This is a genomic window from Paenibacillus sp. p3-SID867, from assembly GCF_025142895.1.
Lineage (GTDB): Bacteria > Bacillota > Bacilli > Paenibacillales > Paenibacillaceae > Paenibacillus_AQ.
This window is the reverse complement of sequence record NZ_JAMBDM010000006.1, coordinates 57672-115342: the sequence shown is the minus strand read 5'-3', so window position 1 is coordinate 115342 and position 57671 is coordinate 57672. Positions and strand designations below refer to the sequence as shown.

Genomic DNA, 57671 nt, shown 5'->3' with positions numbered 1-57671 from the left:
CGAAAAAACGTTAAGCTGATTGCGCATTAACGAAGGTTTCAAACAACAGAAATACTTATGGTTTCATGAATGCGTATTATACAAACACTTTGGCGAGGATGATATAACGGACAAAAATCCGTTATAATCCCTCTGCCAGAAGTGTTTTTTTTCTGCATGCAGTTCATCTTTCACCTGCATATACTACGGATACATAGATATAAATTCGGATGGACAATCCCATACCTTAGACAGGTACACAGTTTGGGTGAAAATGGTTACAATTCAATTAGATAGGCAAAGCTCACCATTAAGGAGGCATGGGGATGATCATTGGGGTTCCCAAAGAAATCAAAAATAACGAGAGCCGTGTAGGCATGACGCCGGGTACGGTCGTCAGTTTCAGGAATGCCGGGCACGAAGTGCTTGTTCAATCCGGGGCAGGCCTTGGGATCGGATTTACGGATGAAGCTTACAGAGCGGCTGGAGCCAAGGTGGTTGCTTCGGCTGCCGAAGCGTGGAAAGCCGAGATGGTTGTGAAGGTGAAGGAACCCCTGCAAGAGGAGTATGAATACTTTCAAGAGGATATGATCCTATACACGTATCTGCACTTGGCCCCCGAGCCGGAACTGACCAAAGCACTGGTCGACCGTAAGGTGAGTGCCGTTGCTTATGAAACGATACAATTAACGGATGGCAGCTTGCCGCTTCTGACACCGATGAGTGAAGTGGCAGGAAGAATGTCCATCCAAATCGGGGCGCATTTCCTGGAAAAAGCACATGGCGGCAAGGGTGTCCTTCTAAGCGGCGTACCTGGGGTCGCACCGGGTAAGGTTGCCGTTATCGGCGGCGGCATCGTTGGCACCAATGCGGCAAGAATTGCGCTGGGTCTCGGTGCGGACGTCAGCATCCTTGATATTAATCCCGGCCGACTTCGTCAACTGGATGATCTTTTCCAAGGGCGGGTCAAAACGATTATGTCCGATCCGTATCATATTGCGGAAACGGTAAAGTCCGCCGACCTTGTCGTGGGTGCGGTGTTGATCCCCGGTGCAAGGGCTCCTCGCCTCGTAACGGAAGAGATGGTAAAAGAGATGAGCCCGGGATCGGTCATCGTGGATGTGGCAATTGACCAAGGAGGCTCGATCGAGACGATCGACCGGATCACCACGCATGATAACCCGACTTATGAAAAGCATGGTGTTATTCATTATGCCGTAGCCAATATGCCGGGCGCCGTAGCCAGAACCTCCACCATGGCACTGACCAATGTAACGGCACCGTATGGGTTGAGAATAGCAAGTAAAGGGCTCCGCCCGGCCGCTCGTCATGATAAAGCGCTTGCCAAGGGCATCAATGTCATCGACGGCAAGGTAACCTATGAAGCGGTTGCGGCGGCTCATGGTTATGCGTATACCAGCATTGACGATTATTTGCTGGCATAGCGATAACAAGTTTTACAGCATGCAGAGCCATTTTTCATAAATTTGACACGATACCAAGGTTTGACGTAAACCTTAGCGGTGCTTTCGCTCGGCCGCCGTGGGCAAAGCTGAAAAATGGCTTTTTATGTTGGTTACGCCTTCGCCTAGTTCAACATGAACAGGAGCTGATGCAGTTCCGTTTCCTTCAAATGCCTCCACTCCCCCCGTTCCAGCTGTTCCAGTGTAATATTCATAATCCGAACACGCTCCAGCTTCAGGACTCTGTACCCCAAGGCTTTACACATTCTGCGGATTTGCAGATTAAGGCCCTGTGTCAAAATAATACGAAATACATCTTCGCTTTGCCTGTAAACCTTGCACGGTTTGGTTATGACGTCCAGGATTTCAACGCCTTGAGACATCGCTTGCATAAATTCGTCCGTAACGGGTTTGTCCACGGTCACCACATATTCTTTCTCATGATTATGCTCCGAACGCATCATTTTGTTCACAATATCTCCGTCGTTCGTGAGTAAAATCAACCCCTCAGAGGCTTTATCCAACCTCCCGATGGCAAAAATGCGCGATGGATAGTTAATAAACTGAACAATGTTTCCCGCCACATGCTCAGCTGCCGTACAGACAATACCGATGGGTTTATTGAGAGCCAGGTAAACCGCTTCGCTATCGTTACGAGGAATTTTCTTTCCATCTATCAACACGATATCGTGCAGCTCAACGTCCGCCCCTTTTTCACACACCTTGCCATTGATCGTAATGCGTCCGGCTGCAATCAATCGGTTGGTTTCTCTGCGCGAGCAATATCCCGTTTCGCTTATGTATTTGTTAATTCGCATGCTCCACCGCTTCTCATGTGTCATATTGCCACAGGTCCATTTTAGTTAATACGCCTGCTCTTTTCATTGATCTTTGTGAAATGTGGCATGCTCCAGTTGGGGAGATTCGCCAGCCGGAATTCCTCGAGCGATCCAGTTGGGAACATAACAGCTCCTCTGGCGGATCGAAGTGATAACCGGGGAGCAGCGAGCCTAGTAAAAGTCCTGCGACATGTTCTCCTCGTCTGCAACAGCCTGTATCTCCTCCGATCCGATGCTGATAAAGCGGTAGCCGTCGGCTGCCTGCTTCTTCAGGGCACGCTCTTTGATGAACTTGGGGCTGGCTTCGCCGTTATCTTCGTCATACACGAGCAAAATACCATCGGTCTTGCGGAGAAGCAGATCATCCCTGGCCGTAAACTGCCACGGCCCCTGATAAGGGCCCTTGCTAACGGGTGCATAGAAGTCTACCCCCTTCATCACTTCCTGGAAATAAGATTTTTTATCGTCGTTCCATTGCTCCTCGGGATTCTGGTAGGCCGTCAGAATGGAGCATTTCAGGTTGGGATATTGGGACTTTAGTTCGATGGCCGCTTCGATGGCCCATAGGTCCACGCCATATTGTCCTGGCGTGATGACCCACTGGAGGCCTTCCTCAAGCAGTGGAACCAGGCGATTGGCAATCGCTTTACGTATATAAGGTATGCCTTGGTGTTTGTTATTGTAAATACCGAGCTCGTGGGCCCGATATCCGGTAATCAGAATGTTTTCCAATCGAGCACGCTCCCTGACAAAGAATAGGTCTAGTGTACCTTTTTCGGAAATTTTGATCAATCGATGTTACAAATCGTATAGAATGGGGAAGTAACTCGGAATACATATTTTAGGAGGACATTCGATTGAAGAAGTGGACAGCAGCATTACTAGGGGCAATTTTGGTTATGAGTATGACAGCATGCGGCAAGGACAACAAAGCAGCAGACGACGCCGCAACGCCGCCAGCAACAGAACAAGGGACGACTCCTTCGACAGAGACGCCAGCTAAAGAAGAACCGAAGGAGGATGCTCTTCCGACTGCTGACGAGCTTCTTCAGAAATCGGCTGAAGCTTCCCAGAATTTGAAGAGCTTTGCGATGAAAGCCGATGTTAAACAGCATATCGTGGTTGAAGGCGAAGAGAAGCAGGAGCAGGATGTTAATATGTCGCTTGACTCGGAACTTACGCTCGAGCCGGTGGAGATGATGCAGAACGTCGTGATGGATTCTCCGGAAGGCAAGGTCGAGATGAAGCAGTATATAACGGAAGACGGTATTTACATGCTCATGGATGGTCAATGGATGCAGGTTCCGAAGGAATCGGAGCAGGAGATCCGCGATAGCCTGGATCCAAGCAGTGCGAGTCCGGAGCAGCAGGTGGAGCAGTTCAAGACCCTCGCTAAGGACTTCAAAGTTACGGAGGACGGAGACACATACGTCCTGACGGCGGATGTCTCCGGCGACAATCTGAAGGAGCTTGCCAAGTCCATGATGAGCCAAGCGGGCAACGATCCGCAGATGGAAGCCATGATGGAACAAATGGATATCAAGAGCATCCATATTATTTATGGCGTACAAAAGGAATCTTACCTGCCTGCAACAACCGATTTGGACATGGTGATGGCAATGGAAGCCGAAGGTCAGAAGGTATCCTTGGATATGAAAATGAAGAGCACCTACTCGAAGCATAACGAAATCAGCAAGATCGAAGTTCCGAAGGAAGCATTGAACGCGAAATAATGCTGTTTGGCAGATGATATAAGAGGAATATGAAATGGCGATATTCCTCATGAACAAGGCTGCCCCGATTCTGTAGATGCCTACAGACCGGGGCAGCCTTGTTTTATGATGTACTTCAGGCTCGGAATTAGGTTAAGGTGGTGAAAACTTAGTCCTGAGGTTTATCGACCTCCACAATGACGCTGTCGAACAGCTGACCGTCAATGGAGACCATAATGCGCCATAGTCCTGGCGAAGGCAGCGACATGGAGGTAGGTATTGCTGCATCGGCGCCGTTTAACGGAGAGGGCCGTAAACCGGCAACTTTAAAGACATCGATGATCTCGGACGTGTTTCTTTTTACAGCCGTAATGTGCAAGTCACCCGTTAATTCCTCGTCACGCCCCCAGAAATGCCACATGTATTTATTAGGCTGATTTGCATTAAACCAACCTGGATGTATAAATCCCAAGCGACCTTCCACACCGGTCATGGCATAATTACCGGATCTAAATCTCGGGCTCGGCTCCCAGCTGCTGTCCGGCACATCGACCACGATATCGCCGTACTTCTCCTGATCCACCATCACGTCGAAACGCCATAAACCGGAGAGCGGCAGGGCAAAGCGGGAAGATACTCGCGTAAAGTCATTGTATGCCATATCGGAGGTAATCTTCGTCTCAGCAAGCTCTTCAAGGGTAATACCCGTATCCCGATGTACGGCGGATATGCGGATCGTTTTTCCTTCAAGATCTTGAATGGGGGTTAGAAGATTCCACCAGGCACCGGCTGGAGAGCCCGCGGCGTAATCCCCGCCCGGAAATGCCTGAAGTTTATCTACGCCATCCTCCGTGTACACGCTGCGGGGAGCCCAATCGGCAGCATTTCCCCAATCCTTGATCGGTATCAGCTGTTGAATCACGGATGATTCACGCCATCCCCATGCCGCCACGATTAGAAGAAGCATGAACACACTTGCGGTCATCATACGCAGACGTGTTGGAGACTTCCGTTTTTTTCTGCCCATCCTTACAGAGCCATTAGCAGCGTTTTTTAATACACTGGATTTCATCTCTTCGGTGAACATCGGCTCGTTAAATGGAGAAGAAGCGAGTTCTTGAATCCAATCGGGCTGCAGCTCTTGTTCGGTCTTCACTGGACATCCTCTCCTTTCAACATCATTTCCATTCGGGCTCGAGCCCGGTGCAGTCTGGATTTGATTGTTCCTTCGGATATGCCGAGCAGTTCCGCTATTTCTTTTCGCGGCAGCTGGTAATGGGATTCAAGGATCAACACCTCCCGGTATTTGGGCGGCAGTTCCAACACGTACTTCCAAATCTGCGAGACGGCAGCAGCATCCATAAACTCTTTTTCAGCGGAGGGTTCCGTCTGCTTGGAAGTGATCCAGCCGGTTAAAGATACCCTCGTCATATAGGAAGACTTGAGATAGTTCAGGGAAAGATTGCGGGTGATGGTTAACAGCCATGTTTTGACAGAGCTTCGGCCCTGAAAATCATTCCAGTGCTTAAATGCTCTCAAGAACACGTCCTGACTGATATCGTCAGCCGCATCTTTGCGTTTCGTTAGGAAGAATGCATAGTTCCATACGTCCTGGCCGAAGGACTCCATCCATTCACTCAGCATGGTGCTCGCATCATTCACGGCCACCATAGATTTAAGGTACTCCAATAACATCACCTCGAATATTAGACAATCAAATATCGGATCGGTTCCCGAATTTCCCGCAAAAAAATTGAAACAATTTAATCTGCAAATCGTTGTATGAATAACAGGTATGCAGGAATCGAGGAAGGGGAGAAGTCCTATGCATTTATATTTTAAGGATAACTTTTTCAGCTCGGGTATAACAGATATTATGGATAGGGAAGGCAGTGTCATAGGAAGTCTGGATTTGAAGAGCGCTTTCGGCTCCTCGCTGGACGTATATAACGCTTCTGGAGATCCGGTATGCAGCGGGTCGTTTCGATTCTTCTCGAACAAATGGAATATTACTGGCGGCAATGGGGAAGAACTGGGCCTGCTGCGCATGCGGATGAGCTTTTTTACGAAAAAATTCGAATACGATGCGGGATCGCGGGGCGTATATGAGATCACTTCGCCTGCTTTTTCCAATGAGTATGAAATAACGGATGATGCCGGAGGGGTCATCGCCTCTTTTTCCCGCATTAGCGGCTGGCTTCAAGCCGGAGCCTATCAGCTGCAGAATGAGAGCGACGTTCTTGGTGACTGGGAGCTTGTTGCCGTCGTGATGGGCATTCACCAGATACGCAAACGCAACAACAGCGCTGCCGCATCAAGCTCTCATTAAGCTCAAGGGAACCCAGATTTAGATGATGAGAGGAGGAAGCAGAATGGATGAAGTCAGCGATCATCTGGATTATGGATTGACTCTTGTATTTATCGGTTTTAATCCGAGTTTGCGGTCCGGGGAGGTCGGTCATCATTATGCGAACCCTCGCAACAATTTTTGGAGGATTCTGCATAAATCCGGTTTGACCCCGCGCTTGTATGAAGCCGCTGAGGATGGAGAATTGCTTAAGCTAGGGTACGGATTTACCAATATTGTAGCCAGGCCCACAAGGGGGGCCGAAGACATAACCCGCGAAGAGTACAGGCTCGGTAGAGAGACGCTGCGCGAGAAGCTGGCCAAGTACAGACCGGAGGTTGCCTGCTTTGTCGGCAAGGGCGTGTATACCGAATTCAGCGGCAAAGCCAAGGCGGATTGGGGAATTCAGCCGGACTCCGTCATTGACGGCGTGCGTGAGTTTGTAGCACCTTCTTCCAGCGGACTGGTGAGAATGCCCATGGATGAGATTATCGGAATTTATCAGCAATTGCATGATTTTATATCGAGGAATGAGAATGAGTACTGAACAGGAGTGTACGACAAGAACCATTCATGGGGGACAATGAAAAAGAGGAACGTCCAGGAGACCCGGTTGTCGGGTTCTTGGTGCTCCTCTTATGAATACAGAAAATATAAGCTTTCAGTGAAACCGTTTAGGCTGCCGTATTACGGACGCTTCAGCAGCGCAGGATCGATCCTCGGCACAAGCCCTTCATCGGCTGCGCGGTTCAGCAGGGCTGAAATCGCGGCATAGCCGTCCTCGCCCAGCTCCGCGGTAAATGGATTGACGTACAGGTCGATGTGAGCATCGGCGACATCCGGGTCCATTTCCTGAGCGTGATGGAGGACATAGGCCCGAGATTCCTCGGGATGTTGCCAGGCATATTCGACTGAGGAGCGGATCCAGTTCGAGATGCTTGCCAGATCCAGCGACCTGCGGGCCACAATCGCTCCCAGAGGAATAGGCAGATTGGTATCGGACTCCCACCAGCTGCCCAGATCCGTCATCATCTTCAATCCATAAGACGAGTAGGTGAACCGTGCTTCGTGAATGACAAGCCCGGCATCAATCGCTCCATCCCGGACAGCCGGCATAATCTGATCGAACGGCATCACCACGATTTCGCCAAGTCCTCCGGGTACGTTCTGTGCGGCCCACAGACGGAACAACAGATAAGCCGTGGAGCGCTCGCTTGGAACGGCTACCCGCCGGCCGGACAAATCCGCAGGGCTGTCAGGAGTTTTACCATCCGTCAGCTTGTCCGCTGTCAGAACGAGCGGCCCGCATCCGCGGCCAAGTGCTCCTCCGCAGGGCAGAAGGGCATATTCATCCAGTACCCAGGGCAGCGCGGCATAGGATATTTTTAAGATATCATGTTCTCGATTTTCGGCCGCCCAGTGATTGGTGATATCGATATCCGCATAGGATACTTCCAGCTTGGGGGCGCCTGGAATCCGTCCGTGAACCCAGGCATGAAATACAAATGTGTCGTTGGGGCAAGGGGAAAAAGCGATTTTCATCGTAACACCTCCGGTAGTAATGAACTTGCGGTCTCAAGCGCCTGCAGCGCCTCCTTGATCTTCCATGCACTGCGGTCCCGCGGACCGACCTGATTGGAAATGGACCGGATTTCGAGCACGGGCACACCGACTGCAGCGGCAGCGGTGGCCACGCCGAAGCCCTCCATCGCCTCGGCTGCAGCGTCCGGTACCCGATGGAGGAGACGTGCAGCCGTTGCGGCTGTTCCCGTCGTGGTGGAGACCGTCAGCACAGGCCCAAGGGTTACGGGAACACCAGCATGTTGTAAGGCCTTCGCGAGTTTGCGGGCAGAATCTGGATCTGCCTGTACCCGATCCGTTCCGAAGCCGAGCTCCTGGACGCTGCTGAAGCCGTCTTCGGTTTCGGAACCGAGATCAGCGGCAATGATGGTGTCCGCAATGACGATGGAACTAACTTCAGCACGACCGGCAAATCCTCCGGCAATACCTGCGCTGATAACCCAATCATAGGTGCCCTGAACCAACTGGCGGGCAGTCGCAGAAGCTGTTGCCGCTGGGCCGACTCCACCCGCGATGACATCAAATCCGTGAGCATGGTTAAGCCCGCGTTGCACGGCTTCTTTTTCAGCATCGACCGCAGTGACAATAAGCACGCGTGTGGAAGACGGGTCTTGCGAGTTATGTGACTCGGTTATATCCACCGAGTTGGATTGGGTATGTTTCTGCATGTTATTTATCTCCTTCTTGGCTGTAACGATAAACATCGTTATCCTTTTACGTTATAACGTTCTTGTGGCGATGTAAAGTCTCGTGCATGTTATGACTGGACTTTATCTGTAGCAGCAACTTTCCGATATAGAGTATAATGGACGGTAACTTACATACATCATGAGTAGATTCGGAGGTTGGATAGCTTTGCGTAAGAAGGGTGCGAACGGACAAGAAAGCCGGGCTAGACTACTGATTGTCGCTGCTAATGAATTTGCAAAGTCAGGATACCATCAGACCAAGATCAGCACCATCGTTTCTCGGGCTGGATTGACGCAGCCGTCATTCTATTTGTATTTTGAGAGCAAAGAAGCCGTGTTCAAGGAGCTGGTGGAGAAATTTCGAGCTGAGCTCAAGATCCTGCTCGAGGGCAGCAGATTGGAGAGCGGAATCGATGAGGATCATGTGACCGGCCGTTTGCAGAGCGTGCTGACAGGGTTGTTCGCGTTTCTTGGGAAAGACCCGGATCTGACGCAAATCGGTTTTTTTATTGGGGATGACGCGGTGATCGTAAAGTCGGAAATGGCAGCCATGATTGAGCAAAATCTGAAGGCTGAGCAGCGGGACGGGTATTTTGACGGTGATTCCGATATGCATATCGTCGCGGAGTGCCTGGTCGGTGTTATTGAAAGACTGACCTCCCAGCAGCTTCTGACAGGCAAGCGGACTCCTGAGGATCTTGCGAGTCACGTGGTGAGTTTATTTATGCATGGTATCAGCATTTATCCGGCTAAGCGGGCTACATAAGGCATTGAAATTCAACCTACAAAAATAAGATTAACATATCAGAAACAGGCTGCAACATGGTTAGTTTTAACTGTGGACGGTCTGTTTTTTGCTGCCGGCCATAGCCAAATTTTAGCAAGGGTTTGATCTTTTTCAAAGAATTGCAGTATATTCATTATACGTTATGTAACCGATTGCAGCTGAAGATGGCGAACGAAGGATCAAGGATCGGGGGACTTATTCATGAAGAAGATGATGCTGGTGTATGGTGCGCTTCTATTGGCTTTTCTCACCTATGTCTTCATGTACAGGCTGGAGGACAAGCGTTCTTCCGCCTGGGAGGAGGGCGGCCTGCATGGCAGCATGGGTGAGAATTATGTCATGGTGACTTTTCAATCCGGCATGGAATACTGGAAAAATATTTTGAAGGGTTTCGAGGATGGAGGGGATGCGCTGGGCGTAACTGTCGATTATCGCGGCTCTACACAATACGACGTGGAGGAACAGATCACTGTTCTGGAACAAGTGATTGCCAAAAAGCCTTCCGGTATCGCCTTGTCGGCCATCGATTCCAAAGCGCTGACGTCGACGATTAATAAAGCCGTGGAAGCCGGGATCCCCGTCGTGCTGTTCGATGCGGATGCGCCTGACAGTAAGGCCTATTCGTTCCTGGCAACCAACAATTACAATGCTGGCGTTGCGGCCGCAGACAAAATGGCGCAGCTTCTCGGCCGGGAAGGGGAGATCGGGATTGTTACCCAGCCCGGGCAGCAGAATCATGATGACCGTTCCGAAGGCTTCAGGGACACTTTAGAGCAGCGATATCCGGGCATGTCCGTGGTGGAGATCAGGGAAGGCAAAGGGGATACCCTCGTTGCCAAAGAGGCTGCTGCCGACATGCTGGACAAGCACCCGGATCTCAAAGGGATCTTCGTAACGGAGGCCAGCGGCGGAATGGGCGTGGCGGATGCCGTGATCGGCGCGGATAAAGCAAACCGGATTACCATCATCGGATTCGATACGAATAAAGGGACGCTGGACCGGATTTCCGATGGAACCATCGCGGCAACGATCGCCCAGGGAACGTGGAATATGGGCTATTGGTCCTTGCAGTATTTGTTTCATCTGCATCATGGTCTTACCGTACCGGCCCCGACGCTCGGCAATGACGTGTCTCCGCTTCCAACAAGGGTGGACACCGGGATTTCCATTGTGACCCGAGAGAATGTGAATGATTATTATGCAAAATAGAAACAGAGCGGAATCCTGGCGCGAAGGCATCTCGCGTTGGCTGCGGTTCGGGGATTTGCCGCTGAGATACAAGCTGGTCATTTTGTTCCTCATGGTTGGCATCCTGCCCTCAATCGCGCTGGGTGTCCTCGTCAATTGGACGGTTAACCGCATTGTGGATCAGCAGGTAACCTCGAACACGATTCAATTGATCGGAAAGGTCAATCAGACCCTGGACAATGATATGGAGAATCTCCAGAACATTACGTATTTGATCGGATTTGACCCGCGCACGGAACGATTTCTGAATGGGGAAATTCAAGGGGACAAGCCAGCCGTTGGAACCGAAGATACGGGTAATTCCGGCCTACGAACGTCCTCGGTCAAGCAGGACAATGCGGAGAATTACGAGATTAAGCGGTACCTTCAAGGCTTCACGACGCTGTACCCGGAAATCGCCTCTATTCTTCTGGTCAATCGCGAGGGAGAGTATATCAGTAACGAAATGTACGCACGCAGTCCGGCAAGTTTGACGGAGGAAGAATGGTACCGCGAGGCTGTTTTAAATGAAGGGATTTTTACCGTGCTTGGCCATCCGGCAGAGCGTAATGTCACCACCCATGTTCATTACGGCAACGAGGAACTGGTATCGGTCGTTCGCTCGATTGTGGATCCGGATACGAGGGAAGTAACCGGTGCGGTATTGATCGATTTGAAGCTGCGGGCAGTCGCAAGAGCGGTCCGGGATGTCACGCTTGGAAAGAGCGGATATTTGATGGTGGCAGAGGCCGGCGGCTCCAGCATCTATGCTCCGGAGGATTCCATCATTCCGTCCATTCCCCCCTCGTGGTTTCCGGAAGAGGACAGCGGCGCCTTGATCCGCGAGGTGAACGGGGAGCGTCTGCAATTGATATACGGCACCTCCTCCTTTACTGGCTGGCGAACGATCGGCGTATTTCCAACCAGCGAATCGGTGTATGAGGTCCGGGAGATTCGTTTCTATATGATTTGTTTCTTGTTTGTGGTGTGCTTGTTTGGGGTTGCGGCATCCTATACGCTTTCACAGTCAATATCCAGACCGATCTGGCAGCTCATGTCCTTCATGCAAAAAGCCGAATCCGGGGATTTGACGACCCGTTACTGGGGAAACCGGCAGGATGAGGTGGGTATGCTTGGCCGCAGCTTTAACCGCATGCTTCTGCAGATTCGCAAGCTGATGAAGCTGAGCGAGCTGCGGGAAAAGCAGAAGCGCGAAGCGGAGCTGCGCAGCCTGCAGGCTCACATTAAGCCGCATTTTCTGTACAACACACTGGATACGATTCATTGGATGGCTCGCAAGAAAGGGGCGGATGATGTATCGGATCTGGTGGAATCCTTGTCGCGGCTGTTTCGGATTGGGCTCAGCAAAGGGGATGATATCATTCCCATGTCCGATGAATGGACGCATATCAGCAGTTACCTGCAAATACAAAAAACGCGTTACCGCGACAGGCTGCAAGTTGAGATGGAGCTTTCGCCAGAGGCTGAGAAATTGTATGTGCTGAAGCTCTTACTGCAGCCGATCGTGGAAAACGCGATATACCACGGCATTAAGGCCCGTAGAGGGCCTGGGCGAATTGTCATCAAAGCCCAGGTGAACGGAGATGTTCTTCTCCTTAGCGTCCAGGATAATGGGGCCGGCATGTCTTCTGATCGGCTGGAGGCGCTTCGCAAACAGCTTGCCGACCCGGTAACCGCCATGGAGGCGACCCCGGGAGAAGGGCTGGGCGGAAACCGAAGCTACGGCATGCTGAATGTGCAGGCACGTATCAAGTTAACGTTCGGCGATGAGTACGGAATCACGATTGACAGTACAGAGAACGAGGGAACCACGGTAGTGATTACGCACCCGCTGGTACATGCCGTTCCTTCGTCCTCCGATCATGATGGGAGAGACAGGTTATGAAGAGAGCGTATCAAGTCTTGATTGCCGACGATGAGCCAATTATCCGCGAGGGCATTCGGGATGCAGTCGACTGGGAGGCACTCGGCATGGAAGTGGCTGCCGAAGCGGAGGATGGCGAAGAGGCGCTGGAGCTTGCGCTCAGCCAACCGATTGACATTATGCTGGTCGATATGAATATGCCGTTCCTGGACGGCATCGGGCTCATGAAGCGGATGAAGGAAGAGCGTCCCGAATGCCGGTTCGTCATTATTACCGGCCATGACGAATTTGCTTATGCGCAGGAAGCGATCCGGCTCGGGGTTAAGGATTATATATTGAAGCCGGTGAATGCTGAGCACCTGATCCAGGTGCTCAGCAGCGTTCGGGATGAGCTGAACGACCATCAAATGCAGGAGAACTACCTTAAGAAGGCGTCCGAGCAAATCGAGAAGAACATTCCGCTGCTGCGGGAACGGTTCTGCCTCGAATGGATGCATGGCCTGCTGGATGAGCAGGAGGCGCTCGAGCAGCTGAAATTTCTGGGACTGCCGCCTTGCCGTCCATCCCGGATCGGCATCGCCAGATGGACGGAGATGACGGCTCCGCAGCCTTTGATGAAGGAAAGCGACCGGCAGTTGTATCTGTTCGCGATGGAAAATATAATCGCCGAGCTGTTTCATCCCGCGCCCTGCGTTTTGTTCCGGGATCACACCGGATGGATCGGCATCTGCTGCTGGGGAGTAGCGGATTCGAATATTGCGGCCGATGCCGAGCAGCTGATCCAGAAGTACTTAAAGCTGGCCGTGAATGTACATCTGGAGCCTGTTTCGGAGGAAGCGGACGGCGCGGTTGCAGCCGCTTATGAGGCTTGCCGGGAAGGGGTGTTCAAGGAGGCGCAGCTCTCTCCGCTGGTACGGCGGGCTCGTCAGCTCATCCAGGAACAGTATGCCGTTCGGGAGCTGACGCTGGAATCTTTTGCCCAGGCCCTGCAGGTTTCGCCCGTCTATCTGAGCCGGACGCTAAAGAAAGAACTGGGCACGTCTTTTATCACGCTCATGACCCAGACGAGGATTCAGAAAGCAATCCAGCTGCTCAACTCCACCGAGCTTAGCATCCTGGACATCGCGGAGCGGGTAGGGTATGACAGCCAGCATTATTTCAGCACGGCTTTTAAGAAGGTGATGGGGGTATCGCCGAACCGGTACCGCAAAGGGGCGACGGTTCAGGAAGAGTAAGCGGTTGAGTGAAGGCGAGAGTCTCTGTTTTGTTGGTATAACCAACTAAACAGAGGCTTTTTTTATGCAGGTAACCGCTTGAGACATGCTGTGTACGGAGCCGGAACGTTAAGCAGCCATGCACACTCGCACGAATCCCAAACAACAAAAGTATGAAAATTATAAAAAAGGTTGTTTTCGTGGAAAGACCCCTCCACCTGATGGGATGTATCCTTTTTAGTACAGAGAGGCTTTTCGAACCTTCGGTTGTAAGCGCTCTCGATTCCATTTTTCGGAAAGGGGAACTACCGATGAAGAGAGGATTGCCAGGATTGCTGATCGCGGTGCTGCTCTTGGCCCTGACGGCCTGCAACCTCGCCGAAAGCCAAACCGGCGATGCTGAGAAGGGATACGTCGGCCTTGCGATGCCAACGAAATCATCCGAACGCTGGGTGGCTGACGGAAAGAACATGGAGCGGCTTTTTCAGGAAAAGGGATATAAAACCGATCTTCAATTCGCCGAGGACGTGATTGAAAACCAGATTTCCCAAATCGAGAACATGATTACGAAGGGGGTCGACGTTATCGTCATTGCTTCCATTGACGGCAATACGCTGACAGACGTGATCAAGAAGGCTCATGATCAGGGAATTAAGGTTATCGCTTATGACCGGTTAATTCGAAATACCGAGCATTTAAGTTATTATGCCACCTTCGACAATTTCCAGGTCGGTGTTCAGCAAGCATCTTATATTGAAGAGAAGCTTGGCCTGAAGGAAGGGAAGGGTCCGTACAATATCGAGCTGTTCGGCGGATCGCCGGACGATAATAATGCTTACTTCTTCTATGACGGCGCGATGTCCGTGCTGAAGCCTTACATGGATTCAGGCAAGCTTGTGGTTCGGAGCAAGCAGACCACGATGGCCCAGATTGCGACCCTGCGCTGGGATGGGGCTTTGGCTCAGTCGCGGATGGATAACCTGATCAGTGCCAACTATTCGAGCGAAAATTTGGATGCGGTGCTGTCGCCCTACGACGGGATCAGCATTGGCATCATCTCTTCACTCAAGGGCGTAGGCTACGGGACGGCGGCCAAGCCGCTGCCGATCATCACGGGTCAGGATGCCGAGCTAGCTTCCATTAAATCGATCGTGGCTGGAGAGCAAACACAGACGGTGTTCAAGGACACACGCCAGCTCGCCGAACAAGCGGTTAAGATGGCGGAGAGCGTGCTGAAGGGAGAAGAGGCCGAGGTCAACGATACCGAATCGTACGATAACGGCATCAAGGTCGTGCCAGCCTATCTGCTCCCTCCCGTATCCGTTGATGCTTCCAACGTGGAGAAAGAGGTTGTGGAGACGGGCTATTATTCCAAGGAAGAAATCGGATTGAAATAGTCTTTAGGCAGCGAACACGAAACGATAGGAAGGTGAAGCCAGATGTCAGAGTATATTCTTGAAATGCGGAATATTACGAAAGCGTTTCCCGGGGTGAAGGCGCTGGATAACGTGAATCTGAAAGTTCGCGAAGGCGAAATCCACTCCCTGTGCGGGGAGAACGGAGCGGGCAAATCCACGCTGATGAAAGTGCTGAGCGGGGTGTATCCACACGGCTCGTATGAGGGAGATATTTTGTTCAAAGGCAGCGTCTGCCAATTCAAAAATATTAAGCAAAGTGAAGACCTGGGCATCGTCATCATCCATCAGGAGCTTGCGTTGATCCCGTATCTGTCGATTGCCGAGAACATTTACTTGGGGAACGAGCGCGCCGAGAAGGGCATCATGAACTGGAACGAGACGATGATCGGAGCTAAAGAGCTGCTGGATAAGGTGGGACTCAGCGAAAACCCGAACACGCAGGTCGGCAGCATTGGCGTCGGCAAGCAGCAGCTCGTCGAAATCGCGAAGGCCTTATCGAAGAAGGTGAAGCTGCTTATTCTGGACGAACCGACGGCGGCGCTCAACGAGGACGACAGCGAGAACCTGCTTGAGCTGATGCTGGAATTCAAGAAGCAGGGAATCTCCTGCATCCTGATCTCCCATAAGTTGAACGAGGTGTCAAAGGTATCGGATTCCATTACGATTCTGCGCGATGGTCAGACGATCGAAACGCTCGATATGAGAGGCGGCGAGGTGAACGAGGACCGGATCATCCGCGGCATGGTCGGCCGGGATTTGACGAACCGCTACCCGGAGCGGACACCAAAGATCGGGGAAGTCATTCTGGAGATTAAGGATTGGACGGTGTATCACGAGCAGCAAGCAAGCCGCAAAGTAATTGATAAAGTTAATATGAATATCCGCCGGGGGGAAATCGTGGGCATTGCCGGGCTGATGGGTTCCGGCCGGACCGAGCTTGCGATGAGTGTTTTCGGTAAGGCATACGGCAGGAATATTACAGGAACATTGCGCAAAGACGGGAAGGAAATCCGGAATCAATCTATTACCGAGGCGATAGAAAACGGCTTTGCTTACGTTACCGAGGACCGCAAGGAATACGGGCTGATCCTCATGGACGATATTAAACGCAACATCTCGCTGACCGGACTGTCCAAGCTGGCAAAGAACATGGTCATTGATGAAAGGGAAGAAATCCTCGTGGCGGAGGATATGCGGAAGAAGCTGAAAATCAAAACGCCGAACATTCTCCAGAAGACGGGAAACCTCAGCGGGGGGAACCAGCAGAAGGTTGTCTTGAGTAAATGGATATATGCCGAGCCGGACATTCTGATTCTGGATGAGCCGACGCGGGGGATTGACGTTGGGGCCAAATACGAGATTTACGCGATCATTAATCAGCTGGCGGATGAGGGCAAGGGCGTGCTTGTCATTTCCTCGGAGCTGCCGGAGATTATAGGGATCTGCGACCGGATTTATGTCATGAGCGCGGGACGGCTCACCGGAGAAGTTAGCAGAGAGCAGGCTTCGCAGGAAACCTTGATGAGATACATGACCAAGAATGGAGGGGCTTAAGATGGAGACACTCAAAAAAATGTTCAAAAACAACATCCGCCAGTACGGGATGATTATCGCCCTTGTTGTCATTATGATATTTTTCCAGATCATTACGGGCGGACTTCTGCTGGAGCCGATCAACATCACGAACCTGATTCTCCAGAACAGCTACATCCTCGTATTAGCCATCGGCATGGTGCTTGTCATTATTACGGGTCATATTGATTTGTCGGTCGGTTCGGTAGCCGCGTTCGTCGGTGCGGTTGCAGCGATCATGATGGTCGATATGCAGCTGCATCCCGTCATTGCCGTCATCGTATCCTTGATCGTCGGCGGTCTGATTGGAGCTTGGCAGGGATTCTGGGTGGCTTATGTGAAAATACCGGCCTTTATCGTAACTCTGGCGGGCATGCTCTTGTTCCGCGGTCTAACCATGATCGTGCTGGAGGGCCAATCCATTGCGCCGTTTCCGGGAGGCTTCCAGAAGCTGAGCTCCGGCTTTATACCGGACTTCGGCAATACCGGCACCAATCTGATCGCCATTCTGGCGGGTATCGTCTTTACGGTTATTTTCCTGATCAATGAGCTTCGCGAGCGAAAATCACATAAAAAATACAACTTCGAAGTTCTGCCAAACGGCTTGTTCCTCTTGAAGCTTATCCTTATCGCGGCGGTGATCAATGCCTTTACGTTCATGCTGGCCAGTTATGCCGGCCTCCCGAACATTCTGATTCTGCTGTTGGTGCTGATCATCATCTATTCCTTTGTGATGAACAAAACCGTGATGGGCCGTCATATTTATGCGCTCGGCGGCAACGAGAAGGCGGCGGCGCTGTCCGGCGTGAAAACCAAGAAGGTCACGTTCTGGGTATTCGTTAATATGGGCGTAATGGCAGCGATCTCCGGGTTGATCTTTGCCGCCCGCTTGAACGCGGCGACGCCAAGAGCCGGCACGAACTTTGAGTTGGATGCCATCGCGGCGAGCTTCATTGGCGGCGCATCGGCTACCGGCGGAATCGGTACGGTCTTTGGCGCCATCATCGGCGGTCTTGTCATGGGCGTGCTCAATAACGGGATGTCGCTGGTAGGTCTTGGCATCGACTGGCAGCAAGGCATCAAGGGTCTGGTTCTTCTCGCGGCGGTAGCCTTCGATATTTATAATAAAAAGAAGAGCAGCGCTGCTTAATTCAAGCAATGTAAAAAATGATAAATGGCTGACTCCGGAGTAGATATGCTGCTATCCGTGAATCAGCCATTTTGGCGTACATATTACATTTTGATCGTAACTCTTCGCGTGATCAGCCGAATCAGAATAAGCGCAATCAGGATGACGATCAGGGAGCCTGCAAGAGAGACCGGCAGCGTAACGGAAAAGTCTGTCGTGACCGGCAGCCACTGTTCCCATATGGAAGCCAGCTCGAATTGCCACAATGCATCCATGAAGGCGATCAACACGAGGGCTAAGGCGATCCACCCCAAGCCGCGAATCCAGTCAAACCGGTAAAATCCGGATCCAATCATCCATCCCATCAGATAGTAGATAAAAATTTGGACGCCATAGGAGACAAGTATCAGCAGCCAGTTGTTATCGAATTTCTGCATCAAGGTGCTGCTGGCATCATGGGAGGTAACCATCCCGATGATCCAATGGACCAGACCCACCACGACTGGAAAGGCCAATGATAGATAGACGGCCGCCAATGCGGCTCCTTTAAAGAAATCCCTGCGCGTAATCCCGTTTCTTACATAATAGCTCAGAAAGCCGTAGGCCGAAATGATGCCGATGACGAGCATAAATCCTTTGGTTGAGCGGTAAGTGATAGAGAAGTAGTCCTCCTCTGCGATTCCTGCGCGAACATTGACACCAATGCTGGTACCGATGCCGACTCCAATATAGATTAGCAGCACAATAAATAGAAATCCCAAGGCCCAGCTGCCTTGATGAATAAACATGTCCGTCGAAACTCTGGTTACGGCAGATGATGTCTTTTTCATGCGGAATATTCCTCCCCCGTCAGATGGATAAACAAGTCCTGGAGCGAGATCGGCCCGATCTCAAGCCCCGCCCGATGTGCGGCCAGCTGAGCTTCCTCGCTTAATTCTCCATAGACCATGACGGCTTTGGTAGAACCGAGCTGCTGCACGTTGAGGACCTTCATACCCTGGATGAATTCATCTACCTTTGCCGCCGGGCCCGTAACGGAAACGCCTCGGGATGTGAGGCTTTCATAATCGTCTTGCAGCACGAACTGGCCTTTGTGAATGATAATGACTTCTTCGAACAGATAATCCATCTCCGAAACCAGGTGGGTGGAGAGAATGAATGTACGGGGATGGCGCTCCTGGTCTTCCAGCAGCTCCCGGTAAAAAATTTCGCGTGACGGCGCATCCATGCCGAGATAAACCTCATCCAATATGGTCACCGGCGAGCGGCTGGCAAGGCCGATGCATACGTTAAAAGCGGACTGCATGCCTTTGGAGAGCTGCTTCAGCTGTTTATCCAGGGGCAAATTGAATTTGCGGGCAAGCTCCAGGGCATAAGCCGTATCAAAATGGGGCCGGTACCTGGCAACGGATTCAATCGCGGCCTTGACCTTGTCGGTCTCGTCTTTATAGTCGACATCGTAGATGAAGGAGACTTCCCTCATGATTTTGGCATTTTCGAAGGGCTGCTCGCCGCCAATCGTAACCGATCCCGATGAGGGTTCACGAAATGAAGCAAGAACAGACAGAAGCGAGGTTTTGCCTGCTCCGTTCCGCCCCAAGAGACCATAAACTTTGCCGGCCGGGAGATGAAACGAAACATTGCGGACGGCTTCGAGGTCACCATATATCACCGATAGGCGATCAAACTGAATATCAAGATTCATGGACGTCACTTCCTTTTAACTGGGTTATGATTTGAAAAAGCTCATCCGTGGATAAGCCGAGTTTGTCTGCTTCCTGTACCATAGGCACCACATAATGTTCCGCAAATGCACTCTTTCGGGTCTGGAGCAGCATTTCCTTGGCCCCCTCTGCAACAAACATGCCGACACCTCGCTTTTTATAGATGAGTCCGGAATCAACCAGGAGGTTGATGCCTTTTAATACCGTGATGTGATTGATTTTGTAAAATTGGGATAGCTGCGTCGTGGAAGGAACCTGTTCACCTTCAAGCAGTAGATCATTCACGATCTGGTCCTCGATCTTCTCCTTGATCTGGATGAACAGGGGCTTATTATCTGGGTGTACGGTACCGCTCAATAAGAATCACCGCCTTGCCTTCATGTCCTGTTAAGGTTATATACTCATATATATGACTATATAACCAAAAGGTGAATCGAATGTCAAGCATTTGGTTGGATATCAAACATCCATCCAGGCGCCTTTGCAGAGAACAACGTCAAAAAAGGCCGACCAGAAGGATCTGGTCGACCTTGACGTGTAGTAATTCTTACGGACTCAGCATACGTTATTTCGTTAAAATAGTCACTATTTTCTTCATACGGACAGGGGAGCTCTTATATACGCTTAAAAGCGGAAATAATCTATATTTTATTAGAATAGCGACTTTCGTGTCCGTTATATTCTGAAAATACGGCATAAATTCTTAAATAACGTCGATGGTGTCCGTTAATATTCTATATATGGGATCTAGCTGCGCTTATCTGGAGATACCTTACCTATCGAGTTCTTCAAATAGCAATATGATTTCACTTTGTTTCCGAATACTCGGAAGCGTCCATGAGAGGGAGTTTTCCCCGTTTCAAATCACGGATCGTCAGTCCAAAATCGATCTGCAGATGCGGATAATCCGGGAAGTTGGCCCAATCGCCGCCCCACTGGAAGCCTAAATCTTTGGCAATTTCCACAACTTCCATCCAGTCAGCCTTGCCGTTTCCGTTCCCGTCATATTCCATATCCCAGATGACGCTTCCATCCTTTAGTCTTAGCGCAAAATCAATCGCAAGTCCATAGTTGTGGAGGGATTCTCCGGCCTTGGCATTCGTCACGATGTCGCCCTCGGTGCTGCGGCCCTGATTGTAGATGCGGGTCTGCTCTTCATGGCTGCGGTAACCGTCCGTTATGATGATCGTGATCCCTTTTTTCTTCGTGAGACGGACAAGCTCATTCTTTTGCTGTAATACATACGGGTGGAGCTGGGTGACTTCAGGTGTTTCTTTACTGTTAAAATCAAACTCGAGATCGTTGATGAATCCCGGTATGGAGGTTTGCAGCTGCATATAAAATATGGCGAGTAATAAGGCAGCAATTAGGAAAAGTGTCGTTTTTTTGCGTTTGATCATGAGGACTCTATAATCTACCTACTTTCATATGATGGCTTACTCTATTATATCGGCATCCCGTCCCGTATTCCAACAGACGGGACCCCCTGACCAGATATCGACATGAATAGCAATCCATGGTTTATCGCATCCTATCCTTAAACATGGACGCTATCCGGAAAAGGGGGAATTGCAATGAATCATATTCAAAATATGTCGATGAGACTCAACCAGTTGTCGGGTCAATTGACCACTGCAGCGCAAAACGGGGGAATGAACGAAGTCGGGATGATCGCAAGTCAGCTCAGCCAGTTCCAAGCCGAGCTTCAAAGCGCTCAAGCTGGGGTTACGCCTGAAACTTCTTCTGCCGTCCGGCAGGAACTGGTGAATTGCCGAATGGTCTTGCATGGGATGATGAACGCAGTGCAGGATATCCGAACAGCTATAGCGGAGCAGTACCGCCAGGTGCTGGGCGAGAACAAAACGGCATTCGAGCAAATGGACGAGACAACGCAGCAGAGCGAGTACGCCGAAGCTTATCAACATCGTCAGCTGTTCCAGCAGATGGACCAAGTCAGCCAGCAGCTTCATCAGCTGGATGGTTCGATGCTGGACGCAGGTTATCAGATGGAGCCGTGACAATTGAGGGGCTGACTTCTGGTACAGACGACAGCGGAAGCATGATGTAAGACTGCTCGATCGGAGGGCGAAACAGGATAACAGGTTTAGGCAGGGTTCGAAATTTTGCAAGCAATAAAAAGGAGCTGCGCGTATAGCGCGGCTCCTTTTGTGATTGAGTTTATGTCCTTAGGCTTTCCGCCATTCCTCGACAGCTTTATGCAGACGAGACAACGCCTCCTGAACGGTGGCACGCGTGCAGGCCAGGTTCATGCGCATAAAACCTTCGCCTTCCTTCCCGAAGGCCGCCCCGCTGTTTAATCCAAGCTTTGCCTCTTGAACCAGGAAGCGATTTAAGTCCTCGTGGGACATGCCCATTCCACGGAAATCAATCCACAGCAGGTAAGTAGCCTCCGGTATAACCACCTTCAGCTCGGGCAGATGCTCCTGTGCGTAATTCGCAACCAGCTCCATGTTCCCGCGGATATAAACCAGGAGTTCATCCAGCCATGGTCCACCCTCACGGTAAGCGGCCTCGGTGGCGGCGGCGCCCATCGGTGTAATGGAGCCGATGGCGTAACGGTTCAGTATTTTGCGGAACTTGCTGCGCAGCTGCGCATTCGAAATGATGATGTTCGCCGTGTTCAGACCGGCGATATTAAACGTCTTGCTTGGCGCGGTGCAGATGATGGAACGCTCGGCGGCATCCTCGGACAGAGCAGCGAATGGCGTATGCGCCCCGGATTCAAACACCAGATCCGCATGGATTTCATCGGATACGACAAGCACATCGTATTGCTGGCAGAGAGAAGCCAGTCGCTCTAATTCTGTTCTGCTCCACACCCGGCCCACCGGGTTGTGCGGACTGCACAGAATGAGCATTTTGACTTTGCCTGTAGAAAAGCTCTTCTCCAAGTCTTCGAAATCCATCGAGTAATCGCCGTCCTCGCTTCGAAGCAGCGGATTATGCACCAGCTCACGACCATGGTCCTGAACGACGCTATAGAATGGCGGATAGACCGGCGTCTGGATGACGACTTGATCGCCCGGCTCGGTGAACGCATCCACGATCAGGCTGAGTGCCGGAACGACACCCGGACAGAATTGAATCCACTCCTGCTGAATACTCCAGCTGTGGCGTTTCTTCATCCAGTCGCATATCGCTTCACGGTAAGAGTCGGAAGGGAACGTATATCCGAATACGCCATGCTCCACCCGTTGATGGAGCGCCTTTACAACGGCGGGAGGCGCGGCAAAGTCCATGTCAGCCACCCACATCGGAAGCGCATCCGGCACGCCGAAGATGGTGGGAACATTGTCCCACTTCTGGCAGTCGGTACAGGTTCGGTCTATTGCAAGATCAAAATTCATATGTAAATTCCTCCTAGCAGAGATGAGTTAGCGTTAAGCTACAAATTTGGCTAATGTAATTAAGCCGGTAATTGTAATTACGTTTAGTATGGTCGATATAAGGACAGTTTGTGCAGCAAAATCAGGCTCATTCTGATATTCTTCCGCCAAGATCGATGAATTTACGCCAACCGGCATGCCTGAAGCAATGATGAGGGCTTGAGCCGGGATACCCTTTAAGCCGAGCAGCAGCACGATCAGAATGCCGATGGCTGGCGCGACCAGCAGACGCAGCAGAACGCTGAGGTAAACATCGAGCCGGCGCAGGCGGAGCGGATATTTAATGATCTGTGCGCCAAGTGTCAGCAGGGCGATCGCGACCATGGATTGGTCCGCATACATCAACGGCTGCGAGATAAAGACCGGGAGCGGCAACGCCAGGGCATGCAGCACGATTCCGATGACGAGGGCATAAGGAACGGGCATTTTCAGAAATCCGATGATGGCCTGTTTGTATAATCCTTCCGTCTTGGCTCCCTGAATGGAAATAACTCCGTACGTGAACGTAAGGAGGCTCTGAAAAGACATGATGAGCGCTTGTACCGAGCCGGCCATAGGATCTCCCTTGAAGGCCAGATCATTGATCGGAAGGCCGTAGTTTCCCGAATTATCGAGCAGAAGGCTGTTGGTAAAAGCAGCTCTCATCCCCCGATTGAATTTGCGCTGCTTGGCAACCAGCATGCTGATCACGTAGAGCACGCCGATATAGAGCGCATAGAATAAGGCCACCATGCCCAGGAGCTGCGGTGACATTTTGGATTCGTACATACTCATAAATACCGCTGCAGGCGTAATGTAGTAAAAGTTGATCTTGGCGAGTGTGTACAAATCGAGTTTAAAGGCATATTGCATAATAATGCCAAAGCCTATCAGGACAAAAATGGGAAGTACCACTTCGAGTAAAATGTCAGCGATCATGCTGTTGTCATCTTCTTTCCATGAGTGTAGCTTAAGATAAATATCTGGCTGTCGTATGACGCCATGTCATTATATCATGACAACGGATTGTTGACACTTGATTCCGTATGGAAAAAAGAACAATTGTTGCTGGCCGCGTTACGGTCGCTTTATATCCAGGCTGTATGCAAAAAAGGGTGCTCCCTTGGCCGATGACCAGGGAACACCCTTGAATGGCTGTAGCAATAGGTGCGTCTGTCGACGCGCCATTATTGTGGGTTGGTTGTCCAAATCCCGGCGGTTTTGACAAAAACGCGCTGCGGGAGCTTCAGTGCAGCGAGCACAAGCTCAGCTACGTCTTCTGGCTGCATCATCCGGTCCTCGTCCCCGATCTTCAGGCCGGCATTGACGGCAAGATCCGTGTTCACGGTGCTTGGGGTCAGTGCGGTCACACGAATGTTGTGTTTGCGGACCTCCTGGAGCACAGCTTCGGTCAGTCCCATAACGGCAAATTTAGAAGCGTTATAGGCAGAGCCCGTGGCGAATCCGCGCTCTCCGGCCGTAGAAGAGATGTTGATGATATCGCCCTTGTTGTGCTCGATCATGCCGGGCAGCGCTGCGCGCGTCATGTAGTAAGTCCCCATCAGATTTACGTCAACGATACGTTTCCAGGCTTCAGGTTCCATTTCCAGCAGATTGCCGAACTGGGCAATGCCCGCATTGTTAATCAGAATGTCTACCGAGCCGAGCTCCATGTTTACCGCTGCAAACGCAGCCTCGGCCTCACTCTGCACGGAAACGTCGGCAACTGCAGCAACGGCTCTGACACCATATTGTTCAGCAACCAGGGCGCTCAGCGGCTCCAGATCAGCTGCCGTACGGGCGACAAGCCCAACGTGCACGCCTTCCTTGGCAAGAGCAATCGCCAGAGCACGTCCAATCCCTTTACCTGCACCCGTGATGAGGGCTGTTTTATTTTTCAGGCTCATGTACACTCACTCCTTCACATCAATAAAAAATATGGTTTCGTTGACCAGTATACCCTGTAGCATCGGCTACTACCAAATGCTTGCATTCCATCGACAGGAATTTGTTATAATCGTAGCAGCGAAAAAACGTAACGCGTTCATTATTATTTCAGGAAGTGGAGGAACAATCTATGCTGCACGCGCTGGATATCATAACCGCTTTTCGGCAGGGGGATGAAGCGGCTGCCAAGAGGTATCCTTGGTTAATGAAACTGGTATCAGCCGAAGAACGAATCGTGAATCTGGAACGGATTGCGTCCATTGGCCAATTGGCCCATGCCAACCCCGTGCTCGATTATGTAGAACGTACATTGAAGATACTGGATTCGCTGCCTGTTTCCTATTGGATCAAAGAACTGCTGGAAGAAGTACTGGTGTGGGCGGAAACGGCCAAGGGCGGAACGATGCGGGATCGACTTCGCTGGCAGCAGTCGGGTATTAACTTGTTCCTTCATAATATCGGGTCTGCCCAGCTATACGAGAGACATATCCGGGACGGCAACGGAACCATGTCTCCGCATGAGGAGATGGTCCACACACTCATACTTACCCATGGACTGCTTGGGCAACACATTCGCGGGGAAGTCGCTTTTGAGGAGAATCTGCCGCTGCATAAGCTTACGGAGGAAGGACGGCTGACCGCGGATGAGTTGATCCGGCTGCTAATCCCCTTGAATCACTGCATCATCGGCGGCGTATCGGAGGAGCTCTGGCATTCCGTTCAGGAAGAAATAACTCAGCTTATTCGGAATCTTGCCGAAGGGACCGTACCGGATCGGTGGACTTACGAGGAACGGCTGCGCCGTCTTCGATCCGTTTCGATTGCCCGCGGAGAAGACTTCGATAAGCAGCTTCATGGGATTCGTGAGCAGTGTGATCTGTCAGCTGTTCTGCATGGATTTCAGGATATGACGCTCTGGTACGTGGAAGCCGCCCTGCAGGATTTCTCGTTGGAAGAATTCGTGAAAGTTCTTCTGCTTGCTCTCCATTCGGAGAAGCGGGACCCGGATCAGCCGCTTGCGGAGGGGCAAGGGGATCGGCTGCTTCCGGAATCGGTGAACCACTTAAGCTTTGAGCCGCTGATGAACGATATGTATTACGATTACAAAGGCGTCAAGAAGCTGAACGTATATAAGAAGAGAATGATTGAACAATATTTGCGCCAAACGGATTGGGCGTCTTGCCTTCATGGGTCGGTGATGGCCAACCCGCATCTGAGCCACCGGATTGAACGGAAGCCGGAGCTGCCGGATACGGTATTTTTTACCTTCGAATTCTCGCAAGCAGCGGAGAAATTAATTGAATTTTGCATCGAAGCGGAGAAATCGCCCCTCTATGAGAAAGCGGTCCTGCTTCTGTTCGACCTGTTCGGCCTGCGCCGCGACGCCTACGACAGATTTCATAACGAAGAGAGTTATTTGAGCGATATGAACAGCACGGGAGATTATAAAAAAGTGATTCTGGATTATATTACGGGAACGGCGGTGCTGGATATCGGTCCCGGAGGCGGCGTGCTGCTTGACCTGATCGAGGAACGGCTGCCGCAAGCGCGTCCGGTCGGGATCGACATTTCCTCGAACGTGATTGAAGCGCTGGAGAAACGTAAACGTTTGGAGCACAAAGCATGGGAAGTGATGAAGGGGGACGCGTTGAACCTCAGGGATTACGTGGAGCCGGGGAGTGTGGATACGGTTATCTTCTCTTCAATCTTACATGAGTTGTATTCGTACATTGAGACGGACGGTTCACGCTTTAATACGGCGACCGTGGAGGCAGCCTTGCTCAGTGCCTATGACGTGCTTGCTCCAAGGGGGCGCATCATCATCCGTGACGGGATTATGACCGAGCCAGAGGATGCATGGAGAAGGATTCGCTTCCTTGAGGCTGACGGTATGGAATGGCTGATCCGATATGCCTCGGATTTCAAAGGGCGGGTCATATCATACGAGCAGCTGGCCGAGGCGGAAGTGCGCATGCCCGTGAACGATGCAATGGAGTTCCTGTACACCTATACTTGGGGCGCTGAAGCTTACGTTCATGAAGTGCAAGAGCAGTTTGGCTACTTTACGCCTACGCAGTATGCGGAATGTATACGCAGGACGCTAGGTCCTGAGGCGATCATCCGCGTGGAGCAGCATTATCTGCAGGAAGGATATGCCGAGGCATTGGCTGATCGAATCGAATTCATGGATGAAGATGGGAAGCCGGTGAAGCTGCCTGACAGCACTTGCTTGTACGTCATCGAGAAGCCGGCCCATTCCTAGAAGAGACAACAGGCTGTAACTTAAAAAAGAGACCCGCACGCTCAATTCAGCGTACGGGTCTTGTTGTTGTATCGTTAAACCTGCCGGTATGCCTGTATTCACAAGTGATCCGGGATGTGTGCCAATGCCATGAACTTGCGAGGCAATGCTAGTCCGAAGAGATGCTATTCCTGCTTCTCGGGATCCGGATAATCCTTGCCGAGCGTATCAACCGTCACTTTCTTCATGACGGGAACCTCAAGCGGTTTGTCCATCTGATCCCGCTCCAAGCCCACGATCTCCTCTGCGGTTTCCATTCCTTCGATCACCTTTCCGAAGGATGCGTACTGAGCATCCAGCGAAGGTGCATCCGCAACCATAATGAAGAATTGCGATCCGGCGGAGTTTGGATCCTGCGCCCGGGCCATCGATAATACGCCTGTCGTATGCTTCAGGTCATTCTGAAAGCCGTTGGACGTAAACTCGCCGGGAATAGCATAGCCGGGTCCCCCCGTTCCGTTACCGTCAGGGTCGCCTCCCTGAATCATGAAGCCGGGGATGACGCGGTGAAAGCCTGTCCCATCGTAGAATCCTTGTTCCACCAGGGAGATGAAATTGTTCACCGTGTTCGGCGCAACCTCCGGATAAAGCTCAAGCTTTATCGTTTTGCCGTTCTCCATCTCAATGGTAACGATAGGGTGGCTGGCGTTCGGGTCCGGCACGTTCTGCTTAACCTCGGTTTCCTTCGGGGCTTCCGCTTCGGGTGCTGTTGCCCCGGTCGTCGAGCCCGTTCCGCCGCCTGCGCCGCTTTCGGCTCCCTTGTCATTCTGACCGCATGCCGTCATCACGAGCAGCAGCGCCAGGATGACGAATAGGGCGGGCATCCAGCGTGTTCTGCGTTTCAACATCATTGATTCCTCCTGTTATTCCTTCTCAAGCCTTAAGTAATTAATCTGTATCATATTTTATCACAGGTTGGACAAGTACTGAAAATCGAAAAAGGTGAGTATACATAATCTATAGGAAAACGTTTCGACGTAACGTAATGTCACAGAAGCCAAAGTCGGTCCTGCCTTGCACTCCATAATCAAAAAAATAAGCCTCCGGACTTGTCGCAAGTCTGGAAGCCTGAGGAAAAGGAAAGCGTTTAACTGTCTCTACTTCACCGGGAATATGCCTTCCACTTTGTTTAATGGGAGCAGAATCCGGGAACGGTTCTTATCCTTGGCGAGCAATTCAATAAAATCGGCTCCGATTCTGACCAGACGGATCCGGTTAAAGGCACCACGGGTAGAGAAGGTGGTCCGCACGCCTACCAGCACCGTTTTGCCCGGCGGCTTGACATCAAATACCCGAACCGAGTTGAGACTGGACGGCACAAAGAGCTCGCCCTGTACCTTGATGAAATTTTTCGGGAATACCCGCTGCAAACGTCCGGGTTCCAAACCGGTGTTCGGTGCGTTGACTTCTACCAGATGACCGGTTAAAGAGGCCAGCCGCTGCTGCAGCGTGATTTTATGTCCGCAGGGACGGATCGGCAATCCTTTCATATCAGCATCATCCTTCCAGGGTCGTATGGTGTAGTGTATGTTGGAAGGTATGACATGGGTGAACGTAGAGGTTACATTTCCGGTGTGAAGGATCAGGAAGATGAAGAGTTTCCGCGGTTGCTCGTTTCGCTGCCATCCGGCTTCTCGTGTTTGATGCTGTCGGGTAACGGGATACTGTCCGGATATGAATCCTCGACAAACAGGCCAAAATCCTCATCAATGTCGCGTTCGGTCACTAAACGCGGGTTCTCGTCAGGATGCTTCTTCATCGGCTGTTCCTCCTATTAAATCTAGTCTTTGAAATGGTGGCTAGTATAAGAACTGATAGCTCGACCCATACTGTTTTACTATAAAAGATGTTGTATGGGAGGCATAGGCATGGAAAGAAAGGGAAACATATTAACAGCACTCATATGGGGTACCTTGATCGGCATCCTGCTGTGGATGTCATTTCTCGGCTGGCTGGATATCATATTCGGAAAATAGAGGATCGAACCCATACAAGTATAAGGCCCGCCTTCCTATTAGGGAGGCGGGTCTTGCCGGTTTAGTCGTCCTCACCATGGCTGCCGTTTAGTAGATCGGTTCCGTGCATCTGCTCCGTTGGCGGGGCGGCTGGGTCCACCGGGCTGTTAGCCGCTATGGCGTCCGCATCCGGTACATCCTCCAGCGGCTGGTATTCATCTTCTTCGGACGGGTAATTCGTAAAAATGTCCTGATTTAAAAACGCAGTACCGCTGCCGGTTAATGAAGCGTCAGCTGCAAGCCGCCGCTCTGTATCGCCGGAGTATTGGCCGATAATTTCGTCTCCGGGGCGAGAAGGGGGCTCATCTTCGGCGGCTCGCCATTCCCGATCCGTTACATCATCTGCGACATCGCGAATGTAAGTTTCATCGACGGGTCGATCCCGTTCGATCCGGTCTGCTTCGGCCAGTCCCGAGGAGGAAAAGCTTCTCTCGTCGGCAATGGTCCGCTGATCGGGATCGGCACCGGTCGCTTCCCATGCATCGATGGCGCTGTGATCCGGGTTCAGACGTTCTTCCGGTTTCGCATCCGCAGGCGCAGCTTCATTCTGATCGTAGGCAATGTGGTCCGCGTCTTCGCTGCTTAAACTTTGCTCCGTGTAGGTGTTGACGTCTCTCAGATCATCTTGTGGAATCATGTCCGTATCCTCGACTCTCCGTTTGGCCTCGAATTCCAAATATGTCAAATCTGCCAGCGTATTGCGGTTATTTTCGTCTCGCATAGGGTCCATCTCCTTCCAAGTGTTCAAATCCAATAGGTTTCTATACTTCGACTTTACCCGCTGAATCAAGAATGAATCTTGGATCTTTTCAGGTTATGATAAACCAAACAAGTTTTATCTTTCCCTGTCATTTGCCGTATTATGAATATTTTTTAAATTGGAAAAATGGACGTAATTCAAGACAAACGGGAGAAAATGAATGATATCGTGGGATAGGTTCCTTAAATTGAATAATGAAATTTTGAAATGATCCCGTTATAATCGAAAAAGTGATTATCGGACCAGGACAATCCTGAGAGTGGATTGTCAAACCACTATAATAGAACAGGAAGTGATCAGGACTTTGTTTCAATGGATTAAACAAGGCTTCTTTGGCAACTCGCGCAGGGATATTTTGTCAGGATTGACGGTAGCGTTCGCTCTCATACCGGAAGCGATCGCATTCTCCATCATGGCTGGCGTCGATCCCATGGTTGGACTCTATGCCTCTTTTGTGATAGCAGTCAGTATTTCATTCTTTGGGGGCCGTCCCGGCATGATCTCCGCAGCAACAGGGGCCATGGCGTCATTAATGGGGCCGCTCGTGGCGATGCACGGGATCGAGTATTTGTATGCGGCAACCATTCTTACAGGTATTTTGCAATTGTTGATGGGGGCGCTCAAATTCGGGCGGTTTATTACATTTGTTCCCCAGCCGGTCATCACCGGATTCGTGAACTCGCTGGCCATCATCATATTTCTGGCCCAGCTTCCGAATTTCAAGGGCGAGTCGTGGCCCATGTACTTGATGGTCATCGGAACGCTGCTTATCATCTACTTGCTGCCGCTGATTACCAAAGCAGTTCCTTCGGCGCTTGTTGCCATCATTGTGATGACCATCATCGCGGTGTGGTTCAAAGCTCCTGTGCAAACGGTGGGCGACATGGGCAACATTACGCAGGCTCTTCCGTTCTTCCACATTCCGAATGTAACCATCAGTTTGGATATGATCATGACGATATTGCCTATATCTCTGGCTCTTGCTGTCGTCGGGATGACGGAATCGCTGCTGACGGCGTCACTCGTGGATGAGATGACGGAGACCGGCAGCGACAAGAACCGTGAAATCCGCGGGCAGGGTGTTTCCAACGTGATCACTGGTTTCTTCGGCGGCATGGCCGGTTGCGCCATGATCGGACAGACAGTGATTAATGTCAAATCAGGCGGTCGCACCCGGTTATCAACGCTGGTGTCCGGTGTGTTCCTGCTGTTTCTCATCATTGTGCTCGGTGATGTCGTGAAACAAATTCCGATGGCAGCGCTTGTCGGGGTCATGTTTATGGTTTCCATCGGTACATTTGAATGGGGATCGCTTCGCACACTTCATCGTGTACCACTAGGTGATGCCATTGTCATGCTGGCAACGGTAATCATCGTGGTGGCCACGCATAATCTGGCCATCGGGGTCATGATCGGAATTATATTAAGCGCGCTGAATTTCGGCTGGAAAATGGCAAAAATCCATGCCGTACCGCATGTGCAGCCAAACGGTACGAAGGTATACGAAATCCGGGGACCGTTATTTTTCGGAACGATGATGTATTTTGTAAACCTGTTTGACGTAAATGAGGACCCTGAGCAGGTCGTGATTGATTTTTCCAAATCCCATGTATGGGATCAGTCAGCTACCAATGCTATTTCCAAGGTATTGAATAAGTACAAGGAAGCGGGTAAAGACATCAGGCTCGTAGGGTTGAACGACGAAAGTCAGCGGATGGTTGATAAAGTCGGCCTTGCTTCAAGCTCCACACACTAGAGGTGTAAGGGATTGCTTTTAACCTTAGGGTTAAGGGCGATCCCTTTTCATTTGCCTGTATGTAATAAAAAATTTACAAACGGAACAGACGTTTCATGTTATATTGATTGTAAATGAACACGAAGTTTGTCGAATTAGCTGCACAGAGAAGATGCGGACTTTTATTGACTATAGACGGTTAGAGGTGCTGACTAGATGAAGGATATGCCCAAATCCATATTCCTGCTTCTGCTGGTGGTACCGCTGCTGCTGATTATATCGACCATATCACCGGGAAAATCGGACGCAAAGAGTTCTCAAATCGTGATATCCGATTGGCAGTTTATGTGGGATAACGAACAACAGGAGGTTGTTTCGCCGGTCAACCTGCAGGGAAGAAGCTGGTTGGCGGGAATACCAGACAAGAAGGGACCCCCCGAGTCAGATGGGGTATATTCAGCATGGAATCGTTTTACTTTACCGGCTCTCCCTTGGAAACATTCTGCCATCATGATTGACCGCATCAAGGGACAGGATGTTGTGGCTTTCTTGGAGAATGAACAGGTGTATGAAGCCAAGCGAGACTATATGTACACGAATCATTCTCTTCTGCTTCCGGTCCATCCGGATGATGCCGGCAAGACCGTTTATATATGGACGAACGGCGTCAGGGATATGACGTTAGGCATCGAAGGCGATATTATACTTGGCGAATATGAGCATTTGCGTGGAAGCTTTATCAAGAAGGACCTGGAAGATTTCATATTGGGCAGCTCGTTTCTGTTTATTGCGATGGTCATGTTCTTTTGCTGCTTGTTCCTTCCGAAGCATACGGTATCCAGCTGGCTGTCGCTTAGCGTGGTTATTCTGGCAAGCGGGGCTATGCTTACTACGTATTCACCGTTCCTATACACTTTCTATGGAGACCAAGGCAGCGTGTGGGTCTCGGTGTTTGATATTTCACTCTTCGCCGTGCTGCCGGCGCTGTATTACTATTTTGAGAATATATATGGCCCCGGGCCCTATCGAGTCATTCGCTACTGCCGAAGATTTCAAATAGCCTATTCCGTCATATGCCTGATATTTCTAGTTGCCCATGTGGTCAGCCATCATTCATTTTATGAGATCTACTATTTGGTTTCGGTGAAGATCCTGGGTATTCTGATTATCCTGCAGATGCTGCTGCTGGTCGGTACTACGATTCTGTATGCTTCCAAGCGGAACAAGGACGCTTATATCTTTTCTGTAGGCTTCGGGATGATGGCGTTAGCGACGCTCGGAGATCTGCTGGCTTTTTATTACCATGACGGGGAATATCATTTCTTTTTATGGAAGTGGGGCATTATCGGACTGATTGTCTCTTTGATTGTCATGCTGGGCCGTAAATTCGTCCGCAGCCATGAGCAAGTGCTGCAGTATTCCAGGAAACTGGAGATGTTTAATAATGAGCTTCAGCGATCGGAGAAGATGGAGATCATCAGCGAGCTGGCCGCCTCAGTAGCACACGAGGTTCGTAATCCACTGCAAGTGACACGCGGCTTCATGCAGCTGCTGGCACAGAACACCAAACAGGTGGAGAAGGAGTATTTTGGCCTGGCGCTGAAGGAGCTGGACCGGGCTTCGGGAATCATCACGGATTTCCTCACATTTGCCAAGCCTGAATTGGAGAACGAGACCAAGCTGAATGTGTATGAAGAGTTGAAGCATGTAAAAGGCATCCTGCTGCCGCTTGCCAATCTTAGCGGGGGCTCGATCGAGCTGGATAACGCAAAGGAATTATTCATGACGGGTAATTCTTCCAAACTCAAACAAGCGATGATTAATATCGTCAAGAACAGTATCGAAGCACTGGATGGAGAAGGGGTTATTCGCATATGGGCCTATGCCAAGGGAGAAGAAGTGGTCATTCACATCAAAGATGACGGCATCGGAATGGATGCTGCGGATCTTGAGAGACTTGGCGAGGCTTATTTCTCCAATAAGTCCAAAGGGACGGGGCTTGGGTTGATGGTTACCATTCGAATCATCGAAGCGATGCATGGCACCATTCATTTTGTTAGTGAGAAGGGCAGCGGGACCGAGGCTATTATCCGCTTTCCGGCCGTATCTGCTACGCAGGAATCGGAAGTATAAATGGAAGAGAGATACCATAACGGTGTCTCTCTTTGTTACGTCTATAATAGAAAATTTTATCATTTTTCCGAATATTAGAAGGTGGAAGGTTTTGTTGCATCGAATAACACAGTAAGAGTTTCACTCATTATAATGTTTGAGGTGCGTCAATGAAGTCTGGATGGAGAATCGCTGTGTTCCTGATCATCGTATTTACTTTAAGCCAGGGGCTCCCCAGGCTTGTCTTTGCCACCGAAGAAACGGCAGTTCGTGCAGCGATTAAGGAGTGGAGGATCCTCTGGTCGGAGTCCCGGGGGATACCGGAGAGCGTGCCCGTTCATATCAATGACTGGATGGAAACTTCGGCCGGTGATTCGAAGCCTTTTAAGCCGCATACCAAGGCATCCGCGTGGATTCATATGAAGATTCCCGAGATCGCATCCGCATCCCCTGGCATTTTGATTGATAAGCTCCACGGACAACAGGTTGCGGTTTATGCGAACCATGAGAAGATTTACGAATCTACCCGAACGTACAATTATGAGCTTAATTACATCTTGCTTCCTCTGAATCAGAACATGCTCGGCAAGGACCTTCACATCTGGCTGGAGACCGCTAGGGATCATGTGACGATTGAAGGGAAAATCCTCGTCGGCGAGTATCAGGACATGTTTAATCGGTTTATCAAGTCGAATTTAATGGACATCATTCTTGGGAGTGCCTTTATATTTATCGCATTGGTGATGTTGATCTGCGCTATTTTTTTGAACAGAAAATATTTGGTCGCTGTATTATCCCTTTCTTGCATTATTTTATCTGTAGGCATACTGGTGTTTACATACTCCCCGTTTCTTTATACGATTTTTAATCAATATGGAAATATTTACACTCACTTATATGACATCTCATTATTTATCTTACTTCCTTCGTTCAGTCTCTTTTTTGAAACCATCTTTGGGCCAGGCTGGAAGGGCTTGCTGCGCAAACTCCGCAAGTTCCAGATATTTTACTCGCTGTTTTGCGGGTTGTTTCTGATTGTTAATCAATGGGGTTCGAATCAATGGTTCGATCTGTATTATTTCTTCTCCGTTCATGTAATGGGTATTGTGATGATCGTTCAATTTGTATTGCTGGTCGGAAGCTCCATGTATTATGCCGTGAAGGGTAATAAGGACGCTGTTATTTTTAATGCAGGCTTTGCAATCTTCGCAGTTGTGGGCTTAAGCGAGCTGCTGCAATTTTTCCTCACCCGTGGCAGCTACAATCTCTTCCTCTGGAAATGGGGGATTGTCAGCTTCATTATTGCCTTGATTGTCATTCTGGGACGGCATTTTGCCAAAAACCACGAACGGATTCTTCAATACTCCAAGGAGCTTGAGATGTTCAACAATGAACTACAGCGATCGGAGAAAATGGAGATCATCAGTGAGCTTGCAGCATCGGTTGCGCATGAGGTTCGTAACCCGCTGCAAGTTACGCGGGGATTCCTGCAGCTTCTCACCGGAAAAGCCCAAGCCGCGGAACGCGAATATTTGGAGTTGGCTCTGGTGGAATTGGACCGTGCATCCGGCATTATTACGGATTTCTTGACCTTTGCCAAACCGGAATTCGGCAAAGACACCGTGCTTCGGGTTGCGGAGGAGTTTAAACATATCGAAGGCATACTTGGTCCGCTTGCCCACCTCCAAGGAGGCAAGATTACCGTTGATATTCCGGAGGATATTACGATTCGGGGGAATTCCTCGAAATTTAAGCAGGCTTTTATCAACATTGTTAAGAATAGCATCGAGGCGCTGGGCGAAGAGGGATTGGTTCATATCCGCTGCTATCGCCAGCAGGACCAGGTATTTATTCATGTTGTAGATAATGGCGAAGGGATGGAGCCGGATGTGTTGGCACGGCTGGGAGAGCCTTATTTCTCCAACAAAACCAAAGGCACGGGGCTTGGCCTGATGGTGACATTCCGAATTATCGAAGCCATGAATGGAGACATTTATTTTACGAGTAAAAAAGGAGTGGGGACGGATGCTGTCATTACGCTTCCCGCAGCTGGCGAATAATTCGCTAAGCTGCGGCAGCGCTTTGACGGCGATCGTCCCCACTCTTTGAGCCGATTACATCTATTTATGAAATGTCCAGGCTGTTATGTAGTCTTTACCAGATGGCTTTTGCTTTGGCTTCTGACTTGATCACGCCTGATGGATTCGGAGGAATGACCAGATACAGCTCGTTAGGGTTCTCTTCAAGCGTTCGAATCTCGATGTGGTCGGGAATCCGTACCCCAAGAACTTCCTTGATGGCGGATTTCGGATCGCTAAGCAATTTTGCCTTAAAGCTAGGATCCTCCCAAGCTTTTTGAATCAATTGTGTTTGAAAGATGGCTTCTGTCGTCATAAGAATCACCCTTTCAAATAAATTGGTTATTTTTTACTCTTAAAGAATACCATGGAACAAATATAAAATCTATTATTTTTTGCTTAGAATAGACAAGTAATAGTTTAATCCGCCAAAAGAAAGGGTTTCTTTACTGTTTTCGATATGATTCGCTTCGGCTTGAAGCTCGTCTACCATCGTTTGATGAAAGGAGATGAGATTGGGGGCTTCTATATCTACCGATAAGAGATGGGCATGGGTCGCTGCAGCAATGTCTGCATAGGGTTTCAACGCGTTGTTGATATAGATGGCTTCTTGAACTTCGGTCATCGTCAGATTTGTGTCGCACGGTCGTCCCAATTCCGATTTAATGAGAGACAGCAGGCAATTGTAGCTGCCATCCGCAAGATCCTGCTTCCAATCGGTCCAATCGTCCATCATCTGCAAGGTAAGCAAAACATGGTTCATTACATCATTCGTTCGTGGAATGAGGCCTGCTTGATCAGATAAAAGCAATGCTGCCGTGCTTCCCAGCTTTACGGGAGCTGCCTTTTTTGCAACCTTGATAGGGTTGTGCTTGAAGTAATCATCCTGGGTTTCATGGATAACGCCTTCCGACCATTCGTGCGTGTAGTTTTTGAAATAAGACCAGAAGTCGGAGTTTGCTGGAAAATAGGGTTGATAGGATGTGAGAAACTCGTAATACAGCAGGTTAGCAAGTGCGAGATGATGTTTCGAATCTGTGGAAGACTGACTGTCATGGGGCGAGTCCATTATGTCGTCTTGAATGAAGTAGTATAACATGCCGATAATGTTGGCCGCTGAGAGGTGTCGGTATACATCGGCGGGGAGTTCGGTCAGTTCTTTCATCCAAAAAGGAAGCAGATAACAAATGTAATTTTTGGAACTGTCCTGCTCGAACACGTCAAACTTTCTTAAGTAGGAAAGACCGATTTCATTCAAGGGAGCAGGGAGCTCGGATAACCTTGCTTCGCAGACTGCGAATGCAGCAGCAAGATCGTCCTCGAATGGCTTGAACCAGTTCATGCAATCACCAACCCTATTCTATTTTTAAGGTACATGTGCTTACTTGCTATATTAACATGAATATTCATAGAGTTAAATATTACCAGTTATATGACTGGATAATCATGGGTTTTTTGAGATCTGCGGGGAGGCCTTTTGCAGACGCTATATCGTTTTTTTTGTTTGATTAGGGCGGCTGGCGTTTAAGTTAGGAATGTACAGCGATAACCGAAAATGACCATTAGGAGGAATTCATATGACTCAGAAAATTGTAGGAGCTTTTCGGACGGAGCAGGAAGCAACCCGGGCCATTGAGGAACTAAAGCAGCAAGGTTTCAGAGCCGATGAAATCTCTGTCATTGCCAAAGATCGCGGTGAATCTTCTCATATTCAGGAGGAGACCGGCACCAAGGCACCTGAGGGCTTGGCATCCGGTGCGGCCACAGGCGGTGTATTAGGCGGTGTAACCGGATTGCTGGCCGGCTTAGGTGCATTGGCCATTCCAGGCATTGGTCCGATCGTCGCGGCTGGTCCGATCGCGGCAACCCTTACGGGAGCAGCCGTTGGCGCCGGCGCGGGCGGATTGGTAGGTGGTCTCATTGGACTCGGAATTCCGGAAGAGCAAGCCGAGGAATATGGGGGCTATGTGGATGAAGGCCATATTCTGGTCATGGTGGATGCAGATGAAACGAACGGTGGCCGGGTATATGATATATTCCGCAGCAATAGCGCCCTAAATGAACATCATTACCGTGAGGAAGGCACCTATAGCGGTTCCGGTGCGCCGGTAGATTCACGTTCCGAAGCAGCGGCTGCCACCGAGGATGCGGTTCCGGACCCTAATCTGTATCAAGGTTATGGTGATGGTAATGGCGGTGCCATAAGTCCGGATCGGGATGAGATCTCGAAGAGACGGTAAACTTCATTTATAGATATGGATTATCAATAACAACCCGCCCGGGATGAACCGGGCGGGTTGTTATTGCGCGTTAGCGAGTGTTTACCGCTTACTGCGCTGTCTCTGTGTTCCCCTCGGCCCGTAACCGGGACCGCCGCCAGGACCGTGTCCGTGTCCGGGACCACCAGGACCACCAGGACCGCCTGGATGCCACGGACCCGGACCGTATCCCGGTCCGCCAGGATGCCATGGGCCATGTCCATGCCCGTGTCCAGGAAATCCGTGACCGGGATATCCCGGATAAAACGGAGGGAAAGGATAGATCGGATAATAAGGTGGATAGTATGGATAAGGATAGAACGGATATCCGGGGAAGAGCCCTGGAATACCCAGGCTTGTTTGGGATTGCAGGCCTCTTTTTGGATGATGATTCAAGCCATGCACCTCTTTCTATCAGATAGGTTATTTCATCCTATGTAGAAGCGGAGGTGAAGGGCACATATCCAGTTAAAAATAGGCGAACGACCATCGTTGATATGTATAGCAGCGGTATATACTGTCGGGTAATAGATTCAGATCTATAACCTAGCAAATAAAAAGGGTGCACATGACCTCCCCGCTAGGGGGAAGGATCAAATGCACCCTCAGTATCTGCGTCAAATATATTGAAGACCTGTTGTGTACGGGAGAGGGATAGGTTCAGGTTCAAAGGTTATGCTTCCGTTAGCCCGATAAGAGGATTCCGGATCAAACAGGATCGAGAGCAAACCCTCATCATCCAGTTCCAATACTTCATTGTTCAAGCTAAGACGGTAAGGACCATGCTCGCCATCTGCCTGAATCAACCCCTCAGGCAGCGCGGGAGCCAACTGACGGAGCAGTTCCGGGCCGCTAACCAAATACACGGTCCCCTCATTCTGAATATATTCAGGCTTGATGCCGGCGGATTGGATTAACGCTGCCAGCTCGTTATCCTGCCATGGCAGTGGAACGGTTAGCTCTGACAGGTTGAAGGAAGAGATCGCCTCGGCTATGACCAGCGCAGCCGCTTCAGGACTTCCCCCCCATTCTACAAGGGTAGATTCTCTCGAAGGAGTCATCACAGCTCCGGGTACGGCGATGATAGCAAATGCAGTCAACACGCCGTCTTCTTCGGCGACAAGCACCTGCTGCTCAAGGCGGATCACGTTGGAGTAGGCGCTCGCACCCAGCAGCTTGTTAAGCTCCGAAGCCGTGGTAACATAACCGGCTTCCCGCTGTTCCATTAGCCTTTGAAGGTGGAATAAATCCTGCGGCTGCATTGCCCGGATGCGCACTTGTTTTCCCGTTACCGCCCGTAAGGGCTCAGTGACGGCCGGGTCTAGACGGAACCGGAGTGCACGGCCGAACAAACGGCTGCCTGCCCGGGTATACAGGGATCTTCCGCCGGAAATGAGGATCAAGGATGCCCCCGAAGCTTCGCCATGACGGATACACTGTTCCAGGAGACTGCCTGCGAGTCGCTGACCCCGGTATTCCGGATCTGTGCAGACGGAGCCGATGGAGTAGACATTTAATCGGGCACCGCGAGTTTGAATGGTAAATGGTACGAATCCCATGAATGAAACGAGTTTGTCTTGATCCCATGCACCGTAGGAATGGCTGATTCCCGGCGAGAATATCGGAGGAAAGGACACCCCCATAGAAGGCTGTTCCGGCTGCTTCAGAAATATACGGTCGGACAGCTCAACAGCTTGATGTAGTTGATCGCTTTTCATAATAGAAATGTTCACTCGATTGACGCCTCCCCTATGTATGTCGCTTGTTACCAGTATAAAGTCATTGGGCGTGGAATTTCCAGTAAACGTTTGCAAATTTCTTGTCTGCCAGCTCCGCCGTTAATCTTTGACCGATGGAGTACTAATTGTGTGCGAGGAAGCGATGATTTTCGGGTAATATAATGTACGAATTTGACGCACCGGAGGGATGAGCTTGCCAAGTTTTGTTGATTCCATGATTTTATTATGCGGCGCCTTGCTAGTGACAGGTGTATTGACCACCAAATTTTCTTCTCGCTTCGGCATGCCCGCCCTGGTGCTGTTTATTGCCATCGGGATGATTCTCAGCCGCTTCATTTATTACGATAATGCGGAGCTCACACAGCTGGTCGGCATATTTGCGTTGATTGTCATATTGTTTCAGGGCGGGATGCAGACTGATTTCAAAGAAATCAAGCCGGTTATGGGGACGGCCATTTCACTTGCAACGATAGGTGTCTTGCTGACAACAGTTGTCGTCGGAATATGCGCTGCATTCATTCTGGATATTTCGTTACAAGAGGGGCTGTTAATTGGTGCGATTGTTGGTTCGACGGACGCGGCGGCCGTGTTCTCGGTTCTCGGCGGAACGAATTTGAAGAAACGGATTCGAATGACGCTGGAGGCTGAATCCGGAAGCAATGACCCGATGGCGGTATTTCTAACCGTATCCCTTATCGAATGGATCGAATACCCGGAACTGAATTTGATCGGTCTTATTTTATCGTTCGTAATGGAGATGGGACTGGGTCTGGTTGTCGGTGTTCTTATCGGAATGCTGGCCGTATATGTGATCAATCGTATCAATTTCGATTCCTCGGGCTTATATCCCGTAACGGCACTGGGATTCGCCGTAATGACTTATGCCGCCGCCGCTTGGCTTGGAGCCAGCGGTTTGCTCGCCGTGTACGTGATGGCTTTGCTGCTCGGCAATACCGAGCTGACATACCGCAAGACGATTCAGGCATTTAACCAAGGTTTCGCCTGGATGATGCAGATCGTCATGTTTGTGCTGCTCGGGCTGCTTGTTTTCCCGAATGAGCTGTCGGAGGTTGTATGGCAAGGACTGTTATTGTCCCTGATTCTCATATTTATAGCCAGGCCGATTGGCGTGTTCAGCAGCCTGTTGTTTACCAAATTTGCCATGCGGGAGAAAATATTAATTTCATGGGCGGGCCTTCGCGGGGCCGTACCGATCGTCCTGGCTACATATCCCGTTCTGGCGGGAATCAAGCATGGAGAATTGTTTTTTAATGTCGTGTTCTTTGTTGTGTTGACCTCAGCGGTGATCCAAGGCACCACGATCTCTCCGCTCACGCAAATGCTTTCGCTGGTGGAGAAGGATAAAGTCAAAGCACCGACTTTATTAGAGTTAATGGCTCTTGGAAAAACGGATTCCGAGGTCAACCATATTCTGGTGGATGGGGAGATGCCCATTGTCGGCAAGGAGATTCAGCAGCTGAATCTGCCGGACGATATTCTTTTTACGGCTATTATTCGGGAGAAGCGGATCATTACGCCTAAGGGGAGTACGGTCATTGAGGCAGGGGATACTTTATATGTCATGAATCCGAAGCAAAAGCGGAAGGAAATGAAAACGATCCTGGGGTTGTCTTAAGATTACTTGCAGCCGGAGAAATATGATGCCTATCATAGCAGTTGATCTTAAAAATAAGTTAGGATAGGTATAAATAGAAGGTAATTTCTTCATCCTATCTTCATCTGATAAGTTTCCGATTCCCTTTGCAAAAGAGATAAGAATCTGTTATGATTAATACAAGGATTTAGAATAAGTCTAAATACAATAACAAAGGAGACGATATAGATGAATAACTTAACCCAACAAACACAAGGAACGACAACCAATGAACTTCAACAAATTTTGAACACGCAGGTAGCCAATTGGAGTTTGCTTGGCGTGAAGCTTCACCACTATCACTGGTATGTAAAAGGTCCTCAGTTCTATATGCTGCACGAGAAATTCGAGGAACTGTACAACACAGCAGCTGGTTATGTGGATGAGCTGGCAGAGCGGATGCTGGCCATTGGCGGCAAACCGGCAGCCAGTATGGCGCAATATCTGAAACTGGTCACGCTGAAAGAGGTTTCTGATGAAAACACGGCCGAGCAGATGGTCGGACAGCTGGTTGCGGATTTCGAGCAGCTTGCCGGCGAACTGAAGGCGGGAATCGAAGCCGCAGATCAAGAAGGTGACGACGCTACATCCGATCTGTTGACCGGCATGGTCAGCGATGTACAGAAGCATACCTGGATGCTGAATGCCTTCTTGGGTAAATAATTTCACATCTATATGCTTGCGTCGCCTGACGGATTGCGATAATAAAGAGGGAGATCGACCCGATTGGGTTGATCTCTTTTTTGTAAATCTTGCGTGTGATGTTGTAAGATTAAATTTGAAATTTATTGCGTCTTTCTTCAATGAACTGCGTATATAGTTTATAGTTACTTTTAATGTTGGATAGGAGTAGTGAGGATGACAGAGATGGAATCACGACAACAGCTGGAGTCGCAGCTTCAAGAGATTTTGAAATGGGAGAAAGAGCAGAAGGATGTCATGTTCTGGGAGAAGCTCGGAAGAATTCCTTTCATGCTGCTGGATCGCCTCACGCCTAAGGCTGTTCAAGAGAAAATCGGAAGCGCCTTGAATGAGGTAGGCGGATTTATTCAGAGCGGCGGGAAGCATCTGGTTCGCGAGAAGTCGGTTATGAACGTTCTGGCACAGGCAGCGGGATTGGACGGTCCGAATTCGATTTCCGGCCCTTCCGTAAAGTCCGCTCCGGAGGAATCCATTGAAGATGAGAACGAAGAGGAGGTAGCGGCGACTTCCGGGCTTACGCTGGCATCTGCCGCGAAGCTGCCGCTCCAAGTCATGGATACTGCAGCGGATACGCTGACGGTAAAACGAGTCAAATTCGCCGCAGCGCAAGGAGCAGCCACGGGAATCGGGGGGATATTTACGATAGCGGCCGATCTGCCGATGGTGCTCGGTCAATCGCTTAAGGTGCTGCAGGAGATGGCGCTTTGTTACGGTTATGATCCGAACGATCCCCGGGAGCGGGTGTTTATCGTGAAGTGCTTGCAGTTTGCATCTGCCGATATCGTGGGAAAAAAAGCGGTGCTCGAGGAACTCGCCACTTTTGATGATGAACAAATGACAGAGCAGGTATTCTCACAGCTGCAGGGCTGGCGTGAGGTCGTTCAGTCTTATACCGATAACTTCGGGATGAAGAAGCTGTTTCAGCTGATTCCGATCGCGGGGATTGTATTCGGTTCGATCAGCAACAAAGGGACGATCAGCGATGTGGCCGAAGCGGGGAAAATGCTGTACAAGAAGCGGCGTCTGAATTACCGGCTTAAGAATATGGAATATCCCCTGTAATCGTTTAGTCCTCCTGATAAAATGACAAAAAAAGGGTTGCCCACCTTAGGCGGTAACCCTTTTTATCATCATTATGAAATTATGAAATTAGAACTGAACATCATTCAGGAAAAAGGCTACCTATCGGTTGTCCACTTTTTCCGGATAGAGGTCATGATTCATCAAACGGTTCGCAGCGATCTCCTCGTATTTGGTCCCCGGACGACCGTAATTGCAATATGGATCGATGGAAATGCCGCCCCGCGGGGTAAATTTGCCCCATACCTCGATATATCTCGGATCCATCAGCTTGATGAGGTCATTCATGATAATATTGACGCAGTCCTCATGAAAGTCCCCATGATTGCGGAAGCTGAACAGGTACAGCTTCAAGGACTTGCTCTCCACCATCTTGATATCCGGAATGTAGCTGATGTAGATGGTCGCAAAGTCCGGCTGTCCTGTGATCGGGCACAAGCTTGTAAATTCGGGACAGTTGAATTTGACGAAATAGTCGCGGTAAGGATGCTTGTTGTCAAAGCTCTCCAATATGCCGGGATCATATTCAAACGTGTATTTCGTGCCTTGGTTGCCGAGCAGGGTAACGTCTTCCATTTCTTCTTTTTGTCTTCCAGCCATATAAGGTAGCTCCTTTATTAAAATGAATAAATGCTCAATCAGCGTATTTTTTATTATAACGTCACACGCCGCGTTTATTGCCCCAAACGAGCGTGTGCAATTGCGGCAGGACACGCACATCGTTCAACCGGTCGGATTGCATGACGGCATCGACAAGCAACTCGTACCGATCCAGCAGATGGGAGACCAGCGAAGTGGTATCACCTGTACCTACATCGGGATTACCGGTCTGCAAATAAAACGGCACGTTCGGGTATCGCTCATGGACCGTTTCCGCATAGCTGAGGTCTTTATCGTCAAATACGACAACCTTGAGGCTGAAGGATCTGCCTGGCGCCCGAGCGGACAGCTTGGAGACGATATCATCGAGCTTGCCCCAGTCCGTATCCATACCTGAGCTTGGCGGCTTGGGGGAGATGGTGACCTCATCAATGTCATTCAGCCAATCCTGCCAGCGTGAACCTTGGGTCTCCACGGCAACGGTAATTCCATGTCGGTGCAGCTCATCCACAAGCGTGCCGAGCTGCGAGAGAAGCGCGGGATTGCCGCCGGACAGGGTGACATGATCGAAGCGCTCACCGCCCAGCCGGTACAGCTCTTGCCAGATTTCGTCTGCATTCATGCGCGAAATGGTGTCCTTGGCCGATCCGTCCCACGTAAATGCGGAGTCGCACCAGGAGCAGCGATAGTCGCAGCCTGCCGTACGAACGAACATGGTCTTGCGGCCAACGACCATGCCTTCACCTTGAACAGTAGGACCGAAAATCTCCATCACGGGAATCGGACGGTCCACTGCTATGACCGGGGAGGAGGCAGTTGAATCGTTCTCAGGCTTTACATGCACATTATTCATCGATCATCCACTCCCGTCTGACCTCAGCGTAGCTGGTCGGCGTCTCGAACAGGCGAACGAATTCGGTTCGTGTGCCTTGTTGCTCGTGCGACTCTCTGCTGCGAAGGGATTCTTCCATTTTTTCAAACAGCCAGACCACCATGTTTTCCGCTGTTGTGTTCATTGGCGGTAGGGTCTCGTTCAAGTAACGGTGATCCAGATAAGGTTCAATGTCTGTTTTCCAGCAGTCCTTAATGTCCCCGAAATCCACGGTAATGCCCACTTCATTGGGAGTACCGCTGATACCAAAGACCACTTTGTATGTGTGGCCGTGCAGGTTCTTGCATTTACCCTCATAGCAATGCAGATGATGGGCAGCATCAAAGGTAAACTCCTTAGAGACAAGCACCCGCTTCCGATGGTAACGCAGGCTTCCGGCATCGATATCCTCGCCAAGCTTCTGCAGATGCTCTACAATGCGGAAAGCCCCGGGCTCGCGGCTCATATCAGACGCCCCCTTCGGATACATGATTACGGCGCTGCATATAGTTATCGAGCCCCGCTTTTCTCAGCTTGCATGCAGGACATTCCCCGCAGCCATCGCCCTTGATGCCGTTATAGCAGGTTAACGTATGGTCGCGAATGTATTCAAGTGCATTCATCTGGTCGGCTAGCTCCCAGGTTTCCGACTTGTCGAGCCACATGAGCGGCGTGTGAATGACGAACGGGTAATCCATGGCCAGATTCAGCGTAACGTTGAGTGACTTAATGAAGCTATCCCGGCAATCGGGATAACCACTGAAATCCGTTTCGCATACGCCCGTGATCAGATGTTTGGCACTGATGCCCTTGGCCAGCACAGCGGCAAAGCTGAGGAACAGCAGGTTTCGTCCCTCCACAAACGTAGTGGGCAAGCCGTCGCCTTCGGCAATTTCGATATCGCTGCGCGTCAGCGCATTCGGTGCCAGCTGATTAAGCAGGCTCATATCAAGCACGGTTTGCTTCACGCCTTGTTCCTTGGCGATCTGTGCCGCGCATTCTATTTCAAGCTTATGGCGTTGGCCATAATCAAAGGTTACGGTTTCCACTTCGGCGAAGCGTTCCTTCGCCCAGAACAGGCAGGTGGTGCTGTCTTGACCACCGCTGAAAACAACGACCGCTTTTTCATTTTTAAGCATAAAAAAACCTCTCATCCTTCATATTTTAAGAACAGCCAAAAGGGCTGAACCTGTAGAAGAAAGAGAAGTTCATTGAACTGAATCCGTAAAAAAACAAGCCTTATTCTTAGGGTGCAGTACCGAATAAGACACGATAGTTTTTTATAGAGGGAGTTCACGAACCTCTCCCACACGCCGCGAGAGGCGCATGGATTGTCTTCTGTTGTCCTTGTGACCGCATAGGGTGTTAGAATCCAGCATGCAGTCTGATTACGCCCTCTATTATAACACGGCCCGATTATTTGATAAACACTCCGCCAAAGGGAATTGCTTCCCGCAGAAAACGCTTGATGATGCCTTCATCGTTTAATTCGTCCACGAGTCGCTGATTCTGGCGTCCCGCTTGAAACAACACGTAACCGTCACCGGTCAGCTTCCAGTGGTAGTTCATATGCTGGCTGGCCAGATGATTGCCGTATACGGTCAGGTCCAGCTTGGCCGCTTCCGGATAGGCGATGATGCTCCCGGCGTCCACATACAACGGCTCGGTAGGATGCAGCTTGACTTTACATACCGGACCCTGGGTCAAAATGCCGATGCTGCCATTTCCGGAAAACTTCATCTTAATCGCATCCCGCGTGACCAGCATGTTCTTGATCTTAAGGATTCGTGTCTGCATCGTAACATGCTTGGTATAAAAGAAAACATGCCGAAAATCATAGAGCATGTCCTGTTCGCCTTCCAGCTCAATTTCATGCATATTGAAGCCTGGGGGGAGTGCAGCCGTAAACTGACTGGGCCCTGTAATATCGGCACGAATCCATTTTTTCTTGCGGTATATGCCTTTTACGTTCATGAGACGGTCGCTGCGTCCGGAGGAGGGCCCCCGATAGGCAACGATTTGCTCAGGATGGAGGACATGGGCCGTGTCCCCTTCAGTCAGGGAGAACGTAACCGCTTGTCCCGCTCCGCTGCCGGCTGCATCTTCCATTCGGATAATCATGGCCGCGCCTCCTTTTGCCTGGTTGGATGGTAGGGATCTGGATAAGAGCTTGTCCTATTTAGAACGATTCGTTCGGCGCATGCCGAATCGCAGGACGCGAATGATGACAAAGTATCCGGCAGCTAATGCCACGGCGGTGATCGCCACGGTCTTTATACGTTCCGCCCCGCGATTTCGTGCGGCTTCAGCCTCCTGAAGCTGGCTTACCATTTGGGTTAATTGCTGGTTCTGCTCCGCGAGATTGGAGTTCTGCTCCGCCAGCGTCAGATTTTGCTGCTGCAGCCGTTCGGAAGCGATTCTGGCTTTATCAAGTTCCTGCAGGGCTTGGTTATAGTTGTTCTTGAGCTGGTTTATTTCATCGGGCAGTCCGGAGAACTGCTGGATATTGTCGTACAAATTATTAAAGTAATTGGCGCTGGCGGTCCGTCCACCGGCCGGCAGCGCGATCCCCGCCACCAGCAATATGAGGGAAAGTTGAATTAGCTTGGATTTTGTCGGCTTATGCAAGAGGGACCACCACCATTCGATTATTTATAGTAAATACGAATCAGATTCCGACAGGTTTCTATTAATATATTACCCACATTTGCGATGGAAGTGAATCTATTAGCAGGCCAAGTTGTTTAACTAGCTCAAGTAAAGGGTAATGTATGTAAGCAAGCGCCCAACAAGCCTTCCCATAGTAATGATCATAAAATGAACGAACAGATAAAAGGAGATTACAATCATGATAAAGGATAACAACGTGAAGAAAATTATGATTACAGTGAATGGAAAACCCGTGGGTAACGGATTATTAATTGATAAAGTAACGTACGCTCCCATTCAACGTACATCAAGACATACTGGAGATAAACCCGTTTCGGCAGCAGAAATAGGTTAATAGACCCTGTATAGTGAAATCAACAGCCATTAAAACCGGAGAACGTCTCCGGTTTTTTTGCGTTTAATTGCGAATGGAACTTCATTCTTTTGCGTATGAGTGTGGTATAAAGCAGGTGTTCTATTCCGGATTGGGTGTGATGTCGGCCCTGTTAAGTGATTTCGGCATGGGGAGCCGGGCGCTTTTACTGGGGCTGTTCTCAACCGTCATTTTATTGGGTTCCTTCTGGTTTACGGGCAATATGCTTACGAAGCAGAAGCTTGACTTGAAGGAATTCATTGCGAAGATCGGTTCTTTTCAGCTGCCCTTCGGAGCGGCGCTTATCGTAAGCGGATTGATCAGCTTCATGTCGTTAAAGCTGGCATTCCTCATCCTTATATTTGCTTTAATGACCGGACTGGCGGCGAACAGCGCAGCCATTATCGAATTGTACCGCATCGGATCCAGCCAATGGATAAAGTTTTTAGGGATTGCTATAGGCATTTATGTATTATTATTTGCCATTGTACAGACCGTTTTATTGTAGGAATAAGTCAATTACGAGGCAGTAAAAGACTTCCGTGTCCGACATCTGACAAAAATCAGCATATCCAAAAGACCGCAGCTGCTAGGGCTGTGGTCTTTTTTTGTCGAATTCATAATAGGAACATATGTTCCGTGACAGTAAGATGTCCATCTGTATTGGTACATTATTAGAAGAAGAGGAAAGAGGTGGATGTATTGCAGTCTGGCTTGTTTTCGGATTTTACATGGAGCCACAGCCATGTATTCGCTGGGGGCACTAGTCAGGTCTTTCTGCTGATCGAGTGGAGGGCTGGTGTGTTAAAGCAAAAAAAGAAGTCTCATGGCGGCTTTAATCAGCCCATGGCTGAAGATGTCCAATTACACCTTCAATTAGGGGAAAACGTTCAAGTAGGACATATGTATGGATGCCATGGCGAGATATTGAATGATCGCAACATTTCATTGTCTTTAGGTTCTTTGTCGGAAGGGAGAACCAAACAGCTGGTTCTTGAGCTAAGTGTCGGAGCCAGGCAATCGGGGGTGTATCCCATAATTACCGCTCTATGGACCTATATGGATGTTCAGAAGCAGCAGGTCGTCTTGCAGCCGTCTCGAACGATTCCGCTTCAATTCAGTAATCATACGGCATTGAAATACCGGAGGGCAGATGATCGCGTTGAGAAGGTGCTGAAGTTATACCAGAATGCTTCCATTCTGGAGCAAGCAAGAAGAGAGCTGGAACGGGGGAAGCTGGCTCGAGGAGAAGAAATGATTCGTAGACAGGCAGATGAGATGCTTTTATACGCAATCCGATTTCGGGATGCGGATTATTTGAGGGAGGCAGAGACCCTATATCAACTAATTGGATTATATCTGGATACATATCGGCAATTATCTTCTGAAAATGCGAATAGAAAAAGGGACTTTAGACTTAAAGAATAACTGGGAACGAAGAATCTGTATATAAAAAAGGAAAAATGATTTCAGGGTCGAATGTACTATTTAGCAGTCAATAAATGTATGTCTAATTTACTAGAAAGATAGGGAGAATGCCATATGACAGACCGACTGATCCGACTAATGAGAATCATTACCCTTGTACAAGCAAGACCAGGTATACTGGCTCGAGAGCTTGCCGAACGTTGTGGAACCAGCGAAAGAACCATTTATCGGGATATGGATGCCCTCAGCGCCATGCATATTCCCATCACTCACCAAGGCCGAGGCCGAGGTTACACATTTATCGGGCATTTTGCAATGTACCCGCTTGGTTTATCGGAAGAGGAGGTACAGGCGTTATTTAAGCTATTGACCATATTGGAGCAAATCAAGCCGATGCTGCCCGATGAATTTGAAAGCGCTTATGAGAAGGTATTGGCTGCTGTATATAAGCAAAGCGCGGAAAAAGCTGAAATTCAGGCCGGGGACCGGGATGAATCCTCTACCGTTCTATAACCGTTCCACTACGTGTAACAATTAAACCTCGAACGAAGGACACATCTTCATGTGACTATCGTCGAGGTTTTTATAAATTTATGGGAAATTAATTATCTCATGTGGAGATGTGAATAGAGTAGTAAATTAGAATCAGGATAGGAATATTATACCAAAATAGATGATTATATGATAATATAACTATAATTTCTCTCATTCATCCAAAAATGTCATGGATGTGTAATTGTGAGAGACGGCGGTTGATGTCCCTAAGCAAGGGCGTAGGAAGGAGATATGGAGCAATAGCATAGGTTTATTCCACAACTTGTATAGGAGGATATTCATGAAGAAAGAGGTAACTAACAAGGTAAGTAAATGGAATGTAAAGCTATTGGTTATAGCTTTGATTAGTATGACATGGCTCGGGTTATGCGATCCTATTCCTGCTGAGGCAGATAGTGCCGTTGGGGGTCCTAAATTAGCAGTTTTGGTGGACGGAAGAAAGGTGAAGTTTCAAGGCGGAGATCCTGTCTTTGAAAATGGCCGGGTGCAAGTGCCACTCAGAGGTATTGGTGAAGCTTTAAAGGCAGAAATCGGCTTTCGTGGTAAAACTGTTACTTACATGAAAGATGGAAAATCGATTGCCCTTACCTTAGGGAGTAAAGAGGCCATTGTAAACGGTAAAAATGTCACTATGGATACAGCTGCTAAAGCTGTTAAAGGGCGCACTTATGTTCCATTAAGATTTGTAAGTGAAAATCTTGGTGTACCAGTAAACTGGGATAAGGTTGGTAATTGGGTTTGGATAGGTTCAAAGGAAGTTCCAACAATTGATGAAGCAGGTATAGAAAAACTACCGATGAGTAAAAGGTTCATAGATTTGTTTTCTACAAAGAAATTCTATATCGACAATAAATCAAGTGTCCAAGTCTTTACCTTGAATGATCTTCCACTAGAAATTGGTGATCGTATCATATACGATGTGTGGCCGGTTAAATTTGGAGAGTATCAATCATTAAGGATTCGCTATTCTAACTTCCGGGCAAACATCTTTTATCTTGGAGATCAAGTCCGTAGTAGAGGCAATACTAATTACTTAATTAATAAAGATAAGTCTGTAACAATAACCTATCAAACAACGAGTGAAGGGGACGATTTAAGAGACGGGGATAAGAACTATAAGTCATTTAAGTTGAATAAAGCCCTGTACATTGGATTTGATATCGGTACTGATTCATTGATATTACTTCAGAATCCATTTAAGTAAGGGTGCAATCCATGAAAATAAAAAAAGTATTATTCGGGTTGCTAGTGGTATTGATATTAAATTCTATAATAATTCAAAGTGCCTATGCAGCATTGCCTACCTCTCCAAAACCTAGTAATCGAAATATTCATTACTTTGTTGGATTATTCAGTTATGAAATTTGGAGATACTCTGATGGAGTAACTTGGACTCCTGAAGGGTATAAAGGACAGCGCAATAAAAAGATGCCATACACTTATAGTTTTGATATCCCTAACCGGAAAATCAAGAGTGTTTCAGTTGAATGGTTTGATGTAAGTATGTCAGATCCGGATGGCAGAGATCTTTATTTTCGTTCGCGGTACCAGCAAGAGACTTGGGATGATCGATACCGAAGTGTGAGTAACAGATACACGCCAAGAATTGATGGTTTTGTTCATGGATATGGTACCGATGCGGTTACTTTTAATATTGAAGTGATTGGAGACTTAGATGCACTGGACCCAGTTGTGACCACAAAACAAGAGCAGAATGAAAACGTTATGGGACTTCGTTATTACTTCCCTATCCTTTTCACAATCGAACTAGAACCCGAAGTAGGTAACGCCATTATAAAACATTACACAACTACAGGGCGTTCGCTGAACGGTACACCGGGCTTTACAGATCGTGAAGAATTATTAGAGAAGAACAGTCCATACTCTTTTACTCATACTCCTGGGAATGCAGATTATAAATATGTTGGACACAAGAAAAGCACTGTCTCAGCCCCGAGTGGTGGATCAATAACACCTGGTGACCCTAGCCGTTTTACTTATGATGGCTCATTTCCGACATATTATCTGTTTTTTTACTATGAGACCGATAAACCGCCTCCTAACCCTGACCCACCTGAGGCCTCTTGCACGAGACCATCACCAGGGACGAAAATGAATGGTCGTTACATGGATCCGGTGGTCACAGCGAAGATTCTCGCTGACCTGCGTGGAAGTGAACGTTTTGATGTTTTGCAAGGAATACCGACGTCTGAAAGTTTATATGGCAATATCTTGGCTCGTAATTACCTGTATCAGAATACATTTGTAAACATGACAGGTGTATGTTCCTTTAAAGTGAATGTAGAAAAAACATGGACCTTATATTGGGACCCAGGGAAACCAGGACCAAATGATCCAAGCGGTAATCCTACAACGGTACCTGATCCACAACAAGCCGAAGAGAAGGTCACAGAACGATACACGGTGGAACGGCCATATTCTTATTGGGTGATTGATAACCTCGAAGTTTATAAGATCGATCAGGGGATTCTAAGGAATTACGCATTACCAGGTGAGCAAATTACAATTTATCCTCAAGCGTACCAGCCACCTCAGTTTACAGCCAGTGCATCTGGAGCGTTTTATCCTCCATCCCCACCTGATCCCATTATAGCTCCAGCAGGCTCATACGGAGGAAACTCATATAAGATAAAACCTTCCCCACCAAGTGAGAATCTACAGAGTGTAGCTGAGAATGCTGTAGAAAAAGTCGAGGTCACGAATGACTCTCTGATTTTTAACGGATCTACCATTCTGAATTCGAATCGAACACCGGAAAAAGGGCCTACACCGGGCAGTATCCCCGCTCCCACACATATTAGTGACAATGTGCTGTACAAGCCCAATAATATGATTAGTAGCGATAAGGTTAACAGGGCAAATACAACAAGCGCAGGTACAATTCAATATGGTTTATTACCAGGGAATATTAATGGTGGAAGCAACAAGGAATTTCCGATTCACGCCATCAACACCGTCACCGTCCATACGCCGGTAGTCAATTATTCCTCGGTGACGGATGATCAGGCCCACAATCAGAAGACGACCCCGAACCGGAACCGCTCTGCATTCATCTTGGATCGGCCGTTTACGGTACGCATCCCTACCTCGGGTCAGCATCGGAACATCCAGGGATACGGGGACCGAGACTATGCGAAGTATATAAGATCGAAGCAGGTGTATTTTCCGTTCGATGTCTTCAGCAGCGACAGGAGCACCTTTTATCCAAAAGACACCTGGATTACAATCCCGACGGCTCAGCTGGACACGGAGTTTTTCCTACCGGTATGGGTGGATGAGGGGGATTATCAGGTATATTTCCGTACGATTGCGGAGAACGCTCCATCCGACTTCACGACTCAGCCCAGCGCGAACCTGGATTTGGTTCACCATGTGGCTACGGATATAGAACCGGTTGAAGTGATCGGGCGCGTATATGATTTCCATATCACGGATATTGCCGATTATAACTGGGAGACGGTCTTCCGCAAACAAAAAGGGAATGCGGCACCAAGCGGCGCGTCCTATTGGACAGGACTTCGCGATATTGACGGTGGAACACGCGGGAACTCGCTTCCGTACACACTGCCCATCGCACCGGGCAAGCATCCGACACAGGGATATAAGAATGCAGCCGTAAAGACAGGCTACCATTTCAAATTCGATGTGAAGACGAAGGGCAATATGTTTGGTGTACAAGACGGCATTTCAATTACCCCGAGCTTTTATTTTGTTCATCGGGACGGCAGCGGACGGCAGCCCGTTGATCTGTATTACCACAGCGGAAACCGGAAGTTTATTCGGATCGGTTCCCCGCAGGACACGGAGAAGCGTTATGTCATCCTGAATGACAGGCTGCGCAATGTTCCGCAAGACGAGCTGCAGGATACGGCTTCGTATTTGTACAACCGCGGCGGAGCCCCGGCGGGAATGTCTGCGGCGGCCTACATGAAGCAGTACTTGGAGAAGATCAGCAAAAGCAAGACCTGGGTAGGTCGGCTCGACTGGATGCTGCTTCCATACGAAATACGCACACTGATCGGCCCGAAGTCCGGATTGCCAGCCTCCGTTGACACGGAGCGGGCCAACGCAGCTGTACAGCGCTGGTATGGTGAATACAGTCTTCCTGCCGACGTGTATGTGGTGAAGAAAGGGACCGACCTGGCCGCTTATGGACGGACGAACCGCCTAGACGAGAAATCCTCGATTTTTCTCAAAAAAGGGTATATCGTGGTCAATTTCAACATCGAGACGATCCGGGAGGGCAACACGGCCAAACCCCATTTGCAATACATTCATGGCCCACTCATGAATCAATGGCAGCTTGAAGGATACAGCCGTACGTATAACGATCCGTATGGTAAGCGGTTTTCTCTGATGGATGGGGATGTCATATTCTATCATGCCGATCAGTCCAGCAAAGGGGATTTTAAATCTCAGGTACCTCATTAAAGTTTTCACCTGACCTCCTTATGTTAAAGAGGATGATCCCTAATCCTTACCCGTAACAACACCAAAACAGCCACGCCTGAGTATTTCTCAAAGGCGGTGGCTGTTTTTGGGTTGTGCTCGCAGTGCTTGCATGAAAAAGCTCTGTTGATTCACGGCTACATGGTTTACATGGAATTAGGTTTCGATACAGACAAGGGGTGGTGTATCCCGTATCGGGATCAAACCGTAAGCGTCATCGCCAACGCATTCGGCTTATCTCAATACGAGGGCCAGGCATCGTTATCGTAGAGATGGCGGACAAAAGCCATTGGATTCCGATACGAGTTCTTCCATGCCTCTCCCATGCCAGCCTCCAGGAAACCATACCGTTGATCGCAGCCGTTGCACTCAATGAAATAGAGCCTTCCATCTTCGGTAATCCCGATGTCCAGTCCAAAATCGGCAGCATACGGAATAAACAGGGACAGGATGCGGGCGATATGCAGGGAAAATTCCGCAATACGCTCGAGGGTTTCTCCGATAGGGGCATTCGGCATGCAGCGGGTTAGAATGTCCGGTACCTGATAGGCGGAACCCCCTTGCGCGATGTTGGAGACAAAGGTTTGAGGCGGCGAGGTTTTGGCAAACATGCCCGCGATTTCCCAGCTGCCGCTGCCCCCCCGCTGCACGGTGACCCTGATGTCAAAGGGACGCCCCCTGTATTCTGCCAGCGGAATGCGCTCCTGTGCCAGAAAGGGCGCACGTCTGATTCTCTGGTAGATTAACGGATGAAGCTTGCCCTCGGCCAATGTTACTGTTCTCCATCCTTTAGCCGAAGGGGAGGAACGCGAATACGTCAATTGGCTGTGCCCGGTGCTGCTTTTTAGCCGCATAATGCCGATGCCGATGCTGCCGCTGCATGGTTTTAAGACGAGGTCACCATGTTGGCTTAACATGGATCGAATGGAGACGGGCGTAGCCTTTACCGTATGCGGTAAGGCATTCGTTAATCCCGGATCCTGTTCCAGCATATGGTGTATCGTATCCTTGCCGTAGCGCGTACGGCCGTTAAACACAAAGATTCCTTGTTTGATCAGATCGTCGATCCGCTTGAGTTCACGTCGGTTGTGGTAGATGGCGCGCATATGGATGGCGCGTGGAATGGGAATGTGGACACGGCGGTACCCGGATGGAATGGGTATATATCCTGTCACCTTTCCGGTATCCAATGAAATATGATGAATGGTAAAAAAACAAGGAACCAGTCCGTACATGGCAGCGGCTTCTTCATAGTTAGCCAGTGATTCAGTGCCGATTCTCCCGCTGGAAATTCTGCGATACGTGTTGTTGTTGAGCAGAATGCCGACAAATTCCGGATGCATGGTCATCCTCCTTGTTACCACAGATCATGGAGTCTTTGTACCACATCGTATGCAGCAGGAAGTTTGTCCCGGGTGGACGGGTGTCGCCCGTGGTTGGCCTATTCTTTATCGAAAGATTAGTCACCAATAGACCCTGATTCGGTATATGTTAAGGTATCCGGCCATACACATGACAGGGATGCGCTTTTTTGAATTAGGGCAATGAAACACTGCTGGTATCAAGGGGGATGGGTACCTATGATATATCAGTAGTGGTTTTTCATATAGATACGTTGTGAGAAGGGTGTGGAGTTATGGGTTTGCGGAAGGTGGCCGTTGTGACGCCGGGGTCCTTTGTGATTCCTTCGGGGAGGAGCAGCTCTGTCGAGCGTGTAGTGGAGCAGACCATTCCATTGGCACAGGGAGCCATGGATGTGCGCATATTTGGAGTGCTTGGAAAAGGACTCCCTTCAAAAGACACGATCAACGGCGTTCCGTGTTACCGCCTGCCATCGGGAGCGAATTATTATCCTTCCCTGCTGCGGAGGCTTCAGAAATGGAGACCGGATATTATCGAAGTACACAATCGCCCGCTGTTGGCTCAGCGTCTGAAGATGCATCTCCCGGATGTAAAGACTGTACTTAATCTCCATTCCAATACCTTTATATCGCCTCCGTATATGAGCGAGCAGCGGTTTGAAAACATCGCCAGGTGGATGGACGGCATCGTGGTGAACAGCCGTTTTTTGCTGGAAGATATCACGATAAGGCATCCGGAGCTGTCGGATAAAATTACGATCAATCATCTCGGAGTCAGTCTGGAGCATTTTACCCCGCCCTTCAGCCCGGCAGCCAAGGCATTGCGGGAAGCCCGACTTGCTCATTACGGATGGAACGGGCGGCGCATCATCCTGTTTGCCGGACGACTTATTCCGGATAAAGGCGTTCACCATTTGCTGGAAGCACTGCCGCAGATCATCGATAAGCATCCGGATGTACTGCTGCTCATTATCGGGAGCGCCGGATACGGATCGGATCGGGAAACCGCCTATGTGCGGGAATTGAAAAAAGCTGCAAGACCCTACCAGCATTGGGTAAACTTTCGCCCCTTTGTGCCATATCCGGCTATTGCGGATTGGTATTCGCTTGCAGACATCGTGGTTGTTCCGTCTGCACCCAGAGAGGCGTTTGGACTCGTGAATGTCGAAGCCATGGCAGCAGGCGTGCCGGTCATCGCTTCAAGCGCCGGAGGAATTCCGGAAATTGTGGAAAACGGAGTGACGGGATATTTGGTGCAAAGCGATGATTTTCCAGCCGGACTTGCACAGCAGATTAACAATCTGCTGCAGGACGAAAATCTTCGCAGACAGATCGGAATGGCCGGTCGCGAAACGGTGCGGCAGCGCTTCAGATGGGACCATACGGCCGAGCGCTGGGTTCATTTGATGCAGACCATCTGAGGATAACCGATGGAACAGTGGCAGGCGCCCCCCTTGCCGAATAGGATGGAGTAACGATTAGAAGCAGAGGAGAGAGTCGACAGTGAACAAAGCCAGAAGGATCACCAGGGGAAGAGGGAAGAGACCGTACCGGCGATATCCTGGCCGTCTCAAGACATCCGCGTACAGACCGGGCATTGATCGTGGCGGTACGGCCGAGTATGAATTGGCCGATGATACGATTGACGCGGCTCATCTTCGACATCGCAGTGTAAGAAGCGAGGCGATTGAAGACTATTCTGTATATAGCATTCACTTATCCCCTGAATCGATTACTTCCTCTAAAATTGCAAGCCATTCGGTGGACTTGGCGCATTTGAGCTTTAATCCGGTACAAGGGATGCCTGACAGGCCATTAATGCAGCAGTTTGGCGATATGCCGTTCATGTTTCCTGAAGGCGTGGACACCATCGATGTTGCTGTCTCGCTCCAGTCCCCTTATGCCGATGGAAATTATGTCATGGTGGTATCATGCAGCGACCCCGGGTTTCAAGCGGGGGTCAGGTCACGGAATGAGCTTCAGGCGATGGTCGGCATCACAAGGTCCGCAGGCAATCCGCATGCAGCCGG

At 49.7% G+C, this 57671-nt stretch carries 57 protein-coding genes (2 of these 57 cut by a window edge); 30 read left to right on the top strand and 27 right to left on the bottom strand.

All coding sequences use genetic code 11. The features are described from left to right. Together melA and ald are read left to right on the top strand one after the other, a co-directional pair. On the top strand, positions 1–19 hold the final stretch of the coding sequence (gene melA / locus M4D81_RS14140) for an alpha-glucosidase/alpha-galactosidase (protein WP_260066959.1). It extends 1487 nt beyond the left edge of the window; 19 of the gene's 1506 nt are visible here — the last part of the coding sequence; the start codon falls outside the window, past its left edge; the stop codon is at positions 17–19. A 286-nt stretch (positions 20–305) separates the two neighbouring features. Next, a complete protein-coding gene (gene ald / locus M4D81_RS14135) occupies positions 306–1424 on the top strand; it encodes an alanine dehydrogenase (protein WP_260066958.1) in 1119 nt (372 codons plus the stop codon). A gap of 143 nt (positions 1425–1567) precedes the next feature. Here the strand turns inward: ald and M4D81_RS14130 are convergent, their stop codons facing one another. Next, positions 1568–2260 carry a pseudouridine synthase gene (locus M4D81_RS14130; protein ID WP_071223535.1) on the bottom strand — a complete coding sequence of 231 codons (693 nt, stop codon included), beginning with the start codon at positions 2258–2260 and terminating at the stop codon, positions 1568–1570. A 192-nt stretch (positions 2261–2452) separates the two neighbouring features. After that, positions 2453–3013 (bottom strand): SLOG family protein, encoded by a 561-nt coding sequence (locus M4D81_RS14125; RefSeq protein WP_260066957.1) that lies wholly within the window; start codon positions 3011–3013, stop codon positions 2453–2455. A gap of 125 nt (positions 3014–3138) precedes the next feature. Between M4D81_RS14125 and M4D81_RS14120 the strand changes: the two genes are divergently transcribed. After that, positions 3139–4014, top strand: coding sequence for a DUF6612 family protein (locus tag M4D81_RS14120; protein WP_260066956.1), 876 nt, complete (start codon positions 3139–3141; stop codon positions 4012–4014). A gap of 148 nt (positions 4015–4162) precedes the next feature. On the opposite strand, the gene M4D81_RS14115 is transcribed toward M4D81_RS14120, so the two are convergent. Beyond that, on the bottom strand, positions 4163–5149 hold the full coding sequence (locus M4D81_RS14115; RefSeq protein WP_260066955.1) for a DUF4871 domain-containing protein: 987 nt from the start codon (positions 5147–5149) through the stop codon (positions 4163–4165). Next, positions 5146–5664: an RNA polymerase sigma factor gene (locus tag M4D81_RS14110; protein WP_071223531.1), complete on the bottom strand. Its 519-nt coding sequence runs from the start codon at positions 5662–5664 to the stop codon at positions 5146–5148. Before M4D81_RS14110 ends, M4D81_RS14115 begins: the two co-directional genes overlap by 4 nt. A 154-nt stretch (positions 5665–5818) precedes the next feature. Between M4D81_RS14110 and M4D81_RS14105 the strand changes: the two genes are divergently transcribed. Further along, entirely contained in the window at positions 5819–6322 is a 504-nt protein-coding gene (locus tag M4D81_RS14105) for an LURP-one-related family protein (RefSeq protein ID WP_071223530.1), read from the top strand. 43 nt (positions 6323–6365) lie between these two features. Next, positions 6366–6887: a mismatch-specific DNA-glycosylase gene (locus M4D81_RS14100; RefSeq protein WP_083397760.1), complete on the top strand. Its 522-nt coding sequence runs from the start codon at positions 6366–6368 to the stop codon at positions 6885–6887. A 140-nt stretch (positions 6888–7027) separates the two neighbouring features. Here the strand turns inward: M4D81_RS14100 and M4D81_RS14095 are convergent, their stop codons facing one another. After that, positions 7028–7882 (bottom strand): 1,4-dihydroxy-6-naphtoate synthase, encoded by an 855-nt coding sequence (locus M4D81_RS14095; RefSeq protein ID WP_260066954.1) that lies wholly within the window; start codon positions 7880–7882, stop codon positions 7028–7030. Then, the gene (locus M4D81_RS14090) at positions 7879–8589 is read right to left on the bottom strand and encodes a futalosine hydrolase (protein ID WP_260066953.1); all 711 of its coding nucleotides are present in this window, start codon (positions 8587–8589) and stop codon (positions 7879–7881) included. Before M4D81_RS14090 ends, M4D81_RS14095 begins: the two co-directional genes overlap by 4 nt. 187 nt (positions 8590–8776) lie before the next feature. Between M4D81_RS14090 and M4D81_RS14085 the strand changes: the two genes are divergently transcribed. The 7 genes from M4D81_RS14085 (at position 8777) to mmsB (ending at position 17863) form a co-directional block, all read left to right on the top strand. Continuing rightward, positions 8777–9376, top strand: coding sequence for a TetR/AcrR family transcriptional regulator (locus M4D81_RS14085; protein WP_071223526.1), 600 nt, complete (start codon positions 8777–8779; stop codon positions 9374–9376). Positions 9377–9598: 222 nt separating this feature from the next. Next, positions 9599–10606, top strand: a complete 1008-nt coding sequence (locus M4D81_RS14080) for a substrate-binding domain-containing protein (RefSeq protein ID WP_071223525.1) — start codon at positions 9599–9601, stop codon at positions 10604–10606. Beyond that, positions 10587–12530, top strand: a complete 1944-nt coding sequence (locus tag M4D81_RS14075; RefSeq protein ID WP_397376691.1) for a cache domain-containing sensor histidine kinase — start codon at positions 10587–10589, stop codon at positions 12528–12530. Before M4D81_RS14080 ends, M4D81_RS14075 begins: the two co-directional genes overlap by 20 nt. Beyond that, entirely contained in the window at positions 12527–13744 is a 1218-nt protein-coding gene (locus M4D81_RS14070; RefSeq protein WP_260066952.1) for a response regulator transcription factor, read from the top strand. The genes M4D81_RS14075 and M4D81_RS14070 overlap by 4 nt, the downstream gene beginning before the upstream one ends. 290 nt (positions 13745–14034) lie before the next feature. Next, the gene (gene chvE / locus M4D81_RS14065; RefSeq protein WP_260066951.1) at positions 14035–15120 is read left to right on the top strand and encodes a multiple monosaccharide ABC transporter substrate-binding protein; all 1086 of its coding nucleotides are present in this window, start codon (positions 14035–14037) and stop codon (positions 15118–15120) included. 42 nt (positions 15121–15162) lie between these two features. Further along, complete coding sequence (mmsA, locus tag M4D81_RS14060) at positions 15163–16695, top strand: multiple monosaccharide ABC transporter ATP-binding protein (RefSeq protein ID WP_071223522.1); 1533 nt, start codon at positions 15163–15165, stop codon at positions 16693–16695. Between the two features lies 1 nt (position 16696). Further along, positions 16697–17863: a multiple monosaccharide ABC transporter permease gene (gene mmsB, locus M4D81_RS14055; RefSeq protein WP_071223521.1), complete on the top strand. Its 1167-nt coding sequence runs from the start codon at positions 16697–16699 to the stop codon at positions 17861–17863. An 83-nt stretch (positions 17864–17946) separates the two neighbouring features. Here the strand turns inward: mmsB and M4D81_RS14050 are convergent, their stop codons facing one another. The 4 genes from M4D81_RS14050 to M4D81_RS14035 form a co-directional block, all read right to left on the bottom strand. After that, complete coding sequence (locus tag M4D81_RS14050) at positions 17947–18672, bottom strand: Tat pathway signal protein (protein ID WP_260066950.1); 726 nt, start codon at positions 18670–18672, stop codon at positions 17947–17949. Further along, positions 18669–19547, bottom strand: a complete 879-nt coding sequence (locus M4D81_RS14045) for an ATP-binding cassette domain-containing protein (RefSeq protein WP_071223519.1) — start codon at positions 19545–19547, stop codon at positions 18669–18671. Before M4D81_RS14045 ends, M4D81_RS14050 begins: the two co-directional genes overlap by 4 nt. Further along, entirely contained in the window at positions 19537–19923 is a 387-nt protein-coding gene (locus M4D81_RS14040; RefSeq protein WP_071223518.1) for a GntR family transcriptional regulator, read from the bottom strand. The genes M4D81_RS14045 and M4D81_RS14040 overlap by 11 nt, the downstream gene beginning before the upstream one ends. 449 nt (positions 19924–20372) lie before the next feature. Next, the gene (locus tag M4D81_RS14035; RefSeq protein WP_260066949.1) at positions 20373–20966 is read right to left on the bottom strand and encodes a M15 family metallopeptidase; all 594 of its coding nucleotides are present in this window, start codon (positions 20964–20966) and stop codon (positions 20373–20375) included. Positions 20967–21140: 174 nt separating this feature from the next. Between M4D81_RS14035 and M4D81_RS14030 the strand changes: the two genes are divergently transcribed. Then, a complete protein-coding gene (locus M4D81_RS14030) occupies positions 21141–21584 on the top strand; it encodes a hypothetical protein (protein ID WP_260066948.1) in 444 nt (147 codons plus the stop codon). 168 nt (positions 21585–21752) lie between these two features. On the opposite strand, the gene M4D81_RS14025 is transcribed toward M4D81_RS14030, so the two are convergent. The 3 genes from M4D81_RS14025 to M4D81_RS14015 form a co-directional block, all read right to left on the bottom strand. Then, positions 21753–22934, bottom strand: coding sequence for a MalY/PatB family protein (locus M4D81_RS14025; protein WP_260066947.1), 1182 nt, complete (start codon positions 22932–22934; stop codon positions 21753–21755). Between the two features lie 33 nt (positions 22935–22967). Then, positions 22968–23891, bottom strand: coding sequence for an AEC family transporter (locus M4D81_RS14020; protein WP_071223514.1), 924 nt, complete (start codon positions 23889–23891; stop codon positions 22968–22970). Positions 23892–24139: 248 nt separating this feature from the next. Next, positions 24140–24859: a 3-ketoacyl-ACP reductase gene (locus tag M4D81_RS14015; RefSeq protein ID WP_071223513.1), complete on the bottom strand. Its 720-nt coding sequence runs from the start codon at positions 24857–24859 to the stop codon at positions 24140–24142. A gap of 170 nt (positions 24860–25029) precedes the next feature. On the opposite strand from M4D81_RS14015, the gene M4D81_RS14010 reads away from it, so the two are divergent. Continuing rightward, positions 25030–27162, top strand: a complete 2133-nt coding sequence (locus tag M4D81_RS14010; RefSeq protein WP_260066946.1) for a class I SAM-dependent methyltransferase — start codon at positions 25030–25032, stop codon at positions 27160–27162. Positions 27163–27326: 164 nt separating this feature from the next. On the opposite strand, the gene M4D81_RS14005 is transcribed toward M4D81_RS14010, so the two are convergent. The 4 genes from M4D81_RS14005 to M4D81_RS13990 form a co-directional block, all read right to left on the bottom strand. Continuing rightward, positions 27327–28049, bottom strand: coding sequence for a peptidylprolyl isomerase (locus M4D81_RS14005; RefSeq protein WP_260067126.1), 723 nt, complete (start codon positions 28047–28049; stop codon positions 27327–27329). A gap of 249 nt (positions 28050–28298) precedes the next feature. Then, the gene (locus tag M4D81_RS14000) at positions 28299–28691 is read right to left on the bottom strand and encodes a hypothetical protein (RefSeq protein ID WP_260066945.1); all 393 of its coding nucleotides are present in this window, start codon (positions 28689–28691) and stop codon (positions 28299–28301) included. Between the two features lie 92 nt (positions 28692–28783). Further along, a complete protein-coding gene (locus M4D81_RS13995) occupies positions 28784–28960 on the bottom strand; it encodes a hypothetical protein (protein ID WP_260066944.1) in 177 nt (58 codons plus the stop codon). 278 nt (positions 28961–29238) lie between these two features. Beyond that, positions 29239–29937: a hypothetical protein gene (locus M4D81_RS13990; RefSeq protein ID WP_071223509.1), complete on the bottom strand. Its 699-nt coding sequence runs from the start codon at positions 29935–29937 to the stop codon at positions 29239–29241. Positions 29938–30280: 343 nt separating this feature from the next. Between M4D81_RS13990 and M4D81_RS13985 the strand changes: the two genes are divergently transcribed. From M4D81_RS13985 to M4D81_RS13975, 3 genes are all read left to right on the top strand, one after another. Next, on the top strand, positions 30281–31732 hold the full coding sequence (locus tag M4D81_RS13985; protein ID WP_260066943.1) for a SulP family inorganic anion transporter: 1452 nt from the start codon (positions 30281–30283) through the stop codon (positions 31730–31732). Between the two features lie 195 nt (positions 31733–31927). Continuing rightward, positions 31928–33844 carry a sensor histidine kinase gene (locus tag M4D81_RS13980; RefSeq protein WP_260066942.1) on the top strand — a complete coding sequence of 639 codons (1917 nt, stop codon included), beginning with the start codon at positions 31928–31930 and terminating at the stop codon, positions 33842–33844. A gap of 149 nt (positions 33845–33993) precedes the next feature. Continuing rightward, positions 33994–35883 (top strand): sensor histidine kinase, encoded by a 1890-nt coding sequence (locus tag M4D81_RS13975; protein WP_260066941.1) that lies wholly within the window; start codon positions 33994–33996, stop codon positions 35881–35883. 94 nt (positions 35884–35977) lie between these two features. Here M4D81_RS13975 and M4D81_RS13970 read toward each other — a convergent pair whose 3' ends face one another. Both M4D81_RS13970 and M4D81_RS13965 read right to left on the bottom strand, forming a co-directional pair. After that, the gene (locus tag M4D81_RS13970; protein ID WP_071223505.1) at positions 35978–36217 is read right to left on the bottom strand and encodes an NHLP leader peptide family RiPP precursor; all 240 of its coding nucleotides are present in this window, start codon (positions 36215–36217) and stop codon (positions 35978–35980) included. Positions 36218–36289: 72 nt separating this feature from the next. After that, positions 36290–37243: a hypothetical protein gene (locus M4D81_RS13965; protein WP_260066940.1), complete on the bottom strand. Its 954-nt coding sequence runs from the start codon at positions 37241–37243 to the stop codon at positions 36290–36292. 235 nt (positions 37244–37478) lie between these two features. Between M4D81_RS13965 and M4D81_RS13960 the strand changes: the two genes are divergently transcribed. Together M4D81_RS13960 and M4D81_RS13955 are read left to right on the top strand one after the other, a co-directional pair. Beyond that, entirely contained in the window at positions 37479–38141 is a 663-nt protein-coding gene (locus M4D81_RS13960) for a general stress protein (protein ID WP_194541403.1), read from the top strand. Between the two features lie 77 nt (positions 38142–38218). Further along, a complete protein-coding gene (locus tag M4D81_RS13955; protein ID WP_260066939.1) occupies positions 38219–38581 on the top strand; it encodes a hypothetical protein in 363 nt (120 codons plus the stop codon). 195 nt (positions 38582–38776) lie between these two features. Here M4D81_RS13955 and M4D81_RS13950 read toward each other — a convergent pair whose 3' ends face one another. After that, positions 38777–39892: a GNAT family N-acetyltransferase gene (locus M4D81_RS13950; protein ID WP_260066938.1), complete on the bottom strand. Its 1116-nt coding sequence runs from the start codon at positions 39890–39892 to the stop codon at positions 38777–38779. 193 nt (positions 39893–40085) lie between these two features. On the opposite strand from M4D81_RS13950, the gene M4D81_RS13945 reads away from it, so the two are divergent. The 3 genes from M4D81_RS13945 to M4D81_RS13935 all read left to right on the top strand — a co-directional run bounded on the left by M4D81_RS13945 (position 40086) and on the right by M4D81_RS13935 (position 43316). Continuing rightward, complete coding sequence (locus M4D81_RS13945) at positions 40086–41534, top strand: potassium/proton antiporter (RefSeq protein WP_260066937.1); 1449 nt, start codon at positions 40086–40088, stop codon at positions 41532–41534. Positions 41535–41741: 207 nt separating this feature from the next. Next, on the top strand, positions 41742–42215 hold the full coding sequence (locus tag M4D81_RS13940) for a Dps family protein (protein WP_071223499.1): 474 nt from the start codon (positions 41742–41744) through the stop codon (positions 42213–42215). Positions 42216–42410: 195 nt separating this feature from the next. After that, positions 42411–43316: an EcsC family protein gene (locus M4D81_RS13935; protein WP_260066936.1), complete on the top strand. Its 906-nt coding sequence runs from the start codon at positions 42411–42413 to the stop codon at positions 43314–43316. 120 nt (positions 43317–43436) lie between these two features. On the opposite strand, the gene queF is transcribed toward M4D81_RS13935, so the two are convergent. The 6 genes from queF to M4D81_RS13905 all read right to left on the bottom strand — a co-directional run bounded on the left by queF (position 43437) and on the right by M4D81_RS13905 (position 47433). After that, positions 43437–43934, bottom strand: a complete 498-nt coding sequence (gene queF, locus M4D81_RS13930; protein ID WP_009591586.1) for a preQ(1) synthase — start codon at positions 43932–43934, stop codon at positions 43437–43439. 61 nt (positions 43935–43995) lie between these two features. After that, positions 43996–44787, bottom strand: a complete 792-nt coding sequence (queE, locus tag M4D81_RS13925) for a 7-carboxy-7-deazaguanine synthase QueE (protein WP_071223497.1) — start codon at positions 44785–44787, stop codon at positions 43996–43998. After that, a complete protein-coding gene (gene queD, locus M4D81_RS13920) occupies positions 44780–45271 on the bottom strand; it encodes a 6-carboxytetrahydropterin synthase QueD (protein WP_071223496.1) in 492 nt (163 codons plus the stop codon). Before queD ends, queE begins: the two co-directional genes overlap by 8 nt. Position 45272: 1 nt before the next feature. Next, the gene (queC, locus tag M4D81_RS13915) at positions 45273–45944 is read right to left on the bottom strand and encodes a 7-cyano-7-deazaguanine synthase QueC (RefSeq protein ID WP_260066935.1); all 672 of its coding nucleotides are present in this window, start codon (positions 45942–45944) and stop codon (positions 45273–45275) included. A gap of 277 nt (positions 45945–46221) precedes the next feature. After that, positions 46222–46926, bottom strand: a complete 705-nt coding sequence (locus M4D81_RS13910; protein ID WP_260066934.1) for an AIM24 family protein — start codon at positions 46924–46926, stop codon at positions 46222–46224. A gap of 54 nt (positions 46927–46980) precedes the next feature. Continuing rightward, positions 46981–47433: a cell division protein ZapB gene (locus M4D81_RS13905; RefSeq protein WP_071223493.1), complete on the bottom strand. Its 453-nt coding sequence runs from the start codon at positions 47431–47433 to the stop codon at positions 46981–46983. Between the two features lie 220 nt (positions 47434–47653). On the opposite strand from M4D81_RS13905, the gene M4D81_RS13900 reads away from it, so the two are divergent. From M4D81_RS13900 to M4D81_RS34805, 6 genes are all read left to right on the top strand, one after another. Then, positions 47654–47809: a hypothetical protein gene (locus M4D81_RS13900; protein ID WP_194541414.1), complete on the top strand. Its 156-nt coding sequence runs from the start codon at positions 47654–47656 to the stop codon at positions 47807–47809. Positions 47810–47939: 130 nt separating this feature from the next. Further along, positions 47940–48335 (top strand): hypothetical protein, encoded by a 396-nt coding sequence (locus tag M4D81_RS13895; protein WP_260066933.1) that lies wholly within the window; start codon positions 47940–47942, stop codon positions 48333–48335. Positions 48336–48628: 293 nt separating this feature from the next. Continuing rightward, positions 48629–49255 carry a hypothetical protein gene (locus M4D81_RS13890; protein ID WP_260066932.1) on the top strand — a complete coding sequence of 209 codons (627 nt, stop codon included), beginning with the start codon at positions 48629–48631 and terminating at the stop codon, positions 49253–49255. Between the two features lie 114 nt (positions 49256–49369). After that, entirely contained in the window at positions 49370–49768 is a 399-nt protein-coding gene (locus M4D81_RS13885; protein ID WP_071223490.1) for a helix-turn-helix transcriptional regulator, read from the top strand. A 322-nt stretch (positions 49769–50090) separates the two neighbouring features. Next, the gene (locus M4D81_RS13880; RefSeq protein ID WP_260066931.1) at positions 50091–51014 is read left to right on the top strand and encodes a copper amine oxidase N-terminal domain-containing protein; all 924 of its coding nucleotides are present in this window, start codon (positions 50091–50093) and stop codon (positions 51012–51014) included. A gap of 11 nt (positions 51015–51025) precedes the next feature. After that, positions 51026–54262, top strand: coding sequence for a DUF5704 domain-containing protein (locus M4D81_RS34805; RefSeq protein WP_260066930.1), 3237 nt, complete (start codon positions 51026–51028; stop codon positions 54260–54262). Positions 54263–54519: 257 nt separating this feature from the next. Here M4D81_RS34805 and M4D81_RS13870 read toward each other — a convergent pair whose 3' ends face one another. Then, the gene (locus tag M4D81_RS13870; RefSeq protein WP_071223487.1) at positions 54520–55623 is read right to left on the bottom strand and encodes a YheC/YheD family endospore coat-associated protein; all 1104 of its coding nucleotides are present in this window, start codon (positions 55621–55623) and stop codon (positions 54520–54522) included. A gap of 293 nt (positions 55624–55916) precedes the next feature. Here M4D81_RS13870 and M4D81_RS13865 point away from each other — a divergent pair, with 293 nt between their 5' ends. Then, positions 55917–57062: a glycosyltransferase family 4 protein gene (locus M4D81_RS13865; protein WP_260066929.1), complete on the top strand. Its 1146-nt coding sequence runs from the start codon at positions 55917–55919 to the stop codon at positions 57060–57062. 82 nt (positions 57063–57144) lie between these two features. After that, on the top strand, positions 57145–57671 hold the 5' portion of the coding sequence (locus tag M4D81_RS13860; protein WP_071223485.1) for a WIAG-tail domain. The gene runs 34 nt beyond the window's last position; the window shows 527 of its 561 coding nt (coding positions 1–527); it begins with the start codon at positions 57145–57147; the stop codon falls past the right edge of the window.

What these genes read in the sequence shown, in the direction of transcription:
- ald (WP_260066958.1), top strand. Translation starts at nt 306, where the DNA reads ATGATCATTGGGGTTCCCAAAGAAATCAAAAATAACGAGAGCCGTGTA.
- M4D81_RS14130 (WP_071223535.1), bottom strand. Translation starts at nt 2,260, where the DNA reads ATGCGAATTAACAAATACATAAGCGAAACGGGATATTGCTCGCGCAGA.
- M4D81_RS14110 (WP_071223531.1), bottom strand. Translation starts at nt 5,664, where the DNA reads ATGGTGGCCGTGAATGATGCGAGCACCATGCTGAGTGAATGGATGGAG.
- M4D81_RS14105 (WP_071223530.1), top strand. Translation starts at nt 5,819, where the DNA reads ATGCATTTATATTTTAAGGATAACTTTTTCAGCTCGGGTATAACAGAT.
- M4D81_RS14100 (WP_083397760.1), top strand. Translation starts at nt 6,366, where the DNA reads ATGGATGAAGTCAGCGATCATCTGGATTATGGATTGACTCTTGTATTT.
- M4D81_RS14095 (WP_260066954.1), bottom strand. Translation starts at nt 7,882, where the DNA reads ATGAAAATCGCTTTTTCCCCTTGCCCCAACGACACATTTGTATTTCAT.
- M4D81_RS14090 (WP_260066953.1), bottom strand. Translation starts at nt 8,589, where the DNA reads ATGCAGAAACATACCCAATCCAACTCGGTGGATATAACCGAGTCACAT.
- M4D81_RS14080 (WP_071223525.1), top strand. Translation starts at nt 9,599, where the DNA reads ATGAAGAAGATGATGCTGGTGTATGGTGCGCTTCTATTGGCTTTTCTC.
- M4D81_RS14075 (WP_397376691.1), top strand. Translation starts at nt 10,587, where the DNA reads ATGATTATTATGCAAAATAGAAACAGAGCGGAATCCTGGCGCGAAGGC.
- M4D81_RS14070 (WP_260066952.1), top strand. Translation starts at nt 12,527, where the DNA reads ATGAAGAGAGCGTATCAAGTCTTGATTGCCGACGATGAGCCAATTATC.
- chvE (WP_260066951.1), top strand. Translation starts at nt 14,035, where the DNA reads ATGAAGAGAGGATTGCCAGGATTGCTGATCGCGGTGCTGCTCTTGGCC.
- mmsA (WP_071223522.1), top strand. Translation starts at nt 15,163, where the DNA reads ATGTCAGAGTATATTCTTGAAATGCGGAATATTACGAAAGCGTTTCCC.
- mmsB (WP_071223521.1), top strand. Translation starts at nt 16,697, where the DNA reads ATGGAGACACTCAAAAAAATGTTCAAAAACAACATCCGCCAGTACGGG.
- M4D81_RS14050 (WP_260066950.1), bottom strand. Translation starts at nt 18,672, where the DNA reads ATGAAAAAGACATCATCTGCCGTAACCAGAGTTTCGACGGACATGTTT.
- M4D81_RS14045 (WP_071223519.1), bottom strand. Translation starts at nt 19,547, where the DNA reads ATGAATCTTGATATTCAGTTTGATCGCCTATCGGTGATATATGGTGAC.
- M4D81_RS14035 (WP_260066949.1), bottom strand. Translation starts at nt 20,966, where the DNA reads ATGATCAAACGCAAAAAAACGACACTTTTCCTAATTGCTGCCTTATTA.
- M4D81_RS14030 (WP_260066948.1), top strand. Translation starts at nt 21,141, where the DNA reads ATGAATCATATTCAAAATATGTCGATGAGACTCAACCAGTTGTCGGGT.
- M4D81_RS14025 (WP_260066947.1), bottom strand. Translation starts at nt 22,934, where the DNA reads ATGAATTTTGATCTTGCAATAGACCGAACCTGTACCGACTGCCAGAAG.
- M4D81_RS14020 (WP_071223514.1), bottom strand. Translation starts at nt 23,891, where the DNA reads ATGATCGCTGACATTTTACTCGAAGTGGTACTTCCCATTTTTGTCCTG.
- M4D81_RS14015 (WP_071223513.1), bottom strand. Translation starts at nt 24,859, where the DNA reads ATGAGCCTGAAAAATAAAACAGCCCTCATCACGGGTGCAGGTAAAGGG.
- M4D81_RS14010 (WP_260066946.1), top strand. Translation starts at nt 25,030, where the DNA reads ATGCTGCACGCGCTGGATATCATAACCGCTTTTCGGCAGGGGGATGAA.
- M4D81_RS14005 (WP_260067126.1), bottom strand. Translation starts at nt 28,049, where the DNA reads ATGTTGAAACGCAGAACACGCTGGATGCCCGCCCTATTCGTCATCCTG.
- M4D81_RS14000 (WP_260066945.1), bottom strand. Translation starts at nt 28,691, where the DNA reads ATGAAAGGATTGCCGATCCGTCCCTGCGGACATAAAATCACGCTGCAG.
- M4D81_RS13995 (WP_260066944.1), bottom strand. Translation starts at nt 28,960, where the DNA reads ATGAAGAAGCATCCTGACGAGAACCCGCGTTTAGTGACCGAACGCGAC.
- M4D81_RS13990 (WP_071223509.1), bottom strand. Translation starts at nt 29,937, where the DNA reads ATGCGAGACGAAAATAACCGCAATACGCTGGCAGATTTGACATATTTG.
- M4D81_RS13980 (WP_260066942.1), top strand. Translation starts at nt 31,928, where the DNA reads ATGAAGGATATGCCCAAATCCATATTCCTGCTTCTGCTGGTGGTACCG.
- M4D81_RS13975 (WP_260066941.1), top strand. Translation starts at nt 33,994, where the DNA reads ATGAAGTCTGGATGGAGAATCGCTGTGTTCCTGATCATCGTATTTACT.
- M4D81_RS13970 (WP_071223505.1), bottom strand. Translation starts at nt 36,217, where the DNA reads ATGACGACAGAAGCCATCTTTCAAACACAATTGATTCAAAAAGCTTGG.
- M4D81_RS13965 (WP_260066940.1), bottom strand. Translation starts at nt 37,243, where the DNA reads ATGAACTGGTTCAAGCCATTCGAGGACGATCTTGCTGCTGCATTCGCA.
- M4D81_RS13960 (WP_194541403.1), top strand. Translation starts at nt 37,479, where the DNA reads ATGACTCAGAAAATTGTAGGAGCTTTTCGGACGGAGCAGGAAGCAACC.
- M4D81_RS13945 (WP_260066937.1), top strand. Translation starts at nt 40,086, where the DNA reads ATGAGCTTGCCAAGTTTTGTTGATTCCATGATTTTATTATGCGGCGCC.
- M4D81_RS13940 (WP_071223499.1), top strand. Translation starts at nt 41,742, where the DNA reads ATGAATAACTTAACCCAACAAACACAAGGAACGACAACCAATGAACTT.
- M4D81_RS13935 (WP_260066936.1), top strand. Translation starts at nt 42,411, where the DNA reads ATGACAGAGATGGAATCACGACAACAGCTGGAGTCGCAGCTTCAAGAG.
- queF (WP_009591586.1), bottom strand. Translation starts at nt 43,934, where the DNA reads ATGGCTGGAAGACAAAAAGAAGAAATGGAAGACGTTACCCTGCTCGGC.
- queE (WP_071223497.1), bottom strand. Translation starts at nt 44,787, where the DNA reads ATGAATAATGTGCATGTAAAGCCTGAGAACGATTCAACTGCCTCCTCC.
- queD (WP_071223496.1), bottom strand. Translation starts at nt 45,271, where the DNA reads ATGAGCCGCGAGCCCGGGGCTTTCCGCATTGTAGAGCATCTGCAGAAG.
- queC (WP_260066935.1), bottom strand. Translation starts at nt 45,944, where the DNA reads ATGCTTAAAAATGAAAAAGCGGTCGTTGTTTTCAGCGGTGGTCAAGAC.
- M4D81_RS13910 (WP_260066934.1), bottom strand. Translation starts at nt 46,926, where the DNA reads ATGATTATCCGAATGGAAGATGCAGCCGGCAGCGGAGCGGGACAAGCG.
- M4D81_RS13900 (WP_194541414.1), top strand. Translation starts at nt 47,654, where the DNA reads ATGATAAAGGATAACAACGTGAAGAAAATTATGATTACAGTGAATGGA.
- M4D81_RS13885 (WP_071223490.1), top strand. Translation starts at nt 49,370, where the DNA reads ATGACAGACCGACTGATCCGACTAATGAGAATCATTACCCTTGTACAA.
- M4D81_RS13880 (WP_260066931.1), top strand. Translation starts at nt 50,091, where the DNA reads ATGAAGAAAGAGGTAACTAACAAGGTAAGTAAATGGAATGTAAAGCTA.
- M4D81_RS34805 (WP_260066930.1), top strand. Translation starts at nt 51,026, where the DNA reads ATGAAAATAAAAAAAGTATTATTCGGGTTGCTAGTGGTATTGATATTA.
- M4D81_RS13870 (WP_071223487.1), bottom strand. Translation starts at nt 55,623, where the DNA reads ATGCATCCGGAATTTGTCGGCATTCTGCTCAACAACAACACGTATCGC.
- M4D81_RS13865 (WP_260066929.1), top strand. Translation starts at nt 55,917, where the DNA reads ATGGGTTTGCGGAAGGTGGCCGTTGTGACGCCGGGGTCCTTTGTGATT.